Consider the following 57671-nt stretch of genomic DNA (forward strand, 5'->3'; position numbering starts at 1 on the left):
CATTTGATCAAGTGCTTGTTGTACGCCAGGTACTACAAGTTGATTTGAGCTGTTGTTGTTAGCCATGTGTCTCACCTCCTTCTGTACTTATAGAATGAGTCACATGGCTGTTTAACATGCACATTTTTTTATGGTAATTAATGAGAGAAATAGATTGACACTTCTTTGGCTTCTTTATTGACCAGAAGTAGTATGGCTAAAATAAGTCTTCCATGTCTTTTTCAGCTTTGCTTACGCTTGTAATTTGGACTGATTCCGTGCGTTCCACGGCATCATTTACGTATTTATCGACCGCTAGATACTTCTCAAACTTGTTCGCATGCTCTCTTTTTGGACGAGTCTTTGAGTCAGAAGGCAAGAAGATTGTACAGCAGTCTTCAAAAGGAAGAATAGACGTTTCAAATGTATCAATCTTTTTGGCAATATCAATAACTTCTAATTTATCCATTGTTATTAATGGACGGATAATCGGTAAATTTGTTACTTCGTTAATTGTATTCATGCTGTGAAGAGTTTGGCTTGCAACCTGTCCTAAACTTTCACCAGATGCAATCGCTAATATATCTCGCTCACGTGCAATTCTTTCACTAATACGAAGCATCATTCGTCTCATAAGCGTCATTTGATAATTACTTGGTGCTTCTTTATGAAGGTATTGTTGGATTTCAGTAAACGGTACTAAATGAAGACGGATGCTTGAACCATACTTCGTTAACGTTTGAGCTAAATCTTTCACTTTTTGCAGTGCTCTTTCATTTGTATAAGGAGGGCTGTGAAAATGAACGGCTTCAATACGAGCCCCTCTTTTCATTGTTAAATAACCAGCTACCGGGCTGTCAATTCCACCTGAGAGCATTAAGAGAACTTTTCCACCAGTACCAACAGGCAGGCCTCCAGCTCCCGGATACTGTCCAAAGGTTAGGTACGTTGCTGTCTCTCGTACTTCCACTCGAATATCTAAATCTGGATTGTGAACGTCTACTGAAATATCTTCTGATTGACTAAGTACATAACCGCCGATCATCTGATTTAATTGCTGAGAATCGATAGGAAACGGCTTATAAGCACGTTTTGACGTGATTTTAAATGTTTTAATTCCTTCTGCCGCCTGCTGTTCCTTTAAAATTCCAAGTGCAGCCTTCTTCATTTCATCCACGTCATTTTCTACCTTTAACGCTAAACTAAATGAGTGGATCCCGAAGATATTAGATAGCTTTTCCATGACAGGCTCATGATTCTCGCCGTTTAATTCGATCACGATTCTTCCATACGTGCGTTTAAATGTAAGATTTGATAATCCTTTTAATGTAAATTTCATATTCTGGAGTAACTGCTTTTCAAAAAAAGATCGATTTTTTCCTTTTAAGGCAAGTTCCCCAAAACGAATTAAAATATGATTGTATTCCATTTATTTTCTAACCCCCACTAGTGTTGGTATGATCTTCTTTAACTCACGTAAGAAGACATCAATTTCTTGTTCCGTTGTCTCATAAGATAGACTGACTCTTATAGCAGAACCAGCTTCTTTTGAATCTTTCCCCATGGCTAGAAGCACTCGGCTGGGTTCGGCTAACTTTGAGGAGCATGCTGACTTTGTTGAGACATATATTTTTTTAGCTGATAGTGATTGAATTAACACTTCAGGCTTAATTGATTCTACAGAGAAGTTAATAATATGTGGCGCAGATTTCTCTAATGGGCTGTTAATCGTTACTCCATCAATCGTTGGCAGACTGTGAATAAGTTTAGAATGAAGTTTTACTAAATGAGACTTCTCTTTTTGAGCCTTCTCCATTTCCATTCTTAATGCTCTGGCCATTGCCACAGCCCCCGCAACATGTTCAGTGCCTGAGCGTACTTCCATCTCTTGGACACCGCCATGAATTTGAGGCTTTAACCTTACTCCGTTACGTACATAAAGCATCCCTGTACCTCTTACTCCATGGAATTTATGGGCAGATGCTGTTAACAGATCAATTTTGGCTTTTTTTATATTTAAAGGCACTTTCGTTATACCCTGTACATCATCGACATGGAAACGAACTTGAGGAAAATGGCTTAATAACTGACCTATCTCTTCAATCGGTTGAATCGTCCCTGCTTCATTATTGACATGGATAACTGATACTAAAATGGTTTCCTTGCGAATAGCTTTTTTCACATCTTCTAAAGAAACTCTTCCATTAGAGTCTACAGATAAATACGTTACCTCAAACCCATCTGCCTCTAGTTCCTTATAGGTTTCATATGAAGAAGCATGCTCCACTTCTGTTGTGATCAAATGCCTGCCCCTAGATTTTTTATGATACGCTGTTCCTTTAATAGCAAGGTTATTGCCTTCTGTTCCACCAGAGGTAAACAATATTTCTTTTGCAGATACGTTAAGCTGAGCAGCAATAGCTGATCTCGCTTTAGTCAGTAATCCTTCTGCTTCCATCCCTAATGTATGAAGTGATGAAGGATTTCCAAAATAGTCATACGACACTTTTGTATAGGTTTCTAACACGTCTTGATGCGGTCTAGTTGTTGCACTATTATCAAGATAAATCATTGGATTATTTACCCCTTTAATTATGAACTTCTATAAAAAAATTGTCCTTCTATCATCACAATTATATCTTCTCACAAACACATTCCTTACACACATCCCATGTATGCATCATTATATCTTAGCACAAAATGTTTAAATGACAAGACAGAAAAGCGATCAGATATGTGAAATAAACTTTATTAAAAAACTGATTATTCTTTCTTCTTTAAAACTATTCAACAATTCGCAACATTTATGATACGATAAGCGACGGTAAGTGATAAGGGAAATTTCTCTTATGACTGAAAAAACACGTATACGCTTACATTTATGGAAGCAAGTGCAAATTATACCATTATATTATATGTTGGAGGACAACTATGAATCGTACATTACCAATGAAGGACTTAGCAGCATTAGGCTTTCTAATGTTCGCTCTATTTTTAGGAGCAGGAAACCTGATCTTTCCACCATTGCTCGGGCAACAAGCAGGAACGGCACTTTGGCCTGCCATAATAGGCTTTCTTGTAACAGGTGTGGGACTGCCGTTACTTGCCATTATTGCTGTTTCACAGGTCAATGGGGATCTGCATCAATTAGCTAACCGGGTGCACCCAATCTTTGCTGTTATTTTTTCATTCACTGTATACCTTGCGATTGGACCCTTCTTTGGAATTCCTCGTACAGGAACCGTGGCATATGAAATAGGTGTGGTACCATTTTTGCCTGGTGGACAAGCCACCACTACTTCTTTACTTATATCCACTCTTATTTTCTTTAGTTTAACGTTCTGGCTAGCTTTGAATCCGGCCAAATTAGTCGACCGGGTCGGGAAAATATTAACACCGCTTTTAATTATTTTAATTGCGATTGTTTCTCTTCGCGGAGTATTTGCCCCGATGGGAAGCTTTGAAGCAGCTGAGGAAAACTATCAAAACGGCGCTTTCTTCTCAGGTTTTATTGAAGGCTATCTAACAATGGACACGATTGCTGCTTTAGTGTTCGGGATTGTCATCATGAACCGCCTGCAAGAAAGAGGAATTAAAGACCGTGCAGCTATTCAAGCCTTTACCATTAAAGCAGGTATTATAGCGGGTGTTGGATTGTCTCTTGTTTATTTATCATTAGGATACTTAGGAGCAAGCAGTGTTTCCACTATTGGTCGCTTAGATAACGGAGGAGCTATTTTAGCAGCAGTCGCAAATGCTCTTTTCGGCTCTACTGGTTCGATGATCCTTGCGCTTGTTATTACATTTGCTTGTTTAACCACATCAATTGGACTCGTTTCGGCATGTGGTGAATTTTTTGCTAAACGTTTTTCGAGTGTATCTTATCCTGTGATTATTTTCATTTTGTGTGTATTCAGTTTTACCATGGCTAACTTAGGCTTAAGCCAATTAATTGCCGTGTCAGTACCTGTATTAGTAACGATTTACCCTATTGCTATTGTGTTGATTACTCTATCATTTCTCCACCGTAAAATTGGTCAAAAACGCCAAATTTATATCGGAGCTCTAATAGGTGCATTTATTATCAGCCTGCTTGATGGGATCAGCACAGCAGGTGTTAATCTAGAGTCTCTCGCATTCCTTAACTGGATTCCATTGTACGGAGAAGGTTTAGGCTGGTTAGTTCCTAGTATCATCGGGGCTCTCATAGGCTGGGCTGTTTCAAAACGTTAAAAGGACGAGAACAAAAAAAGTGTAGCATCGCTTTGATGCTACACTTTTTATTATGCGGTATATTGTTCGCTTACCTTTTCAACAATCGATGGATCAAATTCCTTTACAGCTTGGTAAGCACATTCAATCGCTTCGGTGTATTCATATTGACGGAACAGCTCTTCGGCCTCAATTAATCCGCTTCTAGTACGTTCCGACTTGTTTCGGTATCTATTAGCAAACTGAATTACTCTCTCTGCAAGCTGAGCTGACTCAATTGTATCTTTAATGAGCTGCTCATTTTCCTCTACACAACTAAGAGCTTCTTCTACCAATACATTGACACGGCCCATTTCAAGAGGCACCTGCTCAAGCTGTCTTGCCGCTGTAATAACCTTCGTTTCACTTTCATCTAAGTGATCTACTGCCTCTTTCGGAAGGCCTGGTATGTTACTCTTTTGGAGGATACGTTTACTCTCAAGCAGCTTTTGTCTTAACTCGATTAGTTTCTCTTTTGCATCGAGCTCATCTTGACGAAGGTCATTTAGTGCTTGTTTCCCTTTATCAATATCAAGCTGAATCTGTTTGATTTTCTCCATCCATTCTTCTACCATATCTAAGATAGACGTGTAGGTTTGAGAGTTATTTTCAGAAACATCTACAATCAGCTGCAGCTGATGCATTAATTCATTCAACTGTTTTTTCACTTTCTCTTGGAAGGAAATTTCTTCTTCTGCCAAACGATAACTTAACTGCACTTGAGTCGTTTCCTCCATTAAAAGAGTAAGTTGTTCATCTACTTGCTCAACCTGCTCTTTCATTGTAGGCACTGCATTTGCTACCTCTTGTTTTGCTTCAACTTCAGTTTCTAACACTTCATATAACTGATCTAGTTGAGCGGTTACCTCAGCTGCCTTCTCTTCTATAGCTTCAATTTCCTCTAAGGATGAAATGTCAGCTAGCAGTTGTTCATTTTCGTTCGTAATCGATTCAATTTTAGACATGAGAGCAAACGGTTCTAAATAATAACCAGACTTCTCCATATCTTCAATTCCTAGTATCAGCTGGCGTACCTCTTGAGGGATGGTCGTTTTCAATTGAACAAGAAGCGCAGGTACTTTCTCCACACTCAGTCGTACTAAATCGACTTCTTCTTTCGCTTCTCTCAGATATTCTCTTGCTTTTAAATAACTTCCTTCTTCTGTAGCTTGGTCAAAATCTTCAAGAAGCTGCTTTGTGTGCGCAAGTTTTTCATCAAAAGTTTCAACCGTTACACCTAATGACCCTCGTTTTTTTAATACTTGCTGCATGACTATATGGAATTGATCTTTTACAGAGCCAATTTCAGTGCTGTTTTGTTCAGCACTTGTCACAAGCTGGTTAATTTCTTCAACCATCACTTGAAGCTGCGTCTCAATTCCGTTCAGCCTGTCTGTCGTTAAAGCAATCAATTCCTTTGCTTTTTTAAAGCGGTATTTAGTAGCTGCTTCTTCAATATCAAATAGTTGTTCTTCAATATTTGGAAGGATACCGCCCACGATTTCGTCCCATTCACTACGCCACAATTCAAATTTTTCCTCTGTTTCGCCTGACATATGTAAGTTCTTCACTTTTCCAATTTCACTTGGGATATCACGGTTTAGAATGGTATTTTTCCAGTCGTCTAATTTATCGACCTCTTTATAGATGTTTTTTCTAAATATCATTCCAATAACAAATAGTACAGCTATAACGGCTATTGCCGCATAAATTACATACATCGTCATTTGAGGACCCCCTTCTCTAGCATCATATCAGTCTTGTTTATGAAGGCCTCGATGATTGGTTTATACATATTAACTGCTCCGCACCATTAATCACTATGACCTCTCTACATAAGCTAAAATTCACTACTATTAGACATAATCTTTACATGGATTCTCTCTAAAACGTGAAAACCCTTTAATTTCAAAAAAAATTATTCATTTTTTATGTATACGATATGTAATATGATACCATGAAAATAAGCTTTTGTATGCCTTTTTATCATAGTTACATCTTCTTATTAATCTTATGTATGAAAGGGGTTTATTCATGATCAAGCACGATGGACACATCCATTCTCCTTATTGCCCGCATGGAACAGCTGATACATTTGCTGATTATTGCGAACAAGCTATTAGCCATGGTTTATCCGGTCTCACATTCACAGAACATGCCCCGCTTCCTGAAGGGTTCACTGACCCTACCCCAGAGCAGGACAGCGCTATGTCTTATGGCAGGCTGACTTCGTATATAGAAGACTTACAAGCTGTCAAATCTTTTTATAAGAATAAGTTATCTGTATTAATCGGCCTAGAAGTTGACTTCATTGAAGGATTTGAGAAAGAAACGACGACCTTTCTAAATGAGGTCGGCCCAACCCTAGATGATAGTATCCTCTCTTGTCATTTTATTAACATAAATAATGAATATTATTGTATTGATTATAGCCCTGATGTGTTTTTAACGTGTCAAACATTGCTCGGCTCAACCGATGCAGTATATAAACACTATTACGAGACGGTTAAAAAGTCAGTAAAAGCTGATCTAGGTTCATACAAACCCACTAGAATCGGCCATATTACTCTTTGTCAAAAATTCAAAAAAAAATACCCTGCGACTGAATTACACAGCCAGGATATCACATCTATTTTACATTTAATAAATGATCATAACTACAGCCTTGATTATAACGGGGCAGGTACACTTAAGCCTTTATGCGGAGTGACCTACCCTCCTAGTGACATCGCATCTCTTGCTCATCAATTAGGTATACCATTAATTTATGGTTCAGATGCTCATCAAGTAAAGGGAATGGCTGCCGGGGTTGATACCCTTTTTAATACGGATATTCTTTCTACCCCTGTTCTACGCTAAATTCACCCTGCTTATTATGCGATTGGTTCGTGGCTCGCTTATTCCGCACAGGCATGAATCAATCCATCTCACTAGGTGCTCTGCATAGCGGTCAATAAAATAAGGTTCCGTTGTAGACAGCTGATAAAGTTCTCTAAAATACTGAGGCGAGTAGTAAGGTAGTGTAACCATTCCGCGTATTTGGATTAATACAAAATCGACTGGCTGCCCTATAAACCTGCCCTCTCTCATCCCTTTTCTAATAATTTTCTCTACATCATGTTTTTCTTTCCTCAAATACGTGGACATAAGTTCCCTAACTAATATCGAGTCCATTGTCATCTCTCTGTGTACCATTCTAGCTAAATGATAATGTTTCTGCTGATAGCATAACAATGAATGCATCATGGTTAACAGCTGATCTCTAGCATCTTGGCTTTTAATTTTTTCCTCATCCACCTTCATTGCCTGTAAGTACCCTTCTAGAAATTCAGTCATTAATAATTCAAACAACCCTTTTTTCCCTCCAAAATAATAAGACACGAGTGCAATATTTACATTTGCTTGTTCTGCAATGTGACGGACCGATGTTCCATGATAGCCTTGTGTATAAAATAAACGGGCAGCTGCTTCTTTCATCTTCTCACGTGTTGTTTCACTCATGCATTCTCCCCCTTAACAATAAACTGTTTGCTATAGTCTTTTACTTCTCTATTGTTTTGATTGATCCTCTTTGATTTGTTCGACATTCCCGTCAAACTTTTCTACAAAAAAAGCCCAATAAAGCGAATCCTGACAATAACATGACAGCGTCCACCAAATCTCTTTTTTATCCTCCAGTATTTTCAGAGTGAATTATTTTGTATTCCTTTGACTCTTGCTGTAAACTATTTCTATAATTCTATAGATGCTTGGGGGAGTCGCCATGTTTAATCAAGAAGCTTATAAAGGAGATCTTGCTTCAAATTATCAATTAGTCACTAAGCAATTGAATGCTCTATTAACAGGAGAGAATGACCTTATTGCTAATTTGTCTAATGCAAGTGCTCTATTAAATCAATTTTTGCATGATGTAAATTGGGTTGGTTTCTATTTATTAAAAGACAATGAGCTTGTTCTTGGGCCGTTTCAGGGGCTGCCTGCATGTGTACGTATTCCACTTGGCCGTGGTGTATGCGGAACGAGTGCTGCTGAGAGAAAAACACTTCGCATAGAAGATGTCCATGCTTTTCCTGGACATATTGCTTGTGATGCCGCATCCCGTTCTGAAATTGTGATCCCCATTATAAAAGGTGGTAACCTAGTTGGGGTTCTTGATATTGACAGTCCAATACTAAATCGTTTCACAGAAGCAGATCAAACACAACTTGAAGCGTTCGTTGAAGAATTAGAACGGCACATATAAGCAACATAATAGTTAAATTAAATAAAGCCTAAAAACAATGAATGTTTTTAGGCTTCTTCTTTAAGTGAAGAATTCTCTTGAACCACATGGATCCGGTTTTTACCCAACCTTTTGGCTGTATAAAGCCCGTCATCAGCTTCTTTAATTAATTCTTTTAGTGAGCGGGTAGTTTTATGATGATGCCAATAAGAGACACCGCATGAAACCGTAATAGGAGGCTCGGTTTGATATTCAACAGCTTCTACTATTCGTACAGCAATTTTTTTAGCATCTTCTAAATTGACTTTTGGCAGATATAGAGCTAACTCTTCTCCTCCCCACCTTGCTGCAATATCCTCTTCACGAATATTTTCCTTCATAATCTTAGCCACTTGAATAAGCACTTCATCTCCAATTTGATGTCCGTGTGTATCATTAATCTGTTTAAAGTTATCAACATCAAATAGAAGATACGTCCCATAGCCATCATTTTCAAGCGAGGCTCTAATTTGCTGATCTAAATAACTTCTAGAATATAAGCTGGTTAGATGATCGGTAATTACGAGTTTTTCTAACTTCTCATGAAGCATAGCATTTGTAAAAGCTAATGTAGAGTGATGTGCGAGAGATTGCAGCAACTTAAAATGATCGTAACTGAAACGATACGGCTTCTGATCCAGCACGATAACCACACCTTTTAAGACTCCACTTTGAATCATCGGCACCGCTAAAAGACTCCGATAATAAGAGTGCTGAAAGAGCTTATGACTTTTAGAATCTCCAACAAACTGCGGTTCTCTATGGTATTTCATCTCCATAAACAGCGGGTTGAGCTTCTTTAAGAGCGAGGGGTCATTGAAAACAGGTGTACTACCTTCTAACACAGTAATTTCTCCCTCTTCATAGAGAACAAAACCTACTTGTTCAGCTCCAAATGATACAAGAATCTGTTGAGTCATAAAGGTAATTGTATCTTTTAGTCTTAATTTTTCATTTAACTGGTGAGATGTTTGATTAATAAGCTGCAGATCTTGATTTAAGTTTCTAGACTGCTGATAAAGCTCGGCATTCTCTAAAGCGTTTCCCCCAGTATCCGCTAGGACATTAATAAACTCGAGGTCATGTGTGTGAAGGACAATGTCTGTATCAGCCTCTAATTCTATGACACCGTAAACCGCTTGTTTGCCCCTAAGTGGCGCAAAAACATTCAGTTGTTTTTCATTTCTTTCTATTTGGAGCTCTCCTTTTAAATAAGCATGCTCTGCCAATCGGTTATGGTTATCCATTCCATACACCAATGGTTTAATTGATAGGTCATGATCAATTTTCCACTCATGCGTTAAATATAAATGAACATTCCAATTAGGGAATACTTGATTAAGAGCCGTAATTATTTGTTTTAATACTTCATTTATATCCATAGATCCATGACACTTCTTTGTTACTTGCAAAAGAAGATCTCTCTTCATGCTGATGGTAGTGGATTTCGAGCAATTATAGCCCTGGGCAAATAGTGTTTGGAAAGGAATCATCTCTAGGTGTCCTGCAGCAAACGCATCTGCATCTTTTTTTGTAGGGAAAGTATGAATAATCAATCCATATAACATCGATTTATAGTATAAGGAGATACATACATTCCAGCTTGGAGAAGTGGTAATTAAACTGCCCTCTACTACTTTCATAGAATGATCATGAGTCTTTTTGAACCAGCTCTCGATCTCTTTATTATTCTGCAGTATACCTTTAACTGCTTCTTCCCCTTTAACGAGCTCAAATTGTTCATCATTTCTTTCATAAATGGCTGTCTTCTCTAAATGATTAGGCTTACCCGCTTTTAATGCGAGGGCATGGTAAGAAGAAGCTAATGCATAGAAATTAATTTGATAGTCTGCTCCTTTTAACCACTGATCAACAGTCATCATTTCCCCAACCGTAACTTCATTCCGTGGATTCATCTACATTTACACCACCATATATAGGAAAATACTTAATTTACTCTTAAATACTACTGGTTCATATAGGCTTATCTAGAGAAAACGTCACAAACTATAGGATAATGTAATCAAAAAAACCATTCTCAATTATACCTTCTAGGTATTTGTTACTGCTATTATAAATCAACTTATAACACATTACTATTATTTTCCACGATATTATTTTGAAAACCTTCCGACAATTTTCACAAGAATCGTATTTCCTTGTTTCCTCTTGACTTTCGCCCCTATTAAGCTTATACTCGAATTTGTGTGAAATGCGACAGCCTAGGTAAACTTAATATGTCTGGTCATTTTGTTCCTCGATTAGCGGCTGCAAACTGAGGTGCATCACGTAACTTCTAGCTGTCGAAGCGAAGATGCATGAAGGCAAAATGAACATATTAAAGAGATTACCCATCGGTTGTTATTTTGCAACATCAAAATAACAAGGAGGAGTCTTATTATGGCTCGTTATACAGGTCCATCTTGGAAATTATCTCGTCGTTTAGGAATCTCTCTAAGCGGTACTGGTAAAGAATTAGCAAAGCGTCCGTACGCTCCAGGGCAACACGGTCCAAACCAACGTAAAAAATTATCGGAATACGGTCTTCAACTACAAGAGAAGCAAAAGCTTCGTCACATGTTTGGTGTGAATGAGCGTCAATTCCGTCGTATCTTTGATGATGCTGGCAAAATGCCTGGTATCCACGGTGAAAACTTCATGATTCTTCTTGAGTCACGTCTTGATAACCTTGTTTACCGTATGGGTCTTGCTCGTACTCGTCGTGCTGCTCGTCAGTTAGTTAACCATGGTCACATCATGGTTGATGGAGGTCGTGTTGACATTCCTTCATACCGTGTTAAACCTGGTCAAACAATTGCTCTTCGCGAAAAATCTCGTGACTTAAGCGTTGTTAAAGAAGCTCTTGAAGCTAACGATTTCACTCCAGCATACGTAACATTCGATGCTGAGAAGCTTGAAGGTACTTTCAGCCGTCTTCCTGAGCGTTCTGAACTTCCTGCTGAAATCACTGAAGCTCTTATCGTTGAGTTCTACTCTCGTTAATCGCTTCAAAAAAAGACTCTGGGATCTCCCGGAGTCTTTTTTATTTGATTAAATAAAAAAAGAAGAACGCATTCCTCGTTCTTCTTTTTTTATCTTCTATTAATGTGTTACAAGCTTAGCAAATTTACGTTTACCTACTTGAACGATTAGTCCATCTTCAATTTTAATTTGGGCTTGAACATCTTCTACTTTTTCTTCATTTACTTTAACACCGCCATTTTGAACCATACGACGTGCCTCTCCTTTAGAAGACATCATCTTCAATTCAACCAGCAGCTCCACAACCCACACAGCGTCTTCCCCGCTCCACTTCACTTCAGGGATGTCTGTTGGAAGGGTACGCTTTTGAAAAACTGTTTGGAAGTAGTTCTTTGCTTCATCAGCAGCATCTTTTCCATGATACATTTCTACAAACTTAGCACCTAGATTCATCTTTGCATCTCTTGGGTGTACTGAACCATTCTTGATCCCTTCTTCTAGAGCATTGATCTCATCCATCGGGATGTCTGTTGCCAGCTTGTAATATTTAATCATTAATTCATCTGGAATCGACATTGATTTACCAAAGATTTCATTTGGCGACTCATCAATACCAATGTAGTTATTAAGGGATTTAGACATTTTTCTTTCTCCGTCAAGCCCCTCAATTAACGGCAAAGTCATAGCTACTTGCTTCTCTTTGCCATATGCCTCTTGAAGTGTACGTCCCATTAAAAGATTGAACTTTTGATCCGTGCCTCCCACTTCAATATCAGACTCTAACGCCACAGAATCATATCCTTGCATTAATGGGTAGAAGAACTCATGAATGGAGATCGGCTGACCAGATTTATATCTTTTCTCAAAATCATCTCTCTCAAGCATTCTAGCTACCGTCATATTAGCAGACAGACCGATGACATCCTCAAATGATAAAGCTTTGAGCCATTCTGAATTGTAATAGATCGTTGCTTTTTCCATGTCGAGAATTTTTCCGTATTGCTCTACATACGTCATTGCATTACGTTTTACATCTTCATCACTTAATTGCTTTCTAGTTTCAGATTTCCCAGTAGGGTCACCAATTCGTCCGGTAAAGTCACCGATAAGCATTTGAATTTCATGACCTAGTTCTTGGAACTGACGCAGCTTGTGCAGGGGAACCGTATGTCCAAGGTGAACGTCAGGCGCTGACGGATCCATCCCTAGCTTAACTTTTAACGGCTTTCCTGTACGAACCGATTTTTCAATCTTCTTTTTTAATTCATGTTCTGGTGTAATTTCTACCACGCCGCGTTTTAGAATCTCTAACTGACGTTCTACCTCTTGTTCTTGCTCTAGTGTTAACTTCGTTTCTTCACTCATTTCATGCTGCCTCCTTTATTTAAATAACCCTTTTTCATGTTGGAAATAAGCATCTAACCTAAAATTGGACATAAAAAAAACTCCTCCCAAAAAAGGGACGAGGTTCTCGCGGTACCACCCTTGTTGAAGCTATCACTAAATAAACTTCCACTCGACATGATAACGGTATGACCGTTCTTGCTACGCAAGAATTGGCTCCAGGCTGTAATTCGAATACTGCTCCCCTGCTGATTTCCACCTGCCATCAGCTCTCTAAAAAGTAAAACAGTACCTACTCCGACCCTTCAAAGCTGTTTACATATACTGTTCTCTTTTTACCACATTTCTATTTTTGTTGTCAATCGCAGACTTTCTTAGATTTTGTAAAAACATATCATCCTATGTAAACCTATGCTATAATATTGCTGATATTCTAGCTATAGATGCGATTATTTTACACGTTATCTCTTTAGCTATAATGCCTGATACTATAGGCCTTTGAACTTAATAAGGAGGTTTGCTATGAAGAGTTTCTACTCTCAAATGCAACAAAAACTGAGGTTATTTTCAGAGTCATTACATGAAAAACAAGTCTTTCGAAAGATCGGCATTACATACCAAGTATTTTGGAATTTATTCCTAATTGTTATGATCGTGGGATTGATGTCAATCTTTTTCATAGGGGGAACTGCCGCTGGATATTTCGCTTCTCTAGTTAAAGATGAGCCTCTTCGGTCACCAGATGAGATGGTAACAGACATCTATGACTATGAAGAAACCAGTCAGCTGTTCTTTGCCGATGATACGTACTTGGGTGAGCTCCCTACTGAGCTTGAACGACATCAGGTTTCTTTAGATCAAATGTCGGATCATGTCAAGAACGCAGTAATTGCAACAGAAGATGAGCACTTCTTTGAACACGAAGGAATTGTCCCTAAAGCGATTTTGCGAGCTACATTCCAAGAAGTTGCTAATTCATCTGTTCAAACTGGCGGAAGTACACTCACTCAGCAGTTAATTAAGCAGCAAGTTCTTTCGAGTGAAGTCTCTTTTGACCGTAAAGCTACAGAAATATTACTGGCTATGCGGCTAGAACATTTTCTTGAAAAAGAAGAAATTTTAGAAGCTTACTTAAATGTTGTTCCGTTTGGACGTAATGCATCTGGAAGACAAGTGGCAGGTGTTCAGGCAGCTTCACAAGGGTTATTCGGTGTGGATGCCAAAGATCTATCCATTCCGCAAGCAGCCTTCATAGCTGGTTTACCCCAAAGTCCATTCGGTTACACTCCTTTTACCGGGAATGGTGAGGTGAAGGAGAATTTAGATCCGGGGTTAAATCGTATGCAAACCGTACTTAGACGAATGCATGAGGGCGGTTTTATTAACGACCGTGAATACGAAGAAGCATTAGAATTTGATTTACGTGAAAATTTAACAGACCGTACGCCATCGCCGATTGAAGAATATCCGTATTTAACACATGAAGTGATGAGACGTGCTAGTGATATTCTCTACAGTCAAAAACTTGAAGAACATCAAGAAGAGCTGAATGAACTAGAAGGCGATGAGCGCCAATTATTTCTTACTGATCTTCGCTCTGAAGCAGATGCAGATCTAAGACGAAAAGGGTTTAGAATTCATACAACAATAGATAAAAATGTATATAATGCGATGCAAGAAGCAGTTAATGACCATTCCTTATTCGGTCCACAAAAGGGTGATGACCAAGAAGAAGTCGGGGCTGTCTTAATTGAAAATCATACAGGAGCGATTAAAGGCTTTGTAGGTGGACGCGGGGAAGGCGAAACAACAAACCATTACAATTACGCGACTCAAGCCTACCGTTCAAATGGTTCTACCATGAAACCATTGCTAGCCTATGGGCCTGCTTTAGAAATTGGAGTGATTCAGCCAGGCATCGTAGTTCCTGATACGCCTGCCACATATAGCGGTGGACAACCTTATTCTAACTTTGATAATAGTTATGCTGGCTTAATCTCTGTACGTGAGTCACTGGCTCGTTCTCGTAACGTACCTGCCGTTCGCTCTTTCCAACGAGTTCCACATGAACAACTACGAGAAACGATGATTAATCTAGGATTCACCCCAAATGATGAGAGTCAGCCTTATGAATCTGCCGCTCTTGGGGGAGCCTTTGATGTCACTGTTGAGCAAAATACAAGTGCCTTTTCAACATTTGGCAACGGAGGAAATCGAACCGATCCATTTATGATTGAACGAATTGAAACAGCAGACGGCGACATAGTATTTGAACACGAGATAAAACAAGTAAATGTATTTACACCTCAAACAAACTATTTGAGCATTGATATGATGCGAGATGTTTTGCGAGCTGGAGGTACAGCAAGTTCGGTACCCGGCCGCTTAAAATTCTCAGCTGATTGGGCTGGGAAAACAGGTACGACCGGTGAATTCAGAGATTCTTGGTTTGTGGCTACAAACCCTAATGTAACACTTGGCGTATGGATTGGTTACCGTCAAAACCAGCCGATCGATAGAGTCGTGAATGGGTTGCGTTATGGTCCTAGGACGCAGCGTATTTGGGCTAACATTGCCAATGCTGCCTATGATCAAAATCCAAACTTATTAGCTCCAAGTGAAAGCTTTGCTATGCCTGAAGGAATTGTGCGCAGATCTGTCTGCAGCATTACAGGTCAAGCTCCTACCTCATTATGTGAGCAAGCAGGACTCGTTCGCTCAGACTTATTCAATGTTAACTTCCAGCCTGGTTCTGGAGATAATTTAGATAGTGCACGATATGTTACGATAAACAGTCAAAACTATTTAGCACTTGATTCGACTCCGCAAGAATTTACAGATGTCGGAGTTACCGTTCCTGATACAGTCTTTGGGGTCAGCAATATAGGTGAATATTTACCTGACTCTATGCAAGGGGTTGTCCCTGATCGAGATGCACCAAATAACGGACGGTCCCCTGGAGCAGTCAGTGGAGTATCATTAAACGGTCAAACCTTATCATGGTCTAAGCATTCTGATAATGATATTGTCGGTTACCGTATCTACCGAGCGGCTAGCGGCAGCAGCAGCTTTGAGCGTGTAGGGCATGTGAAAGGCAATGGTTCTACAAGCTATACAGTAAACGGTGGATCATTTGCTTATTATGTTACTGCAGTAGATACAGCTGGGAGAGAATCAACCTCTTCCTCTCAAGCTGAAGGTTCCGATTATTCAGATACACCTGAACCATCCGAGCCCGATGCACCCGATACTGAACCAAGCGAACCAGACGAAGATCCTCCTTCCGAGCAAAATGGAGGGAATGATAACGACGGTGGAAATGGTGATAGTGACGGAAACGGGAACGGGAACGGCAATGGCAATGGAAGTGGAAACGGCAATGGCAATGGAAACGGGAATCAACCGCCCCCAGAAGAACCTGGAGATCCTGAAGAGCCAACAGATGATGATTAAACGAAAAGAGCAAACTCAATTGAGTTTGCTCTTTTTGTCCTTCATATCGCTGCGGTCTAGAAAGATGTTACACAACAAAGACACCGCTTGCCTTAAGGCAAGCGGTGTAGCTTATTAATCTTCCATTGTAGACAGATCACCTGTCGGTAAATCAAGTTCCCACGCTTTAAGTACGCGACGCATAATTTTACCGCTGCGTGTCTTAGGCAAGCTCTTACGGAACTCAATCTCTCTAGGAGCAGCATGTGCTGCTAAACCTTTTTTAACGAAGTTACGGATATCTTCTTGAAGCTCATCAGTAACATCATATCCTTCACGAAGAGCTACAAATGCTTTGATAATTTCCCCACGTACAGGGTCTGGCTTACCAATAACACCAGCTTCTGCAACAGCAGGATGCTCAACAAGCTTACTTTCTACTTCAAATGGCCCTACACGTTCACCAGAAGTCATAATGACATCATCAATACGTCCTTGGAACCAGAAGTAGCCGTCTTCATCCATATAAGCGGAATCCCCTGATACATACCAGCCATCAATTTCAAAATAGCTCTTATATTTAGGTTCGTTGTTCCAGATCGCACGCATCATTGAAGGCCAGCCCTTACGGATTGCTAAGTTCCCCATGCGATTAGGAGGCAATTCATTTCCTTGGTCATCGATAATAGCAGCCTTTACTCCTGGGATCGGCTTACCCATAGACCCTGGACGAATTTCCATAGATGGGTAGTTACAAATAAGCTGAGCTCCAGTTTCAGTCATCCACCACGTATCATGAATACGTAAGTTGAAGACTTTCATACCCCAACGAACCACTTCTGGGTTAAGCGGTTCACCAACACTTAAGATGTGGCGAAGAGAAGATAGATCGTATTGTTTTACAAGCTCATCTCCAGCACTCATCAGCATACGGAATGCAGTAGGAGCACTGTACCACACTGATACGTTATAGCGCTGTAATGTGTCGTACCAGTCGGTCGGACTAAATCGTCCGCCTCGAACAACATTAGTTACCCCTGCGAGCCAAGGGCCAAAAATTCCGTATGACGTTCCAGTTACCCAGCCCGGGTCAGCAGTACACCAGTATACATCCTCATCTTTAAGGTCAAGAACCCATTTAGCCGTTTGATAATGCTGCAGCATAGCATTGTGTACGTGAAGGACACCTTTTGGTTTTCCAGTAGAGCCAGATGTGTAATGAAGGATTAATCCATCTTCACGGTCTACCCACTCAATATTAAGCTCTTCGCTTGCAGCATTTAATCTAGTAAAGAAGTTTAAATAAGGGCCTTCTTCTTTTGCGTCTTCATCTACAATTAATACCTTTTCAAGTTTAGGCAGATCATCCACAGGAACACGCTCTAGTAGAGCAGGTGTTGTGATCAGTACTCTAGCTTCACTATCTTCAAGACGATCACGAACAGCACCTTCCATAAAAGCTTCAAATAACGGACCGACAATGGCTCCCACTTTAATTGTTCCAAGAATAGAGAAGTAAAGTTCCGGTGAACGAGGCATAAAGATAAATACTCGATCGCCTTTTTCTACGCCAATATCACGAAGGACATTCCCTGCTTTATTTGACTGAATTTTCAAATCATTATACGTATACTTTTCATCTCTTTTTGCATCACTATAATATAAAGCTACGTGATCTTTCTTTGTTCCCTCTGCATGACGGTCAATTGCTTCATAAGCTAAATTCACATTGCCCGTTTCACTCCAAGAGAATTCTTTTTCAACCGTTGACCAGTCGAAATTCTTTGCAGCCTCATCGTAATTTTCTAAATTAAATAACCCTTTTTCAGATGGAAGCGCTTGCACATTCATTATACATCTTCCTCTCTATTATGTATTTTCTACTCTATTATAATACAGACTGAAAATTTATTCAATTTAAAATTAATAGTAAAGGGAATTCTTGTATATTCTTGTCGTAATTTACTTATGTAATAGAATAATTTCGGAAAATTTCTTGAACTCTCTCTTCTTGATAACGTTATCATGTATAATAAAGACGAATCTGCTTGGCAAAAGGTGGTTACACAAAAATGGATCATCCTAAAACGTATTACTCTATGGAAGTAACATACTCTGAAGGGACATTATTACTTGAAGGCCCTATCTCAGCTGAAGAAATTGCTTCTTATGATTTTCATGAAGACCTTACTTCATTTAGACCTTCAGTTGAACAAAAGAAAGCGTTAATAGGTATTGCAAAACTGCCTGAAGGACGAATTAACGTTGTACGCGACGGAAATACGATTGTTGGTTATGTTACATTTGTTTACCCTGACCCGATGGAACGTTGGTCAGAAGGAAAGATGGATAATTTAATTGAACTTGGAGCTATTGAAATTGCTCCAAAATACCGTGGTGCACAAGTCGGAAAAAACCTGCTGCGCCTTTCTATGATGGATGATGCGATGGAAGATTATATCGTGATTACAACAGAATATTATTGGCACTGGGATTTAAAAGGAAGCGGCCTCGATGTATGGCAATATCGAAAAGTAATGGAAAAGATGATGAATGCTGGTGGACTCGAGTGGTATGCAACCGATGATCCAGAAATCAGTTCTCATCCTGCCAACTGTTTAATGGCTCGTATTGGAAAGAGAATAGACACCGATTCGATCCAACAGTTTGATCAGCTGCGCTTTCAAAATCGCTTTATGTACTAATACAGAAATCTAGAATGACTTACTTTTATTTCATAAAGGAGTGAGTACAGCCATGATTTTAGAAGAAATAATGAAAACGGACGTTATTACTTTAACAGAAGATACGCCGATTAAAGATGCAATGCTATTGTTAGATAAGTATCGAATTCGTCATATTCCTATTGTTGAAGGACCTGAAAAAAAAGTGGTCGGCATTATATCTGACCGAGATATTAGAGATGCCAGCCCTTCTATTTTTCACTCAACAGAACATTTAGAGGATTTCTTGAAGCCAGTTTCTTCTATTATGCAGCGTAATGTTATAACGGCACATCCACTAGATTTTGTAGAAGAAGTGTCTACGATCTTCTATGAAAATAATATTGGCTGTCTGCCTGTTGTTACAGATGATGATGAATTAAGAGGGATTATTACTGAAACAGATATTCTTCATACGCTGGTTGAATTAATGGGTGCTCATCAGCCAAGTTCTCATATTGAAGTAAAAGTCTTGAATCAAACAGGAATGCTTGCAAGTATTGCTACCATTTTTAAAGAGATGCATATTAATATTACGAGCGTTCTTGTTTATCCATATAAAAATCCTGAATATAAGATTCTTGTGTTCAGGGTGCAAACGATGGACCCAAGACGTATCATTAAAGCGATTGAACAAGCGGGTTATGAAGTGATCTGGCCAAAACAACCAGGGATGAACCTATGACACACGAATCTGTATTTATCTATTCAGACAAACAACTGACCTATCGCTTTAATGAAAGTCACCCATTTAATCATCAGCGGCTTCAATTAACGTATGATTTGTTAACAAGTGTCTGCTCCTTGTCTAAAGAACATATTCTAGAACCACGTATGGCAACAGAAGATGAATTAAAGCTTGTTCATGATCCTGCCTTTATTGATGCGGTTAGACAAGGAGGGCAAGGCACTTTATCAAATGGAATTGCCTCTAATTTTGGACTAGACACTGAAGATACTCCTCTTTTTCCTAATATGCATGAGGCAGCCTCTCTACTTGTTGGGGGAACATTGACCGCAGTTGATGCTGTAATGAGCGGCCAGTACAAACACGCTCTTCATTTAGGCGGAGGGCTTCATCATGGCTTTAAAGGACGAGCTTCGGGTTTTTGTATTTATAATGATAGTTCAATCGCCATTGAATACATGAAGCAGAAATACGGGGCAAAAGTACTCTATATTGATACAGATGCTCATCATGGGGACGGGGTTCAATGGGCATTTTATGATGACCCCGATGTATGTACCTTAAGCATTCATGAAACAGGAAGATACTTATTTCCTGGTACTGGAAGTGTTGGAGAAAAAGGCTCTGGAAAAGGATACGGTTATTCTATTAATCTTCCTGTCGATGCTTTTACAGAAGATGATTCTTTTATCGAACTTTATGAAACAGCTTTCAGAGAAGTCATTGAATTTTTCAAACCAGATGTGATATTAACGCAAAATGGTGTCGATGCTCATCATTATGACCCATTGACTCATTTATGTTCATCAATGAGAACTTATGAATTTATTCCAAAACTTGCCCATGAACTTGCTCATGAGTACTGTGATGGAAAATGGATTGCTGTCGGCGGCGGCGGATATGATATGTGGCGTGTGGTACCTAGAGCTTGGTCTTTAATTTGGCTTGAGATGACAAATCAAAGAGATATTCTAGACAAGCCGATCCCACAGGAATGGTTAGAAAAGTGGCAGCCTAAAGCTGAAAATCAATTGCCTTCTACATGGAATGATCACACCTCGATTATTCCGACTATTCCGAGAAAAAGTGAAATAAATGAAAAGAATTTAAAAACATTAGAGAAAGCCCTTTTTCATATTCGCAATGAAATGAAAGCAAAAGCAAGAAAAGGATAGCTAAGCGCTATCCTTTTAACTCCTTGAGCATTGTTTTTACTAATAAATGAGACTGCTCGCTGGCAATGTCTGTGAATTCCTGAAAGCTGATTTGTGCCTCGCCATTTGCTTTATCAGACATAGAGCGAATAATAACAAAAGGAATATCATTCATATCTGCTACATGAGCTACAGAAGCCCCTTCCATTTCTACACAAACCCCATTAAATAACTCTTTTAACTGTTTTACTTCCTCTTTATTTGCAATAAATTGATCACCGCTAAGAATACGCCCGCACACAACTTGTCGATCCGTAAGACTGGTCGCTGCCTTCTTAGCTATTTCAACTAAGCGTGTAGAAGCTTTAAAATCCGAATCCCCGTCATACATAGGGATCTCACCACGCTTAAACCCTAATGGACTTGCATCCAGGTCATGCTGCATCGCACTGGTAGAAATAACAAGATCCCCCACTTCAAGGCTTTCATCAAGTGCACCCGCGACGCCTGTAAATAAGATATGACTAACCTCAAAGCGGTCAATCAAAATTTGTGTAGTTAAAGCAGCGTTCACTTTCCCTACCCCTGATTTACACAGAACGATATCAATCCCGCACATCTTGCCAACATAAAATGGAATCTTTGCATAGGTTATCGTTTCTTCAACGCTCATCTCTTTTTGCATTCGTTCAATTTCTTCATTCATTGCGCCTATTACTGCTACTTTCATAAATACACACCTCATTAATAATTAGGTAAATAAAAATAGGACCCGAGATAATATCTCGGGCAGTCCATTAAAACGCGTCTTCTTCTGAATATGTAGGGTCCGAAATAACAATGACCACACGGCGGTTCAATTGTAAATTCTCTACTGTCGTATTTGGTACTACAGGTCTAGTATCCCCATACCCAGTAGCAATAAATCGCTTTGGATCAAGATCATTCGTTTCAACTAAGTAACGGATGACACTGCTTGCACGAGCTCCTGACAATTCCCAGTTTGATGGATAACGAAAATTTGAAATTGGCCGGCTGTCTGTATGACCTTCTACTTTTACCATATTAGGTATGGCAGAAAGCAATGTCCCCACCTTTTCTAAAAAAGGTTCTGCAGAATTAAGCAGCTCAGCTTCTGCTGTTTCAAACAAGGTCCGCTCCTGTAAAACAAGAACAACCCCTCGATCATCTCTTGTCGCTGAGATCACATCATTCATTTCATTCACTTCTAAGAACTCTTGGACTTCTTCTAATAATTCATCCATATCGACCTCATCGGTATTAGAGCCTTCCTCACTATAGCCCCCCTCGTCAAAAGGGTTTGGAAACTCCTCACCGAATTCTTCCGATGGATTCTCAAATTCTATCGCAGAAGGAAAAAACTCGAAAACTTGTCTTTGCTGAAAAGATTCAGAGATTGCACGGAACTTCTGAGCATCAACAACTGACATTGAAAATAATAAGATAAAAAACACGAGAATAAGCGTCATCATATCAGAGAATGTGACCATCCATTTTGGAGCGCCCTTCTCTTGCTGGCGTCGCCTACGCTTCATTGTCTTCATCCCCTGCATCTTCCGTCTTTTGTTTCTCACGTGTAAAAGCACTTAATTTTTCTTCTAGAATTTTAGGATTTTGTCCTGATTGTACCCCAATAACTCCTTCAATAATAATCTGCTTAACAAAAACCTCTTCATCTGTTTTATTAGCAAGCTTAGTTGCCATTGGTAGAAAAATAAGGTTAGCAAGCACAGTACCATACAAGGTCGTAAGAAGCGCAACAGCCATATTAGGTCCAAGTGTGGCAGGGTCATTGAGATTTTGCAGCATCAGCACAAGCCCGATTAAGGTACCAATCATTCCCCAAGCAGGAGCATATTCTCCAGCTTTTTCAATAATCGCACGACCTTTACGGTGACGCTCTTCCATAGCTACAACCTCAGCCATCATAATGTCTTTAATGACATCAGGTTCAATGCCGTCAACAGCAAGGAGCACTCCTTTTTTTATAAAGGGATCCCTTACATCTTCAAGGCCTACTTCTAAGGCAAGAAGACCTTCTCTTCTAGCTTTACCTGATAAATCAACAAAGGTTTGAATTAATCCTTCAAGATCATGATCCACGGTTTGGACCGATTCCTTTAATACTTTTGGAACCATTTTTAAGTCCGGTAAAGAAAAAGTAATAATAAGTGCTGCTATAAGTCCACCAAGTACAATTAATATCGAAGCTATTTGGATAAAAAATATAAGGCCTGATGGTCCTGAATTAGAGAATACAGCCAATAGAAGTACCGTTATTCCTAAAAATACTCCTATTGGCGTTAAGATATCAAATTTTTTCATTGGTCTCTCCCTGCTCAGTCATCTCTCTATTTCTATAGATTATGACTTTGTTGAATCTCTAAATTCAATGCGGTGCGGAAGGACGACGATATGATCATTCACTTCTTCTTTGTTCATGTATTTTGTCAGCAATCTCATGGATACAGCGCCAATATCATACATCGGTTGAACAACAGTCGATAAAGTAGGACGAACCATCGTGGCAAGTCTTGTGTTATCAAAACCTAAAATTTCAAAATCCTGAGGGATATTGTATCCTCTATCTTGTGCCCCGTGAATAACACCTAGTGCCATTTCATCGGTTGAAGCAAAGATTGCTGTAGGCTTCTGCTCAAGATTTAGCAACGATTCCATCGCTTCAATGCCTGAATCATACGTGTAATCACCAATTGCAATAAGGTCTTCATTGAATGCTATCTTAGCATCTTCAAGAGCAGCGCGGTAGCCTGCAAACTTTTGATATCCGTTAACAGGATCATCTAACGTGCCGGACACCATGCCGATTTGTGTGTGGCCCTGCTCAATTAAATGAGTAATCGCATCATACACTGCTTGTTTATAATCAATGTTGACTGATGGAATTTCTTTATTCGTATCGAGCGTGGCAGCTAATACAACTGGTACAGGAGAACGTTTAAATTGCTCTGCATGCTCCTCTGTAATCTGTCCACCCATAAATACAATACCATCCACTTGTTTTTCTAACAGCGTATTAATCAGATGAATTTCCTTATCTTTGTTTTGGTCTGAGTTACACAGAATAATATTGTACTTATACATCGTCGCAATATCTTCAATCCCACGTGCAAGTTCAGCAAAGAAAATGCTTGAAATATCAGGGATAATTACCCCAACGGTTGTTGTTTTCTTACTAGCTAACCCACGTGCAACAGCGTTTGGACGGTATCCAAGGCGCTCGATGGCTTCTAAGACTTTCTTTCTAGTTGCCGGCTTAACATTTGGGTTGCCATTGACGACACGGGAAACGGTCGCCATTGATACGCCTGCCTCTCTTGCTACATCATAAATCGTCGTATTCACTGTAATCCTCCTCTATCAAGTAAACGTAATTATTCACGTAATCAATGTATTGTTATCATACGATACTATGATGAGGTCCGCAATGTCTTTACTCTACTTATATCGACACTCAGGGAAAATATTTGACATCTTTGTGTAAGAATTCACGTTTTTTTCGAATCCGTTGCCAAAGCAGCCTTATCATCATGTATGTACGCCTATATGTATAGCATGTACCTTTTGGACTCAACTTAAAAGCCGTCCCTTATATTTATAATAAGGAACGGCTTAATGGATTGTTTACCCTTTATATAAACCTGATGCTTGTAATTCATCAATGAATTCATTGAATTGCGGAATATCCATTTGTTGAGCTGAATCTGAAAGAGCAACCGCTGGGTCTGGATGTACTTCTGCCATGACAGCATCTGCACCAATTGCAAGCGCAGCCTTAGCTGTAGGTAAGAGTAAATCACGACGGCCTGTTGAGTGTGTTACATCAACTAAAACAGGAAGATGTGTCTCTTGCTTAAGAATTGGCACAGCTGAGATGTCTAATGTGTTACGAGTAGCTTTTTCGTATGTACGAATTCCACGTTCACATAACATTAACTGGCTATTTCCTTTAGCTACAACATATTCTGCAGCATGAATGAACTCTGAAATCGTTGCTGAAAGTCCTCTTTTTAATAGTACTGGCTTATTAACTGAACCTGCGGCCTTCAGTAACTCGAAGTTTTGCATGTTACGTGCACCGATTTGGATAACATCTACATATTCTACAGCTGTTTCGATATCTTGCGGACTAACAATTTCACTAATTACAGCCATATCTAACTCGTCTGCAACTTGTTTTAAAATCTTTAAGCCTTCAAGTCCAAGACCTTGGAAATCATAAGGAGACGTTCTTGGTTTAAATGCTCCGCCTCGTAATAATTTTAAGCCTCTTTCTTTCATTGCTTTAGCTACAGTAACTACTTGCTCATAACTCTCTACCGCACATGGTCCCATAATAAGACGCTGTGTGCCATCTCCAACTTTTTCGCCTCTCAAGTCCACAACCGTGTTTTCTGGATGCTTCTTACGAGAAACTAGTAAAGCTTTACTATTATCATCTTCTTGAAGCTCAAGGCTTGCCTTGAAGATTTGCTTGAATAAATGCTGTAAGGTTGATGTTTCAAATGGACCTGTATTATTTGCTGCAATATGATCTAGCATGCTGCGCTCACGTACAGGATCAAAACGATTAACACCTTGTTTTCCTTTTACTTTACCAATCTCTTGAACCACTCTAGCACGCTCATTAATTAACTCAAGAAGCTTCAGATTCACCTCGTCTAATTCTGATCTCAACTTATCTAATTGTTCATTACTCATTTCTCTCCACTCCTCATCTCTTTGGCTTCTTTTTCTTAATTAGGATTCATTATAAAGCATAATTAACTGAATGTCACGAATTTTTTCTTTATTAATTAAACGCTTTTAAGCGCTAAAGTGGACCTTTTATAAATAATTGTCCACTATCTTACTATAAATCTTATTAACATGCAAAAGATCCAGGCAGCCTGGATCTTTTTTTTACCTTTGATTACGCTTAGATCGTCGGATTATTTTCTTCATATACTGGATTGCAATAATAAGGTGGACGCGGGCCTATTTTGGGCATAGCCCATGTTTGATCTATATAAGTCATTGTTACGGCCTCATCAGAGTCTGCTTCTAACAATAGTTCTGCTTGAGGGTTATAAATATAATTTTCCATCCTCTTTCCTCCTATTCTGTTTTCTCATACTTACCCTATGCTCCTGCTTTTATTTTGAGCCAGGTTACATATATTCACCTCCATCTATTCATCACAACACATGCCCAGGTTACATAAAGTAGCACAGAAGACAAAAATAAGGAGGCTTCGAATGAGTAAAGACCAGCCCAAAAGAGATAGCTCATACCCGCTCTATCCTAACTACGGAAAAATTACTCGGTATGAAGAGATCCCCATAAATGTACCTGAACAAAGACAGCTACGGCAGCCTGGCTATGAGAGTGCTATGGTGCCAAGGCCGATTATTGAAAACCCTAACTATAAGGGTAGTGAAAAAATAGTTGGTAAAACAGCACTGATAACAGGTGGAGACAGCGGAATCGGCGCAGCTTGTGCCATAGCGTTTGCAAAAGAAGGGGCAGATATTGCGATTGCTTACTTAGATGAACATGAAGATGCCAACAGAACGAAAGCTAGAGTGGAGGAATTAGGACAGAGATGTGTATTAATGCCCGGCGACCTTCGCAGCAAAAAGCAATGTGTGGAAATTGTTGAACGTACGATAGAGGAGTTTAAGCAATTAGATATCCTTTGTAATCATGTAGGTATACAATTTCAGCAGCCTAGTTTGCTTGATATAACTGATGAGCAGTTTGACGATACATTTAAGGTCAATATTTACTCACACTTTTATACAACTAGAGCAGCTCTTCCTTACATGACTGCTGGCAGTTCAATCATTAATACATCTTCTGTAGTAACCTATGCAGGAGAAAAACAAATGATCGATTACACGGCTACTAAGGGTGCGAATATAGGATTTACCAGAGCTCTAGCTAATAATTTGATTGAGCAAGGAATAAGAGTGAATGCTGTGGCTCCAGGAAGAACATGGACCCCCTTAATCCCTTCAAGCTTCTCTGCTGATGAAGTGGCAGTTTTTGGTGCATTCAATCCAATGGAGAGGATGGCCCAGCCTTTTGAATTAGCCCCAACCTTCGTCTACTTAGCTTCAGATGATTCAAGATTTGTAACTGGACAGACGCTTCATGTGAACGGCGGAGAATGGACATCATCCTAATTTGTTCGAAATAAAAAAACGGTAATCACTATGCGCAGTGATTACCGTTTTCCTAATTTACCAATTATAGAAGATTAAAGAGTACGCTGTGCTTCTTTTTCTTCTTCTAGTTTATTTTGAATGTCATCTACTTCATTTTTTACACTTTCAGCAATCTCTTCTCCAGATTGTTGTAAGTCACCTGAAAGATCTTGCGCCAGCTCTTCTGCTGATTGTTTCACCTCATCAGCTTCACCGCGCACGCTGTTTGTCACTTCTTTAACCTTTTCAGACACTTGAGCTGATTGCTCTGAAACAACTTTTGCAATGTTGTTTGATTTTTCTTTAGCATAATTAGCCCATTCGTTTCCTTTTTCATACGCATTATTGGTGAATTGGTTTGTCTTCTCACGAGCAATAGTAGCTTGTTCGTTTAACTCACCGCGTAATTCCTTACCAGACTTAGGTGCTAATAATAACGCTGTGGATGCTCCAACAATTCCCCCTACAAGTGATCCAATTAGAAAATCTTTTGTGTTCATGTCTCCCACTTAAATCTCCTCCTTATGTAGTGTAGATGATTGTTCTTGACTTGCTTTGCGAGCTTTAAATTTCGTATAAAAGTCAATTGCAACATTTCCCCATTGAACAGCTTTGGCAATCTGTTCAGACTGCTTAACTGATTGTTCTGAAACTGTTGTGGAAACATGGCGAATTGAACGATTAACCTGTTGAACAGAATCTCCTAACTCCTTCACTGAGGCAAAGACTGTATTCAACGATTCCGTTTTATGTTGAATATCATCTGCAAGCCGGTTTGTTTTGTTTAGAAGAAGTTCAGTTTCATTCGTAATACCATTCACTTGCTTTTCAAGTCCTGCCATTGTATTTGCAACGTGATCGAGTGTTCGATTAGCAGACTTAAGCGTTACAACGATATAGCCAACTAATACGGCAAAAGCAATAGCTACGATGATTGCACTGATATAAAGTAAACTTTCCATATGTTTGCTTCCACCTCCTTATACCTTCTGTTACCCTAATTCTCGCCAAATAAAACAAGGTATAACATATTAATTCGATAAAATATTAGAAATTCCTCCTTTAATTCTTGTCTTACTATTAAGTTTTCTTGTTATCGTATACAATAATAAGGTATATAAAGGAGGCAAAACAATGAGAGATCCCCGAATTACTACGTTAGCTAAAAACTTAATTCAGTACTCAGTGAATCTGCAAAAAGGCGAAAAGGTTCTAATTGAGAATTTCGGCCTGCAAAAAGAACTAGTTACAGCCCTTGTTAATGAAGCATATAAAGTTGGCGCATTGCCATTTGTCCTTTTAAAAGATCACCAAGTGGATCGTTCGCTTCTTCTTGGAGCATGTGAAGAACAACTTGAAATGATGGCTTCATTTGAAGCACAAGTGATGAGTGAAATGGATGCTTATATCGGACTGCGCGCAGGCGATAATATATCTGAACTTTCTGATGTTCCAAGTGATAAGATGGCTCTTCACGGAAAAACAGTCGGGACAAAAGTTCACCGTGAGATCCGCGTTCCAAAAACTCGCTGGGTAGTGCTTCGTTACCCAAGCTCCTCTATGGCTCAATTAGCTAATACGAGTACAGAAGCGTTTGAAGACTTTTATTTTAACGTATGCAACTTAGATTACAGCAAAATGGATAAGGCGATGGATTCTCTGGTTGCTTTATTTGATAAAACAGACCAAGTACATATTAAAGGGCCTGGTACCGACTTAACTTTCTCTGTTAAAGGGGTCCCGTCTATTAAATGTGCAGGGCATATGAATATTCCTGATGGTGAAGTATACACTGCACCCATTCGAGATTCCGTGAATGGTACGCTTAGTTATAATACTCCATCACCGTACCAAGGTTTTACTTTTGAATCGATTAAATTCACGTTTGAAAATGGTAAAATTGTAAAAGCAGAAGCAAATGATACAGACCGTATTAATCGAATTTTAGATACAGATGAAGGTGCTAGATATATTGGTGAGTTTGCTATAGGCGTTAACCCATATATTCAGCATCCAATGAAAGATATTCTTTTTGATGAAAAGATCGATGGAAGCTTCCACTTCACTCCAGGTCAATGCTATGAAGAGGCTTCAAACAGCAACCAATCTTCTATTCATTGGGACATTGTCAATATTCAGCGACCTGAATATGGCGGCGGAGAAATCTATTTTGATGAGATGCTTATTCGTAAAGATGGACGCTTTGTAATCCCTGAGCTAGAAGCACTAAACCCAGAAAACTTAAAATAAATGATGAAGCTGCAGCTTTTCTCACTGCAGCTTCTTTTTTATGGTTTAAGTACTACCTTAATGTTACCATCTGCTTTTTTGTCAAAAATGTCGTAAGCTTTCGGTGCATCTTGTAAACTCATACGATGCGTAATAATGTCTGTAGGATCAAACTTCTTCTGCTTCACCATTTCATAAAGCTTTGGCATCATATGAATAACGGGTGCTTGTCCCATTTTAAGAGATACATTTCTTGAGAAGAAATCACCGAGTGGAAAGTTATTCGCCTCTGTTCCATACACACCGGTTAACTGAACCAGTCCGAACTTTCTAACGGCTTTTGATGCAGTAATAATAGGGCTGATCATTCCAAATTGATTATCACCCTCTGAGCCGAATGTTTCACCAGGAGGTACAGTGCCATCCATCCCAACACAATCAATGACAATATCAGCACCACCATTTGTTTCTTCATTTAATAAATCACCTATTTCGGGATTTTCACGAAAATTAAAGGTCTCTACTTTGTTTGTCCGCTTAGCATGAGCAAGGCGATGATCCACTTGATCGACTGCAATTACTCTTTTCGCTCCTTTTAACCAAGCTAATTTCTGAGCCATTAACCCAATCGGCCCGCTGCCGAGAATAATAACTGTGTCGCCTTCTTTAACAGGCTCAACACTCCACCACGCAGTCGGAATAACGTCAGATAAAAAGAGAACACTTTCATCATCTAATTCACTGTCTTCAGGGACTTTAAAAGAAGTAAAGTCTGCAAAGGGAACTCTTAAGTATTCTGCTTGACCGCCTGGGTAGTTTCCAAACATCTTAGAAAATCCGAATAACCCGCCAGAATCACTATGGGGATTGGACTCATCACATTGACTTTCCATTTGGTTTTGACAGAAAAAGCAAGTGCCGCACCCGATATTAAATGGAACGACGACCCTGTCACCTTTTTTTAAGTTTTTGACATTTAACCCTACTTCTTCTACAATTCCCATCGGCTCATGTCCAATAATATAATCCTCTTCTAATGGAATCCCCGTTTTATAAAGATGAAGATCAGAGCCACAAATACCTGATGCTGTAATTCTTATCACCATATCATCATCAGTTTGTATACTTGGAGCTTCCATCTCCTTTACTTCAATTTTGTCTTTACCTTGAAATGTTACAGCCTTCATTACCAATCCACACCTTTCTAAATGTAAATTGCTATACTCCTTCCTTTTTATGGTTACAGCTAAACATACAATGTTTAATAAATTTTGTTCGTGGAATCATCCCTACAAAAAGATGAAGGGTGCGATTCAAATGACAATAGACAAACAAGATTATTTCAAAACTACTTATGAACAATCTCGAGAGGTATTCCGAGGACATTTAGATGCCATCAAGAAAAAGTGGCCTAATGCTGTGATTTCGACTAAGCCAATTGGTCATGAAGCTGATAATACAATTGATATGATTTATGCAGAAGCCTTAAATGAAAATAAACAAGTTCTCTTTTTTACAATCGGTGAACATGGAATCGAAGGCTTTGCTGGTGCTGCTTGTACTCATGTATTTATCAATGAATACCTTGATCGGATAGACCCTCATACAACAGGCATATGTCTTATTCATGCACTAAATCCATGGGGGATGAGAAATTACCGAAGAGTTACTGAAAACAATGTGGATCTTAATCGCAATTATCTCTATGATCCAGATTCTGTACCAAAAGACATCAATGATCACTATTCAAAAGAAAGTGATATGTTCCTACCAAATGGAAAAATAGCAGATCTCACACAAGAAAAGCGAAAGCTGTACACACAATTAAGTAAAGCTCTAGTCACTACCGGTTACAGCGGCATTAAAAAAGCGAAAGGAATGGGTCAGTTTGAATTTGAACGAGGAGTCTATTACGGCGGTAAACAAGAAGAACCCAATACAGCTTATTTAAAAGAAATTCAAAAAAAGCTCTTATCGACATTCGCACGAGTCGTTCATATGGATTGGCATACTGCACTCGGCCCTGCTAATGAAATCACTATGGTTATATCAGACCTTGATGGGCGCAGTGAAGCACAACTAAAAGAAACCTATCAGCTGAAAAATATTCTTCCGTTCTCTGCTGATAAAGTAAAAGGAGATTCCACTCACCATTTTCATAAAGTGAGAAAAGAAGAATATCCAGATACGAAACTTTTCTCGGCATTATTTGAATTTGGAACGTTTGGAACAGGAAAAAAAGCTGAATTTCGTGAATTTCAGACAATTATATTAGAAAATCATTTATATTTTGAAGGGGCAAATAAACAAGAAGATATCGATTGGATCATGAATGAATTTAAGGAAATGTTTTATCCGGATGACCCAGAATGGAGAGATTCGGTTATAAAAGAAGCTCGTCTCGGTATTGAGGCCGTTTTAACAGCTGAGGATATGTTACATTAATCAAGAAAACCCCCTGCAAATGCAGGGGGTTCCTTTTAGTTTAACGTATTTTCATAGGCTTTTTGGAATTTTTGAATGTCTCCTGCCCCCATAAATAACAAGGTGCTGTTTTCATGTTCCTTTAACCTTTCAACGTCTTCTTCAGTGATTAATTGAGATTGTGGAATGAGCTCCTGAAGATCTTGAATCGTTAACGATCCTGCTTGTTCACGAGCTGATCCAAAGATGTCGCACAGGTATACATGATCTGCCAGCTTCAATGCCTCAGCAAATTCATTCAGAAATGTTTTAGTACGTGTAAACGTATGCGGCTGGAAAATAGCTACTACTTCATGGTCCTGATATTTCTTTTTGGCAGAATCAACTGTTGCTGCAATTTCAGTTGGATGATGTGCGTAATCATCAATCAAAATCTGGCTGCCGACTTTCTTTTCCGTAAAACGTCTCTTTACCCCTTGGAACGTTTTTAGATGTTCTTCAAGAACTTCTGCAGGTACATTCTCATAATGGCATAATGCAATAACTGCAAGAGCATTTAACACGTTGTGATTCCCATAGCCAGGAATAGTAAATGTTCCGTATAAATTATTACGAACATACACATCAAATTTCGTTCCTTTGTCCGTCACTTCTACACTTCTTGCTTGGAAATCATTCTGCTCGCTAAATCCATAAAATACAACAGGTACATTCGCATGAATACCTTGTAAATATTGATCATCACCACAGGCTACGATTGCTTTTTTAACTTGCATTGCCATTTCACTGAATGCTTCAAACACATCATCAACGTCTTTAAAATAATCAGGGTGATCAAAATCAATATTCGTCATGATACAGTAATCAGGTTTGTAGTTAAGGAAGTGTCTGCGGTACTCACAGGCTTCAAATACGAAATACTTTGAGTCTTCCTCCCCTTTACCTGTTCCATCCCCAATAAGGTACGATGTTGGGAAGGCTGAACCTAACACATGAGATAGCAGCCCTGTTGTTGATGTTTTGCCGTGGCATCCAGTAACAGCCACGCTCGTAAACTGTTGAATAAAGTCACCCAAAAAGTGTGGATACTGATCAACAGGAATACCAATTTCCTTAGCACGAGCAACCTCCTCATGGTCTTCCCCGTAAGCTGCTGAAACGATAACATGCTGATCTTCTTCAATATTATCTCTGTTAAATTCTAATAAAGAGATGCCTTTTTGTTCTAACGGGCGCTGAGTAAAAAATTGTTTCGCAACGTCAGATCCTTGCACGTTCTTCTTCATATCATGGAGAATTTGTGCTAATGCACTCATCCCCGATCCTTTAATTCCAATAAAATGATATTTAGTCATAGTTGGACCTCCAAATTCCTCATGGTTTCAAACCGCGTCCAAGTCATGTGTAAGTGTTGGGTTTATGTAAATCCATTTCACCTTTTACGATTCACGTTATGATTATAGCAGAAATACGAGCAATCACCAATTCGACTTGTTCCGCAGCACGAATTCCTCATTTTTGACGAGTACTTAAATCATTACCAATTGTTAAAACCATGATTTATTCCCAAAAAAAGGTGACCCACTCAATTAGCGGGTCACCTAACCGTTAATCGACAAGTTCTAATCTAGGATTGTCGCGATAGCGCCTGCCGGCTTTCGCTTCATGTTCCCCATTTAACAAGACATTGTCTCCTGTAAAACCAATGTGTATCTTAAGCAAACTTCCTCCAACCCCGTAAATATCAATAGGTACACCTTGCTCTTCATAGGATTCAATGCGTTCTGCATTAAATCCTCCGGTGGCTACAATTTTCACGTGGTTAAACCCTTCTTTATCTAACGCTTCCCGAAGAGCAAATAATAGAACTGGATTAGCTCCGCGCGGGTCAAATGCTCCCATCACCTCAGGGTTTCTACAGAAATACTGGTCGACCATCGTCCTAGATGTATCAACCCTGACTCCCTTTAATTCTTCTCCAAACTCCCTTGCTACCTTTAGGGAATCCGTTATCACGTCATTATTATAATCAACTAAAGCCATTAATTCATCTTCTGGGAATTCTGCTTTATATGCTTTAGTCGCCTCAACTACATCGCCTCTGAACAGTTGAATAAGAGCGTGAGGCATAGTCCCCATTCCTTGCTTACCCCACCACTCATTCATCGCATGAGTCGCCTGAGCTTTTGATCCGCCGATATAAGCTGCATAGCCGTCACCGGACTGCTGGGTAAAATGATCGTCTCGATCTCCCATAAAAATGACTGGCTTTTGAACACCTGATTTTCTCGCTGCTTTTACGACATTATATACATTAGTTGCTACAGATGTTCTTCTAGCAAAAATCCCATCAATTATACCTTCTAAATAACCGAAGTTTTGATAAGGGCCTTTGATTGTTAAGACCGTTTCAAACGGCTTAATTTTATCTCCGTCCTTTAAAGAGTGGATTTCAAGTTCATCTGCATTTTTAGCAAATGTTTTAATTAATGCAATGACCTCATCAGTCCCGCAAAGAATAGCATGTTCTTTTTGGAAAAACTGCATCGTTACAATATTGTCTGAATGATATTTCTCTACTATCTCTCTCGTTTTCAAAAAATAAACCGCCGAAAACCAGCCTTCATGAATGCGTTCATCAAATTTAAACGTTTGATTTGTTAAACGTTTAATTTCACCTTGCATCTTCAATTCAATTTCTTTCATAGCCCCTTATACTCCTTGTACCCAACTATAGTTATCTTCTCTCTCTATCTAGCTATCTCGTTCTAGCTTATCTCGTTCTTGCCGCATTTAACTAGCATCGAAACTCTTATCGTACTTATCATATATAACCTTTAGGATGAATACAAGGTTAAGCAAGGATTTATCTTACCTGTTTGGGTATAGCCTCTCTTCTAGCTCGATTTCGTCAACAAGAATATGTCTTGGCTTGCTGCCCATTGCTTCACTAATGACACCCATATCTTCCATCATATCTATTAATCTAGCCGCTCTATTATACCCTACTCTAAATCTACGTTGTAAGCTTGAAGCAGAAGCTCCGCCTTGCTGAATCACAAAATAACAAGCTTCTTCTAGCAGGTCATCATCTTGTTCTGCGCTGCTTTGCATTTTTTTCAGCTGTTCTGGCGCAAAAAGATATTCTGGCTCTCTTTGTTTTTTCACAAAGGCTAATACATCTTCAATTTCTTCATCAGAGACAAATGTACCTTGAACCCGTACAGGCTTTGGAGCCCCGTTTTCATGGAATAACATATCTCCTCTTCCTAATAAACGCTCAGCCCCGCTCATATCTAAAATCGTTCTTGAATCTGTTTGTGAAGAGACAGAGAACGCAATACGAGTAGGAATATTTGCTTTTATCAGCCCCGTAATAACATCTACTGACGGACGTTGTGTAGCTAATAATAAGTGAATCCCACAAGCTCTTGCTTTTTGAGCAATTCGGCAAATGGAATCTTCTACATCTTGTGGTGAAACCATCATTAAATCGGCAAGCTCATCAATAACCACGATCATATAAGGAAGAGCTGGCTTGTCTTTTGACTCCGAATAAAGTTCATTATAACGAGTGACGTCTCTAACTCCTTGCTGGCTGAACAACTCATAACGTCTTTCCATTTCCCCTACTACCCATTTTAAAGCAGCTGTCGCTTGCTTTGCATCCGTGATCACTGGCGTGACAAGATGAGGTAATTTATTATACGGAGCTAGTTCAACCATTTTGGGATCAATTAATAATAATTTCACCTCATCTGGATTCGCTTTATAAAGCAAGCTGATTAAAACAGAGTTAATACAGACACTTTTTCCTGAACCTGTAGCCCCAGCAACAAGTCCATGAGGCATTTTACGAAGGTCTGTCACAATTGGCTGCCCTGAGATATCCAATCCAAGCGCGACTGTAAGAGGTGACTCCGGCTTGATAAAGACATCCCGGCGTAAAATTTCTCTTAAGAAGACTGGTTTCGATACTTTATTAGGCACTTCAATTCCAATCGTGTTCTTCCCCGGAATAGGAGCTTCAATTCGAATATCTTTTGCTGCTAAAGCTAGCTTCATATCATCTGTTAAACTTGTCACTTTATTTACTTTGACTCCACGCGCAGGTTGAATTTCATACCTTGTTACAGAAGGTCCTTTTGTGACATTAACAACCTTTGCATCTACGTTGAAGCTTAGTAGAGTTTCTTCAAGAATTTCAGCTTGTTCTTGTAACCATTCACTATCCTGCTCCTCTTGATGCTGCGGGTATTTTAACAGCTGGATACTCGGATGATTATATTCACTTTGCACTGTAACTTGCTGCGGCTGGACTTTTTGAGGCATTTTATCCTGAGGAAGCATCATCACATTAAACGGAATGCTCTCTTTTGGTTTACTCTGAGCAGCTGCTTGATCGCTCTTAACCTCTGTCTTCTTTTCTACGACAACTTCTTCATCTAGGCTGTTCTGAATACTTTCTCCAGTTTGGATGTTTTCGATCTGGTTAGGTGCATTTTCGTAACTTTCTTCATTTTGTTCTACTGGCTCTGTGACTTGGGATGACGAAATTACTTCGTCCGCGGTTTCCGTTTTAAATGCCTCTGCCTCGTCATCCTTATCTTCCCCTATCGTTTCAATAACAGATGCTGGTTCAACAGTTTCCTGAAACGGGCTCCCTACTGGTTTCTCTTCAAGGTGTGGTAAGTCCTCTTTGAAATCAGTGGCTGTTTTTTGAACATCAGATGGATCTGATTGAAGATTATGTTCAGGTATTTGTTCAGGTATTTGTTCATCTACAGGTTCATTTACTGTTTGGGTTATTGCTTCATTTACTGTTTCAGCATCGTCATCCTCTATAGAAAGAAGGTCGTTTCTTACGTGGACATCGACTTTTTCAGGTATAGAATCAAGTATAGTTGACTCTTCAGCAGCAGAATCATCTTGTGTTGTTGATTCAGAGGACTTTTCTGCAATTTGATCTAGTACAGTTGCTGCAACTTGACTATTCCTCAGGTTCTCAGCTTTTAGAAATACTTCGAGCTGTTTTTCCATCGTTACACTTGGACGTTTTGGCTCAATGACCTTCCCGTACCCAGGAAGAGAAGATAATAAAGATTCATCTTCAAGCATGTTTTTCTTTCTTTCTTTAAACCCATACACCGGAGATGGTATAGAAGTGGGTTTGAACTCCTTCTTTGATTGAGGAAAACTAGGAGTATAACCTTGAGTATTCCCCTGAGAATTTCCTTGGGTTCGCTCCATTGCTTTTTCTTCAATTTTCTTATCTACTTTTATTTGTGGCGGCTGATGTCTCTCTTGGCTTACTCGTTCTGTTCTTCTGGTACGTTTATTTTCAGGCTGTTCTTGTTCTGCCTGTCTAAATGTCTTTCTTGGACTGTGTTCAGTTTTACTAACTGGACGTTCTCGCTCTGGACGTTCTCGCTCTTGATTCTCATCTTCTATAAGAGGAAAACGAAATTTACCAGGCTTAGGATATTGGTAGACCATCCGTGGTTCACTTTCGCGTTGCCCGCTTTCTATGTAGCCAAAAGACCTCTTACTGTTTTGGGTTGCTTGGGATGGATGATCTCCTGTTGTTTGTTTGTGGCTTTTAATAGAAGTATTATCCGTTTCTTCCCCGCCAGATAAAGCCCCTTGGATCTTTTTAATCCATTGCTTTAATGTATCCATACTCCTCACTCACTCTCTTTCTGTTTCACCATTTTAATGACTATTTAACTGACTATCATACGTTTTAGAATAGCCTTTCATATATGAGTAGAAAAAACCACTAGTTAGCTCTAGTGGTTCTGTTTATTCGAATCAGCCGATCACAAAAAAAGGCAGATCCGGTTTCATATGGCTTCATCAGCTTTTATCATATTACTACCTTATTGTACCATAATCATTCTTTTGGTGATTGTGGCTGCTTTGGTTTTTTCTGAGCTAAAATGAAAGTAGGTTCTAGTTCTCCGTCCTCATACATGAAAGGCAGCGCGGTTACCGGCACTCTTCCTTCTCCAAAAAACTGAAGAGCGATCTGCGCGAGTACATCATACCCGCTGTCATTTTGAATGTCTGCCATAATTAAAACATCTTGGTGAGGAATTGCAACGGCCAATTGACCTGTCACTTTTTTCGCCATTTTCTCTAGTAGTGATGGATCAAGAACTCGGCTTGCATCGTACCCATCCTTTGCACGTAAGAAATAGAAGGTATTTCCTGCAACCACATCTTCTTTCATCGACTGTGGCAGTGAACGAAGATTGAAACGTGACATTTCTCTTATTTTTTCAGCGGTAAGACCTGACTCACGTACCATCTCTTCATCAATCAATGTATAGGCTTCCCCTAGATCTATAGCATAATAGACACGAGTCTCTGCTGTATGTTCCTCAAATAGCAACGGTAAGCCGTCTTTAGTCTCATCATGGAAAGAAGTTGACCTAATAACAGGGAATATTTTATTTTCATTCCCTTTCAGAGAAGGTCGTTTATCCATCGTTGCAAGGCCCACTTCAATATAGCGGATCACCTCATCAATAGAATCATACTCTTCTCTTTCCCATTTTGCTAATAAAGGCTTTAAAGAAAGGGTTACTCCTTTATTCGTCTTACTATTTGTAATACGTAAGGTTGACTCTTTATGATTGTATGTGATGCTGCGATCATCACGTTTTAATTTTTCTTCTACCATTTTTCTAAATTCACGAAGTTCCATTGCATACACTCTCCTTCATACCTTACAGTGTACCATTTCTTAGAATGGCTATCCAATCATTGAAATACGAGATCTATATAAAAAAGGAGTATCCACATCACATGATGCGGATACTCCCTGCCGATTAATAGCTGTTAGCTTCTGCTCTAGTTAAAAACTCAATAATTTCTTCTTCTGTTTTACGATCTTTGCTTACAAAACGATCCACTTCTTTTCCATTTGAAAAGGCTAAGAAACTTGGAATGCCCATCACCATGTGTTCTTGACATAGATCAATAAACTCATCACGGTCTACATAGTAAAAAGAAAACGAAGGGAAGTCCGCTTCAATTCTAGGTAAAATAGGTTCGATCACCCGGCAGTCAGGACACCAGTCTGCTGAAAACATAAAAACGACCGTTTCGTTTTCAGCCAGCTTCTTAAATTGTTCTACACTTGTTAATTTTTCCATACGTCTCATTCCCCTTTATGATTGTTCTATCTTCATCTCTCCCATTTTAATATATCCTGCCTTTCGCATCCATTCTGAAATCCCCAAACTAATCAAAGCAGGTAAAATGAAATATAAAAGCCCAACAGACAAAGCCGTTTGATAGCTGAATCCCATATCGGTAAATGTCATAATCGGCCCCACCAATCCGCTTGTTCCCATTCCAGCTCCAGCTGGATTATTCGTTAGCCCAAACATCGTAGTAGCGAACGGTGCTAAGATGGCCCCTGCTACCGTTGGAGGAATAAGAATGAGAGGATGTCTAACGATATTGGCTATTTGGAGCATCGAGGTTCCTAGACCCAAAGCAATTAATCCAGACCAGCGATTTTCTCTGTAGCTGCTAACAGCAAAGCCGACCATTTGAGCTGCACACCCTACTGTTGCGGCACCTGCTGCAATTCCTTCTAACCCAAGCATAATTGCGAGCGCTGCACTAGAAATAGGTGCTGTGAGCGCCAGCCCCATCAAGGTGGCAATAATAATTCCCATTAAAATCGGCTGTTGTTCAGTTGCCCACATAATTAAACTACCAAGCTGTGTCATCCCTGCATCGATCCCAGGACCTATCAAACTTGCTACTGTAAAGCCAGAAATAATCGTTACTAACGGTGTTATAATAATATCTATTTTTGTCTCCCCTGAAACCATTTTTCCTAGTTCCGTTGCAATCACTGCAGCGACAAAACTGCCAGCTGGTCCTCCTAGCTGGAAACCAGCCGCACCGCTGATTAGAGCAGCAAATAATACAAGCCTGGGCGCCCCTAACCCATAAGCTACGGCTGCGCCAATGGCAGGGCCGGTAAGACTCATAGCAAGCGCTCCAATTTCAATTAAAAATTCTAATCCAGTTTGCTCACCAACAGTACGAATAATCAAACCTATAATTAAAGAAGCGAACAGCCCTAAGGCCATATGATTTAACCCTGTAATGACATAGGTCTTCCAATGTAATTCGATGCCTTTTCTTTGTAAGAAATTCTGCATGCCTTCTCCTACTCTCTTATAACGTTTATATCATTTCTTTACTATCATACCTGCAACCTTTACATGTGACAAGACACATCAAACGTGAACCTTGTCCTATTATTCGTCTCCAAAGAGTTCTTCCTTTATAATAGAAAGGGAAAAAATAGTAAAGGAGAGATCATCGTGGAATTAAACGTTTATTTAGCTGGAGAAATTCATAGTGCATGGAGACAAGACCTAAAAGAGGCTGCAAAAAATCGACATTTACCTCTTCTTTTTACAGGGCCGATGGAAAATCATGACCGCTCTGATGATATTGGTGAAGAGATCTTAGGCAAAATGCCTACTAGCATTTTAAAAGATGAAGCAGCATCTAGTATTAACAATTTACGTACTCAAATCCTCCTTCAAAAAGCCGATGTCGTCATCGCCTTATTCGGAGAAACATACAAACAATGGAACAGTGCTATGGATGCTGCTACAGCCATTGCCTTGCAAAAACCATTAATCCTCATTCGACCAGAAAAGCTGCATCATCCGCTTAAAGAATTAGCAAATAAAGCACAAGTTGTCGTTGAGACTCCTGAACAAGCGATCCAAGCTCTCTCTTATGTGTTTGAAGAAGAATAAATGAATGAAATCTATTGAAAGCATAAAAAAGCATTAGGTCCATTTCTCAAGGACACTAATGCTTTTTTCTATTAATGGCTGTATGAAGGTCTGTCAAATTGATATTGACCGTAAAGCAGCCGTACAATGTGGCTAAACATTTCCTTACGAGTCAGCATACCGGAAGTAAAGACTCCAACTGCACCTTCTTTGTGGCGGATATGAGGATCTTGCATGAGCTCACTCATAATCACACCAAGCTCATAACCTTCTTTTAATTTTCGCTCAACATTAGAAGGCAATGGAATTTTGGCCCCACTGGCGATCCAAACTCCCCCAAAATGATCCGTTAATGCTCCCCAATTACATAGCATGATCCCATTAGGGGTTTCACAAACCCCTCCTTCAAGTCCAACAGCTATGTTTGAGCCTGCTTCACTTAAGGCAAATTTCGCTCGATTAATGGCACCCTCCAAGGTTTCTTCTTCAGAGAAAGGTTGAGCTGACACACCGGACGGGGCATCAATACTAATGAACTCCAGTGGCTCACGAATAAGTGTATCCATTACAGCATGCACTTTGGCAGGATTTTTTGTGCCTATTGCTAGCTTCATTTTTTCCGCTGACCTCCATGTATCTCTTCTACCAGTAACCGCTTAGACGCCTTTTCTTATTTGTTCTAATGTGTTGTGATCTGTAGATTTCACTAATTTTACAATTAATTCTTTTGCCGCTGCGTAATCATCAATATGAATAATGGAAGCTGCTGTATGAATGTAGCGAGAGCAAATACCAATCACCGCTGAAGGTACCCCGTCCCCTGACATATGCACACGTCCTGCGTCTGTACCACCTTGTGAAATGAAATATTGGTATGGAATATTATGTGTCTCAGCGGTATCTAAAATAAATTCGCGCATACCGCGGTGAGTCACCATCGTACGATCTAGAATACGAAGAAGCGCTCCTTTTCCAAGGTGACCAAAGGCATCTTTTCCGCCTGTAGCATCGTTTGCTGGACTCGCATCTAGCGCATAGAAAATATCAGGCTTTATCATTTGAGCAGAAGTTTGAGCTCCTCTTAGTCCAACCTCTTCTTGAACGGTAGCTCCTGAATAAAGCGTATTAGGAAGCTTTTCATTTTGTAATTCTTTTAAAAGCTCAATGGAAAGCCCTACCCCGTAACGATTATCCCATGCTTTTGCTAAGATTTTTTTATCATTTGCCATAGGTGTAAACGGGCAAACCGGTACAATTTGCTGTCCAGGCTTAATGCCGATTTTCTTAGCGTCTTCTTTATCATCTGCGCCAATGTCAATATACATATGTTTAATTTCCATCGGCTTCTTACGTTGAGATTCTTCTAGAAGATGAGGCGGAGTTGAGCCTATGACTCCGATAACCGGACCGGCATCAGTCATAATCTGAACTCGTTGAGCAAGCAGCACTTGGCTCCACCAGCCACCTAATGTTTGAAAGCGAATTAACCCCTTTTCATTAATAGATGTCACCATAAAGCCAACTTCATCCATATGACCAGCTACCATAACCACAGGGCCTTCCGCGGCTCCCTTCTTCACACCAAAAATACTTCCTAGACGATCTTGAACGATTTCATCAGAGTATTTCTCAAGCTCTCCTCGGACAAACTTACGAACGTCGTGTTCAAATCCAGGGGCTCCTTGTAATTCTGTTAATGTTTTAAACATAGTAAGCGTATCTTGATTCATGACAAGCTCCTTTCGATACCCGAAAAATATATGTACATATTCATTTTATCTGAATCCTCTAGCAATTGCTACTTTGCCCCAATAAAGCTCTCATTTAAAAAGATTGAATAAACAATGACTCATTCCATTTAAATTGGAAAACGGCAGAAAGTTTCTGTATACTATATCTAGTCTTAGTAGTTTTGAAAAGTTAATGCTTCCTAAATATCACCTGACAAATCTAACGTAAGTGTGAAAGGATGATCATGATGAGTATAAAACGTTTTGCATTAGGAGTAGGTATTGGAGTTGTTGCAGGTTACTTCCTACGCCCAAGCCTTGAAGCAGAAAAAATATCACCTGAGAAAGCATTAAAAGAAGTAAAGAAAACCGTTTCGTCTACTCATGCCATATCAGGATCATGGATTCATATGATTCCTGAAACAGTAGAAAGAGAAAATGTACGTATGGAAGTATATCGTGGAGGAATCTCTACGACAACTGAATCAGGTACAGTACAATTCGAATTTCTAGCTGACACTAAGACTGGTACACTACTTGAGTTAAAAGCAGCATAAATTAAAGAGCGAGGCTGGGACCAGGTGTGTAACGAATGAGAATACCAGTGCGTATACACCGCTCCTTAAATCTACTACGCGTTTGCGTATTGTTCGCTCATTATATAAACACTTGGTTTGTCCCAGCCTCTATTTATTAGCTTGAATAAACGTATTGCTCACGTTCAATTGACTCGACTAATTCTCCGTTTTCATTCCACTTTACCGCTCGATATTTATAATCATGGTAGAACAGATACCACGCGTCTTTTTCTTTACCGTACGTTTGCCATTTCTGTTTATTGAAAATAGAATCCATTGGAAAATCATCATACGCAAGCACCCAAAGAGGATTGGCATGAGCATGAGTCGGCATAATATCGGCTAAGTGAATAAATGTCTCCCCACCATGTTCTAACACCAAGATACAATGTCCATCACTATGACCGCCTGTATGGACTAATTTCACTCCCGGGATTGGCTCAATTTCTTCCTTGAACGTCTTTACCTGCTGTTCAATCGGTTTCCAATTTTGTTCCCAATATGTATTTTGAGAGCGAACATTTGGATTCTTCATTTCATTCCACTCTGTATCTGAAGTATAAATGACAGCGTTCTCAAAAGTAGGCACCCATTGACCATCATCTTCCTTCGCAAGTCCTGATGCATGATCAAAGTGCATATGCGTCATAAGAACAATATCAATATCAGCTGTTGTCAAACCTAAATCTTTTAAATTACCTTCAATAGAGGATTCTTCTTTAATTCCATAATTACGCTTTTGCTTATCTGAAAAACGACCATTTCCAATTCCTGATTCCATCAGAATGTTTTTCCCATCCTTTTGTATTAAAATCGGATCCGTTCGAAGTTCAATCTGATTATTTTCGTTATGCGGGTATTTACGGCTCCATAATGGTTTAGGTACAACACCAAACATCGCACCGCCATCCATATGAGTTACTCCCCCGTTTAACCAAGTCAGTGACAATCCATCTCTTGTTATCTTTTCCATCAAAATACCCTCCACTCTTAATGATTTATTCTTCTTTATTTTATCATAATTCAAAACAATAAAACGCTTTCTTATTGTTTTATTGGTTGAATCATTAAGAAGATAAAATGGAACAAAAATAAAAACCCTTCTTACGAAGAGTTTTATTTGTTATTAAAATGTGCTTCTAGACGATAAATGCGCATTCCTTTTTGCGAGAATTTTTCCTCGTATTCAGTCATCACATTTCCTTCCATTGAACTTTTATGGAGATCTAAGCTAACTTGATTAAAAGCCATTCCAAAAGTGGACATACTATGAAGGGAATATTCAAATAACCCTTGATTATCGGTTTTAAAGTGAATCTCTCCATCTTCTTTTAACACTTTCTTATATAGAGTTAGGAAATTTCCATGTGTAAGACGACGCTTGGCATGCTTATTTTTAGGCCATGGATCTGTAAAGTTTATAAATAAACGATCAATCTCGCCTTCACCAAAGAAATCCAATAAATTCTCTACATCTTCATTTAAAAATACAACATTTTCCTGCTCAGTATCGCGAACTTTTTCCATCGCAGAAATTAAGACACTGTCATACTTCTCCACCCCAATGAAATTAACATCAGGGTGCAACTCACCCATCCCTGTTAAGAATTGACCTTTTCCTGTTCCTACTTCCACATATAGCGGCTTGTCGTTGCCAAACCATTCATGCCATTTATTTTTATTTTCGTGCGGGTTCTGAATAACAATGGATGGATATTTGTCCATCTCTTCTCTTGCCCACGGCTTGTGACGTAAACGCACCGTAATCACTCCTCCATTTCTTCAACTCAATCATGTATTATAACCTTTATAGTCAGCAATGTATATGAGCACTTCTATTTTGGCATTTTTTATGTTTCTGGGATTTCTGTTCTGAATACATACATGAGCAGATGCACACTCTATACGTGAAGGCTGCAAAATGACAGCTGGATCACAGCCGTTAGAAAAAAATGGAGAGTGATTGTATGCCCATTTCAAATCAACATAAAATTGGCTTGCTTTGTGATATTTTAAAGAACCAAGCAGACGAGCATTATATGACTGACGACGAAGCTTCACAGATTGCACGCTTGCTTCAATCCTTAAACAATGACCCTTCTGTAGATCAATCGGTTAAGCAAATCATTGGTGAAATTACCGAGCAGCATCAACTTAATCATGAACCTTTTTTACAAGAGAATGTCGAACAGTGGTTAACTAGTATGAATCAGATAACGTTCGACAGCAATACGGGACATTCCCCAGGAAATAACTACAAATAGTTATTTCCTCCTTCCTCATTTCCCCGCTTTGACAGCATTTGCACACAAAAAAGGCTGCTCCCTGTGGATCAGCCTTTTTTTTATATAATTTTGCAAATTCGTTATTCTTTATAATCCTCAACTAATAAGGAATGGAGGTATTCTTTAAATTTATCTACTTCAGTAAATTGTTTACGCTCATAATGCCAAAGAATAACTGAGATCGTTTGAGAAACCACATACCAATGCATCCTCTCACGCAATGATTCTCCGAGCAACAATCCATACTCTTTAATCCAGTCTTCCCATTCTTCAGGCGGGATATAGGAGTAGAGTAATAATCCTAGATCAAGAGCCGGGTCAGCAACAGTTGCACCGTCCCAATCAATTAAATATAGCTGCTCTCCCTCATCTTGAATCCAGTTGTTATGGTTAATATCACAATGACATACCACATAATGATCATACGAGACATCATTTAATTGAGATGCTAAAAAAGCCATCCCTGTTTCAATAATATCGTCTTCTACTTGATTTAATTGCAGCTGAACACGCAGGTTATCTACAATGACTTCTGGCGATAAAGGTTCATTTCCTATTCGCTTAAACATATCAAGCAGCTCGCTCGACCCGTGAATTTTAGCTAAAAGCTCCGCAACTTTTCGTTCTTTCATTTCATAAGCTTTTAACTCACGGCCTTTTACCCAACGCTGTGCCGTTACAACATCACCGTTTTCTAAGCGTTTAGTCCATAGCAGCTTCGGAACAATTCCTTCAGCAGAAAGAACAGCAAGAAATGGTGATGAATTGCGTTTCAGAAATACTTTCTGGTCACCTTGCTGGGCTATATATGCTTCACCTGTCGCTCCACCAGCTGGTTCCACCTTCCAGCCATCTCCTAAAAACATTTCCAACCAATTCACCCTCAATTTCCATTAACTTTCTTTTCACCTTACTGCATTATCTTCTTAGTATAGCGTATTTTGTCGTATTTACCTATCAAAAATTCAATCAATTTCATTAAATAATAATTAAAATAACAATCCAAACGCAGTGTTACATGCTGTATTAGCTACTTTACACAAAATAAGCAGAGTTTTAGTAAGCAACTCTGCTACGCTAATACATTATAGTATTCTTTAAGAATTGATTTCAATAGTATCAAAAAAGCTCGTTTACAGTCAATCACCTTCACTCTTTATCTTCCTGGTTCTCTCCCGTCATAACTTTAATAAAGAAGAAAAACTTACAGAAATCTCATGATATCGATTACATTTAGGGAGAATGTAAAAAGACGATTGACAGAAGTATTGTGGATTTGCTTCAATATTGAAAGTACCTAAAAGGAATGCAGCCGACGATTGTCATTATAGCTTAACTTAATTGGGATATCATATAGATAAGCATGGCTATTTGGTATAAACTAAGCTTGTCTAAAAGAGCTAACGAAAATCGTTATAATCGAAGAGCCGAACGGAGGATTTTAGTCAATGAGTCAACATCCAAACAGAGCACGTTTACTTATTTCATGTCAGGATAAACCTGGCATTGTATCAGCAGTGTCAACATTCCTTCATCAATATGATGCGAATATTGTTCAATCTGATCAATTTTCAACAGACCCTGAAGGCGGTATGTTTTTCATGAGAATTGAATTTGACCTAGGAAATTCAAGCCCTGATTTCCTTCGGTTTAAAAAAGAATTTCATACATTAGCCGATAAATTGGACTTTGAGTGGAAAATGGAGCTTGCGGCGAGAAAAAAACGCATGGCTATTTTAGTTTCCAAAGAGGATCACTGCTTATTAGAACTTTTATGGAGATGGCGTTCAGGTGAATTACAAGTGGATATTCCATTAATAATAAGTAACCACCCTACTAATAAACAAGTCGTGGAAAGCTATGGAATTCCTTTTTATCATGTACCTGTAACTCGTGATACAAAAGAAGAAGCTGAGCAAGAAGCGATTAATTTACTGAAACAGCATGATGTGGATTTCATTGTATTAGCACGCTATATGCAAATCCTTTCACCAACATTCGTAGAATCATTTCCTTATCGAATCATTAATATCCACCATTCATTCTTACCTGCCTTTATCGGAGCTAATCCATACGCGAAAGCATTCGAACGCGGGGTTAAATTAATTGGAGCAACAGCTCACTATGTAACAGATGATTTAGACGAAGGTCCGATCATCGAACAAGATGTTCTTCGTGTTAACCACCGCTACTCAACTCAGGAACTCCGTGTAGCAGGAAGAAATGTAGAAAGAATCGCGTTAGCCAGAGCCGTAGAATGGCACACAAACGACCAAGTCATCGTCTACGGAAACAAAACCGTCGTATTTTAAAGAAGAAAAGCGGAAGGGTTCGGTTAGGTATGAGGGGGATGGAGCTTTGACAATTAGAAGCGCTTTTGGCTTCGTTTGGCAAAGTGAAGCCACCGATTACCTGAACCCTGCAGCTAGACAGAAAAGCGGAATGACATGATCTGGCATGCGGTAAAATGAGGTGAAGCAATGAGAAGCGTTCTTTGCTTCGTTTGATTCACAAAAGTTTCTCGAAGGTCAATGTCATGAAGCTAGATAAGAAAAGCGATGGCGACTGACATGCGGTAAAATGAAGCCTCCTATTACCCGCACTTTAAAAGTCCAAATAAAAATCGATCCTAGATCTAGGATCGATTTTTATTGTAGTTTTTTGAGTTCTACGTTAATATAATCTTCTTCTTCTTTGGTCATTTTAGGTTCTATATAAATCAGATGGGCTCCCTCACGACCTTCTGGCAAGGCTAGTTCACCGTACTTCTTGATCCAAAGCAAAAGAGCTTCCTTTAATCCACGCTTTGCCTCTTTTACCGAATACCCAAAGCTGACACAACCTTCAGCTCCTATAATTTCTATCATAATTTCTGTCTGACCCGTCCAATCTGGCACACGCCGGACTTGCCAAGCATAATCATCAATTTTCGGTACTATCTGCATGGGCACCCTCCTCCTCAACTATTACGACGTCACGTGACTGTTTCAATAAACCGCCAGATGATTAAAGACGATTATATCAGCTAATCAAATGCACAAATAAAATCCCTATGCCTTGCATAGGGAACGTTTAACATCCTTACCTATTATACGGATTTCTTCTTTTAAATTCAATCTCGATCCGTTATTTGTAATCTTCAGTTAAGTCTCCTGATTTTCCATTCTTTGAAACGCCATCGTATGTGTATATCCTAGGAGAACTTCAGCTGTTTTTAATTGCTGATGTTTTATTGGAGAAGGATTTTTTGCAAGCTTGTAATGCCAATCTGCTTTGTTACGCTGATCAATGAATTCGACATTCTTACCTGTAAGGTGGCCGTCAATCAATCCATTCGGAGACAAGACTACCTTTCGAATGGGTATGCTTAACTCTTCAGCTTCTAAGATCGGTTTAATCACACCGCTCATTCTCGACAATGAGAGCAATGGACTGATTCGCTTTTTTTTCGTTTGGTCGATATACTCTGTCCAAAACCGTTCTGAACTCGCTTCAAATATACTATGTTTATGTCCATCTAGAAGGGCCACGCATATTACTTCATTTGGTGTAATCAAAATAATATCCAACTCAATAGGAGCTTTCTTAATATAGAAAACGGGCCTGTACATCACGAAGAAATTATCTGGCAGATGCTGAGTAAAAAAACGAAGGACCTCATCTCTTTTATAACGAGGGTGAAGGGAAGATTCTTCAAGTAAGGAAGAACTTGCCCATCTTAGTTGTGAATGAAATAGTTCCTGTAAGAACCTTTCTTTTACTTGCTCAAGACTAAGAGAAGGATCCACCTTTTCCTTTTCTTCCTCCACATCTAACTCTTCCATATTTGATTGGCTGCGCTTTGCTTTCCAGCTTTTCATCTTTCTAACAGCTTGACTGAAAAAACTGCCTTCTTTTTCTATTAATACCTCATCCCGGGACTCCTCGATGTTAGTATGGTCTGCCTGTTGAAGGCGCTCCCATTCAGTTTTTAGAAATTCCCATCTTTCTTTCTTCATTCTAGTAAACTGACTAGGGTATCTGTGAAGATCTGATTGATACCTTGAAACATAGTCTTCTAATTTAATTAAATGTGCCATCGTTATCCCCCCGACTCTTGGGTGAACCTATTCTAATAAAGAAATAGTACCATACCTTCTTTAAAATTAGAATGAATAGGCCAAGACTCCCCTTTTTTTCCACGATTCACCCAAACATTTACATGATTACCTGTTAGAAGAATACTGTAATGATTAATGCTACTACTATGGCACTAACAGTCATCGCAATAGAACTGGCGGCACCGTCTAGTTCCCCATTTTCAAATGCCTTTGCCGTTCCAATAGCATGGGACGCACAACCCATTCCTATTCCTCTACTGATCGGGTGAGTAATGTTAAACCATTTATATAAAAAAGGGGATAACACAGCCCCTCCTATACCTGCTATCATGACAAAAACGGCAGCTAAAGGGGCAGCACTGCCAAGATTATAAGCAATCTCCATCGCAACGGGTGTGGTAATAGACTTGGGAGCAAGGGCCCCGATGATGGAAGAATCAATCCCTAGCCATCTAGATAGGAGCACTCCGCTAAAAACGCCGATAAATGCACCTACTGTTATACTTAAAAGAATAGGGAGAATAAACCGTTTAAGCATAGGCAGCTGCTTGTATAAAGGAAAGGCAAGCGCCACAACTGCGGCACCTAGTAACTCATCTAACCATCTGCTTCCCTCTTTGTACAAGTGATAATCTATATCTAATAGAAGTAATAGCAGAATAATAGATAGTGTAGACGTCAAAATTGGCAATGTAAATGGATGAGAAAGACGTTTATAAAAGGTTTTGGCAAATCCATATATGATAATCGTTAAGGCAAGCATGATGATCGTTATACTCCATTCATTCATTACTATACTCCTTTCTATTAGGCTGCAGTCGTTTATTCTCCATTTTATGTATACACCATTGACTAACCAGTCCTGCGATTCCAAACACCAAGATTGTGCTTATTAGTGTAATGACAATTAATAAGGAGCCTTTACCGCGGAAGACATCAAAATATTCCATCACTCCTACAGTTACAGGAATAAAAAGCAACGGCATATGGCGTATTAAAAAGGTTGTCCCCTTTTCAATTCTTGTAACTGGGATGATTTTTGTTACGAGCAAGATAAATAATAAAAGCATGCCTATAATACTTCCAGGGATGGACAATGATAAAGCTTGCTGAATCCATACCCCTAACCTATAAAACCCATATAAAATAGCGATATGTATGAGTACTTGCATAAAAGAGACTACCTTCATCCGGTTATTCACCTCCTAAATTAAAACGTTGAATTTCTTTATATTTTGGACTTTGCTTCGGGTGGATTTCAATCAGCTGAAAATACGGTATATCCCACTCTACAAAGGATTCAGTAAATGGATCTTCTGACAATAAGAATTCCATTTGCCCAACCCATTTTTTGGCAATAGTCATATGTGGACGGTACGGTCTGTTGTCTGTACGCAGGTCTAAATTTTTACATACACCATTTATTTCTCTTTGGAGTTTATGAAGCTTTTCTAGATTGCCAAGAACATCTGCCCAAAGAATGCGCGGTGACCGTTCATTACCGAATGTGTTTAACCCGCCTATCCTTAAAGTAAGGCTAGAGAGTCCACTTGAGGTGAGGGTCTGATTTATCTGTTCAATCAATTCTTGCCTTTTCTTAGTTGATACAGCCCCTAGAAATACGAGCGTAATATGCAGATCATCTGGATGAGGCCATTGTTTAAATGGATATTGTTTTTTCAAATCAGCTAAGTGCTTACTATACAGTTCTTTAATTTCCGCGCTAACTGGCACTGACAAAAAATAATGTTGTTCGTTCATACTAAGACCACCTTTTTCATCCTAAGAACTCCTTTTATGAAACTGTCTTTTTGGGATACTCTTATAAATGATATTGTATCAAAAGAAAGAATGAATATAAGTAAAACATTTATTTATCATCTTTTCCTATCTTGTTAATAGGAAATCAAAACACAGCTGTGATAAACTATACGTATAGAAATCAGGATTGGATGTGGAATGATGAGAGTAGTTAATAATATGGCAGAATTAATTGGTCAAACGCCACTTGTAAAGTTAAATCGCATCCCAGCTCCAGGCGGTGCCAAAGTTTATCTCAAAATGGAAATGATGAACCCAAGCGGAAGTGTTAAAGATCGTGCTGCATACAATATGATTATAGAAGCCGAGAAACAAGGTCATTTAAAGGCAGGCTCAACCATCATTGAGCCAACAAGCGGAAATACAGGTATTGGCTTAGCGATGAATGCCGCAGCTAAAGGATACCGTGCGATTTTAGTCATGCCTGACACGATGTCACAAGAGCGAATTAATTTACTAAAGGCCTATGGTGCAGAGGTAGTACTGACAGAAGGCGATAAGAAAATGCCAGGTGCCATTGAAAAAGCGCATGAATTAGTAAAAGAAATACCAAATAGTTACATGCCTATGCAGTTTGAAAATGAAGCAAACTCAGATGCGCATCGCAAAACAACAGCTGTAGAAATTAAAACCGCGCTTGAAAGTGTAGATGAATCATTATCTGCTTTTGTAGCTGCATCAGGTACAGGCGGTACGATTACTGGTACAGGTGAAGAACTAAAACGTTTCTACCCAGATGCCTCTATTCATGTAGTAGAGCCTGCAGGTTCACCAGTCTTATCTGGAGGCAAGCCAGGACCTCATAAATTAGTCGGTACAAGTCCTGGATTTATCCCTCCTATCCTTAATGAGCAAGTGTATGATGAAATCTTGAAAATTGAAGATGAGGATGCTTACCGCGTTACACGAGAACTTGCCCAGCAAGAAGGGATTCTCGTCGGTCCATCTTCAGGTGCTGCTTGCTTTGCCGCGCTAGAAGTAGCTAAACGCTTATCACCTGAGGATGTGGTTGTAGCGATTGCTTGTGATACGGGTGAGCGTTATTTATCTACTGACTTATTCGAGTTTAATGATTAAAGTTTAATGACTAATAAGAAAAAGCGGAGAGATTAATGATCTCTCCGCTTTTATTATTTAGCAAGCTCATAAGTAGCCTCAGCATAAATAGCTGCCGCTTTAATTAAGTCATCTATTAAAATGTACTCATCCTTTTGATGGGCAACATCTTCTCTTCCAGGAAACATCGGACCAAAGGCTACGCCGACATCAAGAGAACGAGCATAGGTTCCTCCACCGATTGCAAGTAAATCGGCTTTCTCACCTGTTTGGCGTTCATACACTTCTTGAAGCGTTTTAATTAGAGGGTGGTCTCCCTCTACATAGCTTGGTGTCATATGATCAATCACCTTTATCTCGGCTTGATTATCACTTGCTGCCTGCTCTAACGTATGAATAATCTTGTCACCATCCGCCGTCACCGGATACCTGATATTTAATCCAACTGCAGCACTAGATCCCCGCTTGTATGAAACTTTACCAACATTCACAGTTAACGGACCAGATACTTCATCCTCTTCGTTTATACCGAACGTTCGACCATAAAAGTCTCCTAGACATTTCTCGCCTAACAGCGAAATAAAGGCCGGAAGTTTAGTTAACCGAAGCGAGTGCAAAAACTCAGCTAAGTAAAGGCCTGCATTTATTCCTCTCTCTGGTGTGGAGCCATGTGCAGATTTCCCAAGAATAGATAAAACGAGGGTTTCCTTCGTATGGTCAAAGGAACCTTCAAACGTTTTTTCTTCTAGAAAGGCGGAAAATGAAGCGATAATAGAGGCTAGGTGTTCCTCGTTCCCCTTCAACTTCACTTCTGCAGATTCTGGCACCATATTTAAACGTTCGCCTGACTTAAATGTTTCTAGTTTAACCTCTCCGTCTGAATCTTTTTCGGAGAATTTAAGTTCTACATCCATAATTCCCTTTTCTGCATGGATAATGGGAAAGTCAGCATCAGGTGCGAAGCCGATTGTCGGCATTTCTTCATGCTTAAAATAATGCTCTACACATCTCCAGTTGCTTTCCTCATCCGTACCGAAAATTATCCGAACACGCTTTGACAATTCTACATTTAATTCTTTTACTAAGGCTAAGGCAAAAAAAGCTGCAATTGTTGGACCTTTGTTATCTATTGCCCCTCTAGCAAACAGTTTCCCTTCCCGAATCACTGCAGCAAATGGCGGGCTTGTCCACCCCGTTCCTGCCGGCACCACATCGAGATGACATAATATACCTACACTCTCTTTTCCTGAGCCATGTTCTACATACCCCGCATATCCATCAAGATTCTTAACAGAAAAACCACGATCTTCACCTTCTGTTAACATATGTTGCAGTGCGTTTGCAATTCCCTTACCAAACGGCTGGCCTGCTGATGACGTCGACTCATCTAAAACACTGTTAATACGCAGAAACTCTTGAGTTTCATTTATTAACTGATCTTTTCTTTTTTCCACTTCTTTGAGCCAATTAATCTTCATTTTTCCGATTCTCCTTTACATACATAAACAATAGTCAAGCAAAACCTTTGCTAAATCTCAAGAATTATTATAGAATATAGGTGTCTGGAGGGTTCGATGTGATCATGTGTTTCTAAATCACTATCACGAACCAATATCAACATTACCTTGCTATAAGATAAAAATCAAATGACCCACTACAACCAAGATTTGTGTAATGCTCTTATTACGTTAAGATGAGAAATCATTTCTCACTCTTAGCTGGCAGCCAAGAGCCAGAAAATAAGAACGCATCTACATCTCATCCCCCTCTGACGGTAAGTGATCCGCTGTAGTCCTGCATATATATGTTTAAATAAGCATAGAATGTGCTAAAGGACTAGGTCATGATTATGAATAAGGAGTGGTTTTTTGAAAACTTCAACTGATCGTATGCTGACCCGTATTAAATCCATTTACCTCTACATCAAACAAAGGGGGACTGTCACGACGACTGAATTGGTTGAAGAATTCGGGATTACCCAACGCACCATCCAGCGTGACTTGAATGTACTAGAGTACAATAATCTTGTTAGCAGTCCTTCAAGAGGAAAATGGAGCGTAACAGACAGAAAAACACGCGTTTCTTAGTTTCTTTAACTTGAAATTGCTGTATGCTGGACACTACCTTACGAATTGATAACGACTTCTATGAGAACATGTATAATACTTAAAGCCACAAAAAGACGAAAGGAGCAGATCCTTTCGTCTTTTTGTGGCTTTGATTTTGTTCGTTGATTTCTTCTCTTCATTTTAGTTCTTCAAATTAGTTCTTCAAATTAGTTCTTCAAATTAGTTCTTCAAACAAGGCCAGCTTATCTTCTTCAGTCAACTCCCTGACCATGCCCTTTTCTAAACTTGGATCAAGCTTCAAGCCACCTATTGATATGCGCTTTAAAAACGTCACTTTCTTGTCTACTGCTTCAACCATTCTTTTTACTTGATGAAACTTTCCTTCAGTAATCGTTAATTCGATCTCCGATTGCTCACCTGCGGTAATGATGGTTAAATCAGCAGGTTTTGTTACATAGCCATCATCAAGGGTTACTCCCTTTTTAAATAAACCAATGTCCTCTTCTGTTACGGTTCCTTTTACTTTGGCATAATAGGTTTTTTTGACATGTTTCTTGGGTGACATCAAAGAGTGAGAAAATTTCCCGTCATTTGTAAGAAGCAGCATTCCTTCCGTATCTTTATCGAGCCTGCCAACCGGGAATGGATCATATAATAGATGCGATTCATCTAACAGGTCTATAACGGTTTTATGATGGTTGTCTTCCGTAGCAGAAATGACGCCTTGCGGTTTATTTAACATTAGATAAACGTACGGCTTATATTCTACCAGTTCGCCATGGACTGTCACATCGGATTGGTCAGGGTCTACTTGATATGAACCATCTTTTATAACCTTTTCATCAATTCGTACACTGCCGCTTTTAAGAACTTTTTTCACTTCTTTTCGTGAACCATATCCCATGTTCGAAAGCAATTTATCTAGCCTCATCCTCTTCACCTTTCTATCGATTACTTTATAGTAGATTTTAACTATTCGATTTCAATTCATCAATAATAGACTTTGCAAATCCACCCAGGTCATTGTTTAAGTACCCTCGAACCACACCAGGTGTAATCTGCTTTTGTATCTGTTTTGTTACCTGATTTGAAAGCTTCATCTCTTTGGCTTTAGCTTCAATTTGTATGAGCATTTTTAAGGTTTCTTTTGTAGCTAGTTTATTCGCGGCCAGTACATCCTCTTCACTCACCAGCTCCACCCTGAGAGCTGGAAAGAGTGTTTGAACTTTCTCTTTAAAGTGTCCGCATTCAGGCGGAATCGCTAATAAACCATCCTTATCCTTCAGCAATTGTGCCGCATGCCCAACTAGTTTACAAGGAAGCAATGTTCTTCCCTTTACTAGCGGCATCACATCTTTTTCTAATAAGGCAGTAGCAAAATGAAAAATAATGACATCTTCATCTAAGTGATGGATATGCTCTGTAAAGAATTCCTCATATGCATTCTTAGGAAGACAAACGAGCATCATTTCTGCCTTCTTAAGTTCTTCTTTTTTAACTGGGACTGCAAATGGATACTGACTTGCGAGCTCCCTTACTGTCTTCTGATTTCTTCCGTACACTCCAACTTGGTCATGTTTTATTTGAGAGAGCAACGCTTTACTTAGACGTCCTGAGCCTATGATAATAACCATTTTGACCCCTCCTGTTTAAATAATAAAAGAGCTGCAATCTGGTGATTAACAGCTCTTATGAAGCAATCTCTTCGGTTTGGAACATATAGTGGCGGGTACGCATTCCCACATTCAAGACAATTCCAACGGCCAGCATATTCGTTATAAGCGAACTACCGCCGTAGCTGATAAACGGAAGAGCAAGACCGGTAATCGGCATTAATCCGATCGTCATCGCGATGTTTTGGAATACTTGGAACACAAGTAACCCAATTACACCAGCTACTAAATACGTTCCATATAAGTTATTACATGTCAGCGCAATGATAATCATGCGATAAAAAATCAAGAAATACGTAACAAGTAAAACTGTAGCTCCTATAAAACCAAACTCCTCACCGATTACGGTAAAGATAAAGTCGGTATGAATCTCTGGTATCGTATCACTTTGTGTTTGCACACCTTGTAGATAGCCGCTTCCATAAAGCTGACCTGAACCAATACCACGGATAGCCTGCGTTAACTGATAGCCGTAGCCAGACGCATATCCTTCTGGGTCAAGCCAGCCATAAATTCTCTCGAGCTGATGCTGTGCAATAATCTTAGTAAATATTTCAAAATGATTATTGTGGAGCCAGACTAAGGAAATAATCCCCGTGACAGCAGATAAGCCTAAAAAGCCAAGAATCCTCCATGCAATACCTGACATTAACAGCATTGTAGCAATAATACTTGCAATAACAAGTGCTGTACCTAAGTCTGGCTGCTGAAGTATGAGAAAGAATGGAGGCAACCCTACCGCTAGAACTTTAGCCACCACAATCATATCTGATTTGAAGTCTTTTTCCCTTCGCTCTGTCGTAATCTTGTACAGCAGATGGGCTAAAGCTAATATAACAAAGATCTTAACAAATTCAGAAGGCTGCGGCTGTGCAAAACCTAGGTTTAGCCAGCGCGTTGACCCGTTTCTAAATACCCCGAGCGGAGTAAATGAAACAAGCATCAGTGCAATCATTCCTATTGCATAAAGCGGAATCGAAAAGTTTTTAAATAAATCGTAATCCATTACCATCACAAATGCCATGACGAGAGTACCAGCAACAAAGAATATGACCTGCCTTCTTAAGAATAAGGTAGGGTCACTGCTGAAATACTGCCCAGATCCGCTATAGATAGCCAGCAGACTAAAACACATCAACACAAACAAGAGAAAAAGCAATGTATAATCAATTTGTTGCAAATTTGTTTTACGTTCTTCCATTGTCTCCTCCAAACGAAACAACTACACCTATACGCACTTAGGCAGTCAACGGTTCATCTTCATGCTGGTTTAGCCGCTTTTGCCGGATGTTATTTCTAGATATATTTGCAAGTATCGCTATTGATACTAATGTAACAAGCAACGAAGATCCCCCGTTACTAACGAGCGGAAGCGGAATTCCTGTAATAGGCAAGAGTCCTGATACTGCTCCCACATTAAAAATAACTTGAATAGCAATTTGGAACACAATTCCAAATGCTAGCAAACTGCCAAATGGACTTTTACAGCGAGTTCCAATAATAACACCACGGAACAAAATTAACCCATGACATGCTAATACGAAGATAACGCCTAAAAAACCTAATTCTTCTGAGACAATCGCTAAAATAAAATCAGTATGTGCCTCAGGTAAGTATAGAAGCTTTTGTACACTTTGTCCAAGCCCCGTACCTGTTAATCCCCCATGAGCAATTGCTATGTAGGAATTAACGAGTTGAAGTCCATCGCCGAATTGATCGGAAAATGGATCTGTAAAAGAAGTAAGACGCCTTATTCGGTAAGGCTCTGTAATAGCGAGGGTCGCAAACAGACCGCCTCCTACAAGCCCCAATCCTAATAAATGTCTAAACCTAGCCCCTGAAAAGAAAACAATTAATAAAGAAACCATTAAAATCGATGTAGCAG

Annotated in this window: 54 protein-coding genes, 1 pseudogene and 1 other annotated feature (1 of these 56 running past the window's edge); of the genes and pseudogenes, 17 read left to right on the forward strand and 38 right to left on the reverse strand. The window is 39.3% G+C overall.

Annotated elements, in window-relative coordinates:
• From A33I_RS21310 to A33I_RS13295, 3 genes and pseudogenes are all read right to left on the reverse strand, one after another.
• Positions 1–66 (reverse strand): annotated as a pseudogene (locus tag A33I_RS21310) (spore protein); the annotation flags it as partial.
• A gap of 130 nt (positions 67–196) precedes the next feature.
• Positions 197–1408, reverse strand: coding sequence for a tRNA uracil 4-sulfurtransferase ThiI (gene thiI, locus A33I_RS13290; RefSeq protein WP_022628857.1), 1212 nt, complete (start codon positions 1406–1408; stop codon positions 197–199).
• Positions 1409–2551: a cysteine desulfurase family protein gene (locus tag A33I_RS13295; protein WP_022628858.1), complete on the reverse strand. Its 1143-nt coding sequence runs from the start codon at positions 2549–2551 to the stop codon at positions 1409–1411.
• A gap of 359 nt (positions 2552–2910) precedes the next feature.
• On the opposite strand from A33I_RS13295, the gene brnQ reads away from it, so the two are divergent.
• Positions 2911–4212: a branched-chain amino acid transport system II carrier protein gene (gene brnQ / locus A33I_RS13300; RefSeq protein WP_022628859.1), complete on the forward strand. Its 1302-nt coding sequence runs from the start codon at positions 2911–2913 to the stop codon at positions 4210–4212.
• Between the two features lie 50 nt (positions 4213–4262).
• On the opposite strand, the gene ezrA is transcribed toward brnQ, so the two are convergent.
• A complete protein-coding gene (ezrA, locus tag A33I_RS13305) occupies positions 4263–5957 on the reverse strand; it encodes a septation ring formation regulator EzrA (protein WP_022628860.1) in 1695 nt (564 codons plus the stop codon).
• 307 nt (positions 5958–6264) lie between these two features.
• Between ezrA and hisJ the strand changes: the two genes are divergently transcribed.
• The gene (hisJ, locus tag A33I_RS13310; protein ID WP_022628861.1) at positions 6265–7089 is read left to right on the forward strand and encodes a histidinol-phosphatase HisJ; all 825 of its coding nucleotides are present in this window, start codon (positions 6265–6267) and stop codon (positions 7087–7089) included.
• Here hisJ and refZ read toward each other — a convergent pair.
• Positions 7081–7731: a forespore capture DNA-binding protein RefZ gene (gene refZ, locus A33I_RS13315; protein WP_022628862.1), complete on the reverse strand. Its 651-nt coding sequence runs from the start codon at positions 7729–7731 to the stop codon at positions 7081–7083. The genes hisJ and refZ overlap by 9 nt on opposite strands.
• Positions 7732–7993: 262 nt before the next feature.
• Here refZ and A33I_RS13320 point away from each other — a divergent pair, with 262 nt between their 5' ends.
• Complete coding sequence (locus A33I_RS13320) at positions 7994–8473, forward strand: GAF domain-containing protein (RefSeq protein ID WP_022628863.1); 480 nt, start codon at positions 7994–7996, stop codon at positions 8471–8473.
• Positions 8474–8520: 47 nt separating this feature from the next.
• On the opposite strand, the gene A33I_RS13325 is transcribed toward A33I_RS13320, so the two are convergent.
• On the reverse strand, positions 8521–10407 hold the full coding sequence (locus A33I_RS13325; protein WP_022628864.1) for a sensor domain-containing diguanylate cyclase: 1887 nt from the start codon (positions 10405–10407) through the stop codon (positions 8521–8523).
• A 484-nt stretch (positions 10408–10891) separates the two neighbouring features.
• Here A33I_RS13325 and rpsD point away from each other — a divergent pair, with 484 nt between their 5' ends.
• Positions 10892–11494 (forward strand): 30S ribosomal protein S4, encoded by a 603-nt coding sequence (gene rpsD / locus A33I_RS13330; protein ID WP_012960062.1) that lies wholly within the window; start codon positions 10892–10894, stop codon positions 11492–11494.
• 99 nt (positions 11495–11593) lie between these two features.
• Here the strand turns inward: rpsD and tyrS are convergent, their stop codons facing one another.
• Positions 11594–12838 carry a tyrosine--tRNA ligase gene (gene tyrS, locus A33I_RS13335; protein ID WP_022628865.1) on the reverse strand — a complete coding sequence of 415 codons (1245 nt, stop codon included), beginning with the start codon at positions 12836–12838 and terminating at the stop codon, positions 11594–11596.
• A gap of 90 nt (positions 12839–12928) precedes the next feature.
• Positions 12929–13135 (reverse strand) — a binding site (T-box leader).
• 204 nt (positions 13136–13339) lie between these two features.
• Between tyrS and A33I_RS13340 the strand changes: the two genes are divergently transcribed.
• Complete coding sequence (locus A33I_RS13340) at positions 13340–16270, forward strand: transglycosylase domain-containing protein (protein ID WP_022628866.1); 2931 nt, start codon at positions 13340–13342, stop codon at positions 16268–16270.
• Positions 16271–16384: 114 nt separating this feature from the next.
• Here A33I_RS13340 and acsA read toward each other — a convergent pair whose 3' ends face one another.
• Positions 16385–18100, reverse strand: coding sequence for an acetate--CoA ligase (gene acsA / locus A33I_RS13345; RefSeq protein ID WP_022628867.1), 1716 nt, complete (start codon positions 18098–18100; stop codon positions 16385–16387).
• 221 nt (positions 18101–18321) lie between these two features.
• Here acsA and A33I_RS13350 point away from each other — a divergent pair, with 221 nt between their 5' ends.
• From A33I_RS13350 to A33I_RS13360, 3 genes are read left to right on the forward strand one after another with little or no spacing between them, the layout of a single operon-like run.
• Positions 18322–18954 (forward strand): GNAT family N-acetyltransferase, encoded by a 633-nt coding sequence (locus tag A33I_RS13350; protein ID WP_022628868.1) that lies wholly within the window; start codon positions 18322–18324, stop codon positions 18952–18954.
• 52 nt (positions 18955–19006) lie between these two features.
• Complete coding sequence (locus tag A33I_RS13355; protein ID WP_022628869.1) at positions 19007–19657, forward strand: acetoin utilization AcuB family protein; 651 nt, start codon at positions 19007–19009, stop codon at positions 19655–19657.
• Positions 19654–20835, forward strand: a complete 1182-nt coding sequence (locus A33I_RS13360) for an acetoin utilization protein AcuC (RefSeq protein ID WP_022628870.1) — start codon at positions 19654–19656, stop codon at positions 20833–20835. The genes A33I_RS13355 and A33I_RS13360 overlap by 4 nt, the downstream gene beginning before the upstream one ends.
• 7 nt (positions 20836–20842) lie before the next feature.
• Here A33I_RS13360 and A33I_RS13365 read toward each other — a convergent pair whose 3' ends face one another.
• From A33I_RS13365 to A33I_RS21100, 6 genes are all read right to left on the reverse strand, one after another.
• A complete protein-coding gene (locus tag A33I_RS13365) occupies positions 20843–21544 on the reverse strand; it encodes a 5'-methylthioadenosine/adenosylhomocysteine nucleosidase (RefSeq protein ID WP_022628871.1) in 702 nt (233 codons plus the stop codon).
• A 67-nt stretch (positions 21545–21611) separates the two neighbouring features.
• Positions 21612–22370 carry a flagellar motor protein MotS gene (gene motS, locus A33I_RS13370; RefSeq protein ID WP_022628872.1) on the reverse strand — a complete coding sequence of 253 codons (759 nt, stop codon included), beginning with the start codon at positions 22368–22370 and terminating at the stop codon, positions 21612–21614.
• Positions 22360–23160, reverse strand: coding sequence for a flagellar motor protein MotP (motP, locus tag A33I_RS13375; protein WP_012960104.1), 801 nt, complete (start codon positions 23158–23160; stop codon positions 22360–22362). The genes motS and motP overlap by 11 nt, the downstream gene beginning before the upstream one ends.
• Before the next feature lie 39 nt (positions 23161–23199).
• Positions 23200–24201 carry a catabolite control protein A gene (gene ccpA / locus A33I_RS13380; protein WP_012960105.1) on the reverse strand — a complete coding sequence of 334 codons (1002 nt, stop codon included), beginning with the start codon at positions 24199–24201 and terminating at the stop codon, positions 23200–23202.
• Positions 24202–24480: 279 nt separating this feature from the next.
• On the reverse strand, positions 24481–25557 hold the full coding sequence (locus tag A33I_RS13385) for a bifunctional 3-deoxy-7-phosphoheptulonate synthase/chorismate mutase (protein WP_012960106.1): 1077 nt from the start codon (positions 25555–25557) through the stop codon (positions 24481–24483).
• Between the two features lie 217 nt (positions 25558–25774).
• On the reverse strand, positions 25775–25942 hold the full coding sequence (locus tag A33I_RS21100; protein WP_022628873.1) for a hypothetical protein: 168 nt from the start codon (positions 25940–25942) through the stop codon (positions 25775–25777).
• 151 nt (positions 25943–26093) lie between these two features.
• Between A33I_RS21100 and A33I_RS13390 the strand changes: the two genes are divergently transcribed.
• Positions 26094–27023: an SDR family oxidoreductase gene (locus A33I_RS13390; protein WP_022628874.1), complete on the forward strand. Its 930-nt coding sequence runs from the start codon at positions 26094–26096 to the stop codon at positions 27021–27023.
• A 74-nt stretch (positions 27024–27097) separates the two neighbouring features.
• Here the strand turns inward: A33I_RS13390 and A33I_RS13395 are convergent, their stop codons facing one another.
• Positions 27098–27544: a YtxH domain-containing protein gene (locus A33I_RS13395; RefSeq protein ID WP_031311651.1), complete on the reverse strand. Its 447-nt coding sequence runs from the start codon at positions 27542–27544 to the stop codon at positions 27098–27100.
• A 9-nt stretch (positions 27545–27553) separates the two neighbouring features.
• Entirely contained in the window at positions 27554–28006 is a 453-nt protein-coding gene (locus A33I_RS13400; protein ID WP_012960110.1) for a DUF948 domain-containing protein, read from the reverse strand.
• Between the two features lie 172 nt (positions 28007–28178).
• Here A33I_RS13400 and A33I_RS13405 point away from each other — a divergent pair, with 172 nt between their 5' ends.
• Positions 28179–29294 (forward strand): aminopeptidase, encoded by a 1116-nt coding sequence (locus tag A33I_RS13405; protein ID WP_022628876.1) that lies wholly within the window; start codon positions 28179–28181, stop codon positions 29292–29294.
• 38 nt (positions 29295–29332) lie between these two features.
• On the opposite strand, the gene A33I_RS13410 is transcribed toward A33I_RS13405, so the two are convergent.
• On the reverse strand, positions 29333–30460 hold the full coding sequence (locus A33I_RS13410) for an alcohol dehydrogenase catalytic domain-containing protein (protein WP_022628877.1): 1128 nt from the start codon (positions 30458–30460) through the stop codon (positions 29333–29335).
• A gap of 130 nt (positions 30461–30590) precedes the next feature.
• On the opposite strand from A33I_RS13410, the gene A33I_RS13415 reads away from it, so the two are divergent.
• Positions 30591–31718 (forward strand): M14 family metallopeptidase, encoded by a 1128-nt coding sequence (locus A33I_RS13415; RefSeq protein ID WP_022628878.1) that lies wholly within the window; start codon positions 30591–30593, stop codon positions 31716–31718.
• A gap of 35 nt (positions 31719–31753) precedes the next feature.
• Here the strand turns inward: A33I_RS13415 and murC are convergent, their stop codons facing one another.
• The 6 genes from murC to A33I_RS13445 all read right to left on the reverse strand — a co-directional run bounded on the left by murC (position 31754) and on the right by A33I_RS13445 (position 39883).
• Complete coding sequence (gene murC / locus A33I_RS13420; protein ID WP_022628879.1) at positions 31754–33052, reverse strand: UDP-N-acetylmuramate--L-alanine ligase; 1299 nt, start codon at positions 33050–33052, stop codon at positions 31754–31756.
• A gap of 253 nt (positions 33053–33305) precedes the next feature.
• The gene (locus A33I_RS13425; protein ID WP_022628880.1) at positions 33306–34403 is read right to left on the reverse strand and encodes a nicotinate phosphoribosyltransferase; all 1098 of its coding nucleotides are present in this window, start codon (positions 34401–34403) and stop codon (positions 33306–33308) included.
• Between the two features lie 165 nt (positions 34404–34568).
• Complete coding sequence (locus A33I_RS13430; RefSeq protein ID WP_022628881.1) at positions 34569–37376, reverse strand: DNA translocase FtsK; 2808 nt, start codon at positions 37374–37376, stop codon at positions 34569–34571.
• Positions 37377–37590: 214 nt separating this feature from the next.
• Positions 37591–38406 carry a DUF1444 domain-containing protein gene (locus tag A33I_RS13435; protein WP_022628882.1) on the reverse strand — a complete coding sequence of 272 codons (816 nt, stop codon included), beginning with the start codon at positions 38404–38406 and terminating at the stop codon, positions 37591–37593.
• A gap of 124 nt (positions 38407–38530) precedes the next feature.
• Positions 38531–38857: a thioredoxin family protein gene (locus tag A33I_RS13440; protein WP_022628883.1), complete on the reverse strand. Its 327-nt coding sequence runs from the start codon at positions 38855–38857 to the stop codon at positions 38531–38533.
• A gap of 15 nt (positions 38858–38872) precedes the next feature.
• The gene (locus tag A33I_RS13445) at positions 38873–39883 is read right to left on the reverse strand and encodes a PTS sugar transporter subunit IIC (protein ID WP_022628884.1); all 1011 of its coding nucleotides are present in this window, start codon (positions 39881–39883) and stop codon (positions 38873–38875) included.
• A 165-nt stretch (positions 39884–40048) separates the two neighbouring features.
• Between A33I_RS13445 and A33I_RS13450 the strand changes: the two genes are divergently transcribed.
• Positions 40049–40495 carry a YtoQ family protein gene (locus A33I_RS13450; protein ID WP_022628885.1) on the forward strand — a complete coding sequence of 149 codons (447 nt, stop codon included), beginning with the start codon at positions 40049–40051 and terminating at the stop codon, positions 40493–40495.
• A gap of 71 nt (positions 40496–40566) precedes the next feature.
• Here the strand turns inward: A33I_RS13450 and A33I_RS13455 are convergent, their stop codons facing one another.
• Together A33I_RS13455 and A33I_RS13460 are read right to left on the reverse strand one after the other, a co-directional pair.
• Positions 40567–41088 (reverse strand): DUF84 family protein, encoded by a 522-nt coding sequence (locus tag A33I_RS13455; protein WP_022628886.1) that lies wholly within the window; start codon positions 41086–41088, stop codon positions 40567–40569.
• A 42-nt stretch (positions 41089–41130) separates the two neighbouring features.
• Positions 41131–42204, reverse strand: coding sequence for a M42 family metallopeptidase (locus tag A33I_RS13460; RefSeq protein WP_022628887.1), 1074 nt, complete (start codon positions 42202–42204; stop codon positions 41131–41133).
• A 248-nt stretch (positions 42205–42452) separates the two neighbouring features.
• Between A33I_RS13460 and A33I_RS13465 the strand changes: the two genes are divergently transcribed.
• On the forward strand, positions 42453–42761 hold the full coding sequence (locus A33I_RS13465) for a PepSY domain-containing protein (protein ID WP_022628888.1): 309 nt from the start codon (positions 42453–42455) through the stop codon (positions 42759–42761).
• A 136-nt stretch (positions 42762–42897) separates the two neighbouring features.
• Here A33I_RS13465 and A33I_RS13470 read toward each other — a convergent pair whose 3' ends face one another.
• Both A33I_RS13470 and trmB read right to left on the reverse strand, forming a co-directional pair.
• Complete coding sequence (locus tag A33I_RS13470) at positions 42898–43755, reverse strand: YtnP family quorum-quenching lactonase (RefSeq protein WP_022628889.1); 858 nt, start codon at positions 43753–43755, stop codon at positions 42898–42900.
• A gap of 143 nt (positions 43756–43898) precedes the next feature.
• Positions 43899–44543 carry a tRNA (guanosine(46)-N7)-methyltransferase TrmB gene (gene trmB, locus A33I_RS13475; RefSeq protein ID WP_022628890.1) on the reverse strand — a complete coding sequence of 215 codons (645 nt, stop codon included), beginning with the start codon at positions 44541–44543 and terminating at the stop codon, positions 43899–43901.
• A gap of 206 nt (positions 44544–44749) precedes the next feature.
• Between trmB and A33I_RS13480 the strand changes: the two genes are divergently transcribed.
• Positions 44750–45046: a YtzH-like family protein gene (locus tag A33I_RS13480; RefSeq protein WP_022628891.1), complete on the forward strand. Its 297-nt coding sequence runs from the start codon at positions 44750–44752 to the stop codon at positions 45044–45046.
• Between the two features lie 101 nt (positions 45047–45147).
• Here A33I_RS13480 and A33I_RS13485 read toward each other — a convergent pair whose 3' ends face one another.
• A complete protein-coding gene (locus tag A33I_RS13485) occupies positions 45148–45933 on the reverse strand; it encodes a phosphotransferase (protein WP_420796760.1) in 786 nt (261 codons plus the stop codon).
• Between the two features lie 582 nt (positions 45934–46515).
• Between A33I_RS13485 and purU the strand changes: the two genes are divergently transcribed.
• Positions 46516–47379: a formyltetrahydrofolate deformylase gene (gene purU, locus A33I_RS13490; RefSeq protein WP_022628893.1), complete on the forward strand. Its 864-nt coding sequence runs from the start codon at positions 46516–46518 to the stop codon at positions 47377–47379.
• Positions 47380–47715: 336 nt separating this feature from the next.
• Here the strand turns inward: purU and A33I_RS13495 are convergent, their stop codons facing one another.
• The 5 genes from A33I_RS13495 to thpR form a co-directional block, all read right to left on the reverse strand.
• Entirely contained in the window at positions 47716–48012 is a 297-nt protein-coding gene (locus A33I_RS13495; protein WP_022628895.1) for a hypothetical protein, read from the reverse strand.
• 198 nt (positions 48013–48210) lie between these two features.
• The gene (locus tag A33I_RS13500) at positions 48211–49146 is read right to left on the reverse strand and encodes a nuclease-related domain-containing protein (protein ID WP_022628896.1); all 936 of its coding nucleotides are present in this window, start codon (positions 49144–49146) and stop codon (positions 48211–48213) included.
• A 133-nt stretch (positions 49147–49279) separates the two neighbouring features.
• On the reverse strand, positions 49280–49957 hold the full coding sequence (locus A33I_RS13505; protein ID WP_022628897.1) for an LrgB family protein: 678 nt from the start codon (positions 49955–49957) through the stop codon (positions 49280–49282).
• The gene (locus A33I_RS13510) at positions 49950–50357 is read right to left on the reverse strand and encodes a CidA/LrgA family protein (protein ID WP_022628898.1); all 408 of its coding nucleotides are present in this window, start codon (positions 50355–50357) and stop codon (positions 49950–49952) included. The genes A33I_RS13505 and A33I_RS13510 overlap by 8 nt, the downstream gene beginning before the upstream one ends.
• Positions 50358–50361: 4 nt before the next feature.
• Positions 50362–50928, reverse strand: a complete 567-nt coding sequence (thpR, locus tag A33I_RS13515; RefSeq protein WP_022628899.1) for an RNA 2',3'-cyclic phosphodiesterase — start codon at positions 50926–50928, stop codon at positions 50362–50364.
• Between the two features lie 201 nt (positions 50929–51129).
• Between thpR and cysK the strand changes: the two genes are divergently transcribed.
• Positions 51130–52065: a cysteine synthase A gene (gene cysK, locus A33I_RS13520; protein WP_022628900.1), complete on the forward strand. Its 936-nt coding sequence runs from the start codon at positions 51130–51132 to the stop codon at positions 52063–52065.
• 53 nt (positions 52066–52118) lie between these two features.
• Here the strand turns inward: cysK and pepV are convergent, their stop codons facing one another.
• Positions 52119–53522, reverse strand: coding sequence for a dipeptidase PepV (gene pepV, locus A33I_RS13525; RefSeq protein WP_022628901.1), 1404 nt, complete (start codon positions 53520–53522; stop codon positions 52119–52121).
• A 390-nt stretch (positions 53523–53912) separates the two neighbouring features.
• Between pepV and A33I_RS13530 the strand changes: the two genes are divergently transcribed.
• Positions 53913–54131: a DeoR family transcriptional regulator gene (locus A33I_RS13530; RefSeq protein ID WP_012960148.1), complete on the forward strand. Its 219-nt coding sequence runs from the start codon at positions 53913–53915 to the stop codon at positions 54129–54131.
• Positions 54132–54327: 196 nt separating this feature from the next.
• Here A33I_RS13530 and A33I_RS13535 read toward each other — a convergent pair whose 3' ends face one another.
• The 4 genes in view from A33I_RS13535 to ftsW are tightly spaced (at most 55 nt apart) and all read right to left on the reverse strand, a layout consistent with a single transcriptional unit that may run on beyond the window.
• Entirely contained in the window at positions 54328–55044 is a 717-nt protein-coding gene (locus A33I_RS13535; RefSeq protein ID WP_022628902.1) for a pseudouridine synthase, read from the reverse strand.
• A 37-nt stretch (positions 55045–55081) separates the two neighbouring features.
• Complete coding sequence (locus A33I_RS13540; protein ID WP_022628903.1) at positions 55082–55747, reverse strand: NAD(P)-binding domain-containing protein; 666 nt, start codon at positions 55745–55747, stop codon at positions 55082–55084.
• Positions 55748–55802: 55 nt separating this feature from the next.
• Positions 55803–56987, reverse strand: coding sequence for a rod shape-determining protein RodA (rodA, locus tag A33I_RS13545; RefSeq protein WP_022628904.1), 1185 nt, complete (start codon positions 56985–56987; stop codon positions 55803–55805).
• Positions 56988–57024: 37 nt separating this feature from the next.
• Positions 57025–57671: the 3' portion of a putative lipid II flippase FtsW gene (gene ftsW / locus A33I_RS13550; RefSeq protein ID WP_022628905.1), read on the reverse strand. It continues 496 nt past the right edge of the window; 647 of the gene's 1143 nt are visible here — the last part of the coding sequence; the start codon falls outside the window, past its right edge; the stop codon is at positions 57025–57027.

Source organism: Alkalihalophilus marmarensis DSM 21297, from assembly GCF_000474275.2.
GTDB lineage: Bacteria > Bacillota > Bacilli > Bacillales > Bacillaceae_D > Alkalihalophilus > Alkalihalophilus marmarensis.

Bases quoted from the DNA above. Each gene is read 5' to 3' on its own strand.
- thiI (WP_022628857.1), bottom strand. From the start codon at position 1,408: ATGGAATACAATCATATTTTAATTCGTTTTGGGGAACTTGCCTTAAAA.
- A33I_RS13295 (WP_022628858.1), bottom strand. From the start codon at position 2,551: ATGATTTATCTTGATAATAGTGCAACAACTAGACCGCATCAAGACGTG.
- brnQ (WP_022628859.1), top strand. From the start codon at position 2,911: ATGAATCGTACATTACCAATGAAGGACTTAGCAGCATTAGGCTTTCTA.
- ezrA (WP_022628860.1), bottom strand. From the start codon at position 5,957: ATGACGATGTATGTAATTTATGCGGCAATAGCCGTTATAGCTGTACTA.
- hisJ (WP_022628861.1), top strand. From the start codon at position 6,265: ATGATCAAGCACGATGGACACATCCATTCTCCTTATTGCCCGCATGGA.
- refZ (WP_022628862.1), bottom strand. From the start codon at position 7,731: ATGAGTGAAACAACACGTGAGAAGATGAAAGAAGCAGCTGCCCGTTTA.
- A33I_RS13320 (WP_022628863.1), top strand. From the start codon at position 7,994: ATGTTTAATCAAGAAGCTTATAAAGGAGATCTTGCTTCAAATTATCAA.
- A33I_RS13325 (WP_022628864.1), bottom strand. From the start codon at position 10,407: ATGAATCCACGGAATGAAGTTACGGTTGGGGAAATGATGACTGTTGAT.
- rpsD (WP_012960062.1), top strand. From the start codon at position 10,892: ATGGCTCGTTATACAGGTCCATCTTGGAAATTATCTCGTCGTTTAGGA.
- tyrS (WP_022628865.1), bottom strand. From the start codon at position 12,838: ATGAGTGAAGAAACGAAGTTAACACTAGAGCAAGAACAAGAGGTAGAA.
- A33I_RS13340 (WP_022628866.1), top strand. From the start codon at position 13,340: ATGAAGAGTTTCTACTCTCAAATGCAACAAAAACTGAGGTTATTTTCA.
- acsA (WP_022628867.1), bottom strand. From the start codon at position 18,100: ATGAATGTGCAAGCGCTTCCATCTGAAAAAGGGTTATTTAATTTAGAA.
- A33I_RS13350 (WP_022628868.1), top strand. From the start codon at position 18,322: ATGGATCATCCTAAAACGTATTACTCTATGGAAGTAACATACTCTGAA.
- A33I_RS13355 (WP_022628869.1), top strand. From the start codon at position 19,007: ATGATTTTAGAAGAAATAATGAAAACGGACGTTATTACTTTAACAGAA.
- A33I_RS13360 (WP_022628870.1), top strand. From the start codon at position 19,654: ATGACACACGAATCTGTATTTATCTATTCAGACAAACAACTGACCTAT.
- A33I_RS13365 (WP_022628871.1), bottom strand. From the start codon at position 21,544: ATGAAAGTAGCAGTAATAGGCGCAATGAATGAAGAAATTGAACGAATG.
- motS (WP_022628872.1), bottom strand. From the start codon at position 22,370: ATGAAGCGTAGGCGACGCCAGCAAGAGAAGGGCGCTCCAAAATGGATG.
- motP (WP_012960104.1), bottom strand. From the start codon at position 23,160: ATGAAAAAATTTGATATCTTAACGCCAATAGGAGTATTTTTAGGAATA.
- A33I_RS13385 (WP_012960106.1), bottom strand. From the start codon at position 25,557: ATGAGTAATGAACAATTAGATAAGTTGAGATCAGAATTAGACGAGGTG.
- A33I_RS21100 (WP_022628873.1), bottom strand. From the start codon at position 25,942: ATGGAAAATTATATTTATAACCCTCAAGCAGAACTATTGTTAGAAGCA.
- A33I_RS13390 (WP_022628874.1), top strand. From the start codon at position 26,094: ATGAGTAAAGACCAGCCCAAAAGAGATAGCTCATACCCGCTCTATCCT.
- A33I_RS13395 (WP_031311651.1), bottom strand. From the start codon at position 27,544: ATGAACACAAAAGATTTTCTAATTGGATCACTTGTAGGGGGAATTGTT.
- A33I_RS13400 (WP_012960110.1), bottom strand. From the start codon at position 28,006: ATGGAAAGTTTACTTTATATCAGTGCAATCATCGTAGCTATTGCTTTT.
- A33I_RS13405 (WP_022628876.1), top strand. From the start codon at position 28,179: ATGAGAGATCCCCGAATTACTACGTTAGCTAAAAACTTAATTCAGTAC.
- A33I_RS13410 (WP_022628877.1), bottom strand. From the start codon at position 30,460: ATGAAGGCTGTAACATTTCAAGGTAAAGACAAAATTGAAGTAAAGGAG.
- A33I_RS13415 (WP_022628878.1), top strand. From the start codon at position 30,591: ATGACAATAGACAAACAAGATTATTTCAAAACTACTTATGAACAATCT.
- murC (WP_022628879.1), bottom strand. From the start codon at position 33,052: ATGACTAAATATCATTTTATTGGAATTAAAGGATCGGGGATGAGTGCA.
- A33I_RS13425 (WP_022628880.1), bottom strand. From the start codon at position 34,403: ATGAAAGAAATTGAATTGAAGATGCAAGGTGAAATTAAACGTTTAACA.
- A33I_RS13430 (WP_022628881.1), bottom strand. From the start codon at position 37,376: ATGGATACATTAAAGCAATGGATTAAAAAGATCCAAGGGGCTTTATCT.
- A33I_RS13435 (WP_022628882.1), bottom strand. From the start codon at position 38,406: ATGGAACTTCGTGAATTTAGAAAAATGGTAGAAGAAAAATTAAAACGT.
- A33I_RS13440 (WP_022628883.1), bottom strand. From the start codon at position 38,857: ATGGAAAAATTAACAAGTGTAGAACAATTTAAGAAGCTGGCTGAAAAC.
- A33I_RS13445 (WP_022628884.1), bottom strand. From the start codon at position 39,883: ATGCAGAATTTCTTACAAAGAAAAGGCATCGAATTACATTGGAAGACC.
- A33I_RS13455 (WP_022628886.1), bottom strand. From the start codon at position 41,088: ATGAAGCTAGCAATAGGCACAAAAAATCCTGCCAAAGTGCATGCTGTA.
- A33I_RS13460 (WP_022628887.1), bottom strand. From the start codon at position 42,204: ATGAATCAAGATACGCTTACTATGTTTAAAACATTAACAGAATTACAA.
- A33I_RS13465 (WP_022628888.1), top strand. From the start codon at position 42,453: ATGAGTATAAAACGTTTTGCATTAGGAGTAGGTATTGGAGTTGTTGCA.
- A33I_RS13470 (WP_022628889.1), bottom strand. From the start codon at position 43,755: ATGGAAAAGATAACAAGAGATGGATTGTCACTGACTTGGTTAAACGGG.
- A33I_RS13480 (WP_022628891.1), top strand. From the start codon at position 44,750: ATGCCCATTTCAAATCAACATAAAATTGGCTTGCTTTGTGATATTTTA.
- A33I_RS13485 (WP_420796760.1), bottom strand. From the start codon at position 45,933: ATGTTTTTAGGAGATGGCTGGAAGGTGGAACCAGCTGGTGGAGCGACA.
- purU (WP_022628893.1), top strand. From the start codon at position 46,516: ATGAGTCAACATCCAAACAGAGCACGTTTACTTATTTCATGTCAGGAT.
- A33I_RS13495 (WP_022628895.1), bottom strand. From the start codon at position 48,012: ATGCAGATAGTACCGAAAATTGATGATTATGCTTGGCAAGTCCGGCGT.
- A33I_RS13500 (WP_022628896.1), bottom strand. From the start codon at position 49,146: ATGGCACATTTAATTAAATTAGAAGACTATGTTTCAAGGTATCAATCA.
- A33I_RS13505 (WP_022628897.1), bottom strand. From the start codon at position 49,957: ATGAATGAATGGAGTATAACGATCATCATGCTTGCCTTAACGATTATC.
- A33I_RS13510 (WP_022628898.1), bottom strand. From the start codon at position 50,357: ATGAAGGTAGTCTCTTTTATGCAAGTACTCATACATATCGCTATTTTA.
- thpR (WP_022628899.1), bottom strand. From the start codon at position 50,928: ATGAACGAACAACATTATTTTTTGTCAGTGCCAGTTAGCGCGGAAATT.
- cysK (WP_022628900.1), top strand. From the start codon at position 51,130: ATGAGAGTAGTTAATAATATGGCAGAATTAATTGGTCAAACGCCACTT.
- pepV (WP_022628901.1), bottom strand. From the start codon at position 53,522: ATGAAGATTAATTGGCTCAAAGAAGTGGAAAAAAGAAAAGATCAGTTA.
- A33I_RS13535 (WP_022628902.1), bottom strand. From the start codon at position 55,044: ATGAGGCTAGATAAATTGCTTTCGAACATGGGATATGGTTCACGAAAA.
- A33I_RS13540 (WP_022628903.1), bottom strand. From the start codon at position 55,747: ATGGTTATTATCATAGGCTCAGGACGTCTAAGTAAAGCGTTGCTCTCT.
- rodA (WP_022628904.1), bottom strand. From the start codon at position 56,987: ATGGAAGAACGTAAAACAAATTTGCAACAAATTGATTATACATTGCTT.